The organism is Glycomyces sp. NPDC050141 (assembly GCF_055586545.1).
In genome coordinates this window covers 226,323-281,899 of the sequence record NZ_JBVJHZ010000001.1, presented here as the reverse complement: position 1 = coordinate 281,899, position 55,577 = coordinate 226,323, and the positions used below count along the sequence as shown (strand labels likewise).

The 55,577-nt window shown below is 70.9% G+C and carries 46 protein-coding genes; 15 read left to right on the top strand and 31 right to left on the bottom strand.

What is annotated here, in order from left to right:
- Positions 1-136: 136 nt before the first annotated feature.
- The 5 genes from ACZ60M_RS01245 to mraZ all read right to left on the bottom strand — a co-directional run bounded on the left by ACZ60M_RS01245 (position 137) and on the right by mraZ (position 5,381).
- Positions 137-1,048: a proteasome assembly chaperone family protein gene (locus ACZ60M_RS01245; RefSeq protein WP_465413466.1), complete on the bottom strand. Its 912-nt coding sequence runs from the start codon at positions 1,046-1,048 to the stop codon at positions 137-139.
- Between the two features lie 144 nt (positions 1,049-1,192).
- Positions 1,193-3,376, bottom strand: coding sequence for a peptidoglycan D,D-transpeptidase FtsI family protein (locus tag ACZ60M_RS01240; protein WP_465413464.1), 2,184 nt, complete (start codon positions 3,374-3,376; stop codon positions 1,193-1,195).
- Positions 3,377-3,385: 9 nt separating this feature from the next.
- Positions 3,386-3,958, bottom strand: a complete 573-nt coding sequence (gene ftsL / locus ACZ60M_RS01235; RefSeq protein WP_465413462.1) for a cell division protein FtsL — start codon at positions 3,956-3,958, stop codon at positions 3,386-3,388.
- Positions 3,955-4,932 (bottom strand): 16S rRNA (cytosine(1402)-N(4))-methyltransferase RsmH, encoded by a 978-nt coding sequence (rsmH, locus tag ACZ60M_RS01230; protein ID WP_465413460.1) that lies wholly within the window; start codon positions 4,930-4,932, stop codon positions 3,955-3,957. Before rsmH ends, ftsL begins: the two co-directional genes overlap by 4 nt.
- Before the next feature lie 17 nt (positions 4,933-4,949).
- Positions 4,950-5,381, bottom strand: a complete 432-nt coding sequence (mraZ, locus tag ACZ60M_RS01225) for a division/cell wall cluster transcriptional repressor MraZ (protein ID WP_465413491.1) — start codon at positions 5,379-5,381, stop codon at positions 4,950-4,952.
- 526 nt (positions 5,382-5,907) lie between these two features.
- Here mraZ and ACZ60M_RS01220 point away from each other — a divergent pair.
- The 5 genes from ACZ60M_RS01220 to ACZ60M_RS01200 all read left to right on the top strand — a co-directional run bounded on the left by ACZ60M_RS01220 (position 5,908) and on the right by ACZ60M_RS01200 (position 12,248).
- Complete coding sequence (locus ACZ60M_RS01220; RefSeq protein ID WP_465413458.1) at positions 5,908-7,152, top strand: MurT ligase domain-containing protein; 1,245 nt, start codon at positions 5,908-5,910, stop codon at positions 7,150-7,152.
- A 19-nt stretch (positions 7,153-7,171) separates the two neighbouring features.
- Positions 7,172-7,894 carry a type 1 glutamine amidotransferase gene (locus tag ACZ60M_RS01215; protein WP_465413456.1) on the top strand — a complete coding sequence of 241 codons (723 nt, stop codon included), beginning with the start codon at positions 7,172-7,174 and terminating at the stop codon, positions 7,892-7,894.
- Between the two features lie 126 nt (positions 7,895-8,020).
- Entirely contained in the window at positions 8,021-9,934 is a 1,914-nt protein-coding gene (locus tag ACZ60M_RS01210) for a beta-galactosidase (RefSeq protein WP_465413454.1), read from the top strand.
- Between the two features lie 46 nt (positions 9,935-9,980).
- On the top strand, positions 9,981-11,588 hold the full coding sequence (locus tag ACZ60M_RS01205) for an MDR family MFS transporter (protein ID WP_465413452.1): 1,608 nt from the start codon (positions 9,981-9,983) through the stop codon (positions 11,586-11,588).
- Between the two features lie 30 nt (positions 11,589-11,618).
- Positions 11,619-12,248: an NADPH-dependent F420 reductase gene (locus ACZ60M_RS01200; protein ID WP_465413450.1), complete on the top strand. Its 630-nt coding sequence runs from the start codon at positions 11,619-11,621 to the stop codon at positions 12,246-12,248.
- A 54-nt stretch (positions 12,249-12,302) separates the two neighbouring features.
- Here ACZ60M_RS01200 and ACZ60M_RS01195 read toward each other — a convergent pair whose 3' ends face one another.
- Positions 12,303-13,391 (bottom strand): Gfo/Idh/MocA family protein, encoded by a 1,089-nt coding sequence (locus ACZ60M_RS01195; protein WP_465413448.1) that lies wholly within the window; start codon positions 13,389-13,391, stop codon positions 12,303-12,305.
- Positions 13,392-13,516: 125 nt separating this feature from the next.
- On the opposite strand from ACZ60M_RS01195, the gene ACZ60M_RS01190 reads away from it, so the two are divergent.
- On the top strand, positions 13,517-14,404 hold the full coding sequence (locus ACZ60M_RS01190) for an AraC family transcriptional regulator (protein WP_465413445.1): 888 nt from the start codon (positions 13,517-13,519) through the stop codon (positions 14,402-14,404).
- A gap of 47 nt (positions 14,405-14,451) precedes the next feature.
- On the opposite strand, the gene ACZ60M_RS01185 is transcribed toward ACZ60M_RS01190, so the two are convergent.
- The 11 genes from ACZ60M_RS01185 to ACZ60M_RS01135 form a co-directional block, all read right to left on the bottom strand.
- Positions 14,452-15,894, bottom strand: a complete 1,443-nt coding sequence (locus tag ACZ60M_RS01185) for a serine/threonine protein kinase (protein ID WP_465413443.1) — start codon at positions 15,892-15,894, stop codon at positions 14,452-14,454.
- 33 nt (positions 15,895-15,927) lie between these two features.
- Entirely contained in the window at positions 15,928-16,080 is a 153-nt protein-coding gene (locus tag ACZ60M_RS01180) for a type II toxin-antitoxin system Phd/YefM family antitoxin (protein WP_465413441.1), read from the bottom strand.
- A 303-nt stretch (positions 16,081-16,383) separates the two neighbouring features.
- A complete protein-coding gene (locus ACZ60M_RS01175; RefSeq protein ID WP_465413439.1) occupies positions 16,384-17,052 on the bottom strand; it encodes an acVLRF1 family peptidyl-tRNA hydrolase in 669 nt (222 codons plus the stop codon).
- 18 nt (positions 17,053-17,070) lie between these two features.
- Positions 17,071-17,409: a metal-sulfur cluster assembly factor gene (locus tag ACZ60M_RS01170; RefSeq protein ID WP_205325677.1), complete on the bottom strand. Its 339-nt coding sequence runs from the start codon at positions 17,407-17,409 to the stop codon at positions 17,071-17,073.
- Positions 17,406-17,864: a Fe-S cluster assembly sulfur transfer protein SufU gene (sufU, locus tag ACZ60M_RS01165; protein ID WP_465413437.1), complete on the bottom strand. Its 459-nt coding sequence runs from the start codon at positions 17,862-17,864 to the stop codon at positions 17,406-17,408. The genes ACZ60M_RS01170 and sufU overlap by 4 nt, the downstream gene beginning before the upstream one ends.
- On the bottom strand, positions 17,864-19,132 hold the full coding sequence (locus ACZ60M_RS01160) for a cysteine desulfurase (protein WP_465413435.1): 1,269 nt from the start codon (positions 19,130-19,132) through the stop codon (positions 17,864-17,866). The genes sufU and ACZ60M_RS01160 overlap by 1 nt, the downstream gene beginning before the upstream one ends.
- Positions 19,133-19,152: 20 nt before the next feature.
- Positions 19,153-19,914 (bottom strand): Fe-S cluster assembly ATPase SufC, encoded by a 762-nt coding sequence (gene sufC, locus ACZ60M_RS01155; RefSeq protein WP_465413433.1) that lies wholly within the window; start codon positions 19,912-19,914, stop codon positions 19,153-19,155.
- Positions 19,915-19,928: 14 nt separating this feature from the next.
- Complete coding sequence (locus ACZ60M_RS01150) at positions 19,929-20,267, bottom strand: non-heme iron oxygenase ferredoxin subunit (protein ID WP_465413431.1); 339 nt, start codon at positions 20,265-20,267, stop codon at positions 19,929-19,931.
- Positions 20,268-20,275: 8 nt separating this feature from the next.
- A complete protein-coding gene (sufD, locus tag ACZ60M_RS01145; protein ID WP_465413429.1) occupies positions 20,276-21,493 on the bottom strand; it encodes a Fe-S cluster assembly protein SufD in 1,218 nt (405 codons plus the stop codon).
- 30 nt (positions 21,494-21,523) lie between these two features.
- The gene (sufB, locus tag ACZ60M_RS01140) at positions 21,524-22,957 is read right to left on the bottom strand and encodes a Fe-S cluster assembly protein SufB (RefSeq protein ID WP_465413427.1); all 1,434 of its coding nucleotides are present in this window, start codon (positions 22,955-22,957) and stop codon (positions 21,524-21,526) included.
- A 27-nt stretch (positions 22,958-22,984) separates the two neighbouring features.
- Complete coding sequence (locus ACZ60M_RS01135; RefSeq protein ID WP_465413489.1) at positions 22,985-23,716, bottom strand: helix-turn-helix transcriptional regulator; 732 nt, start codon at positions 23,714-23,716, stop codon at positions 22,985-22,987.
- A 167-nt stretch (positions 23,717-23,883) separates the two neighbouring features.
- On the opposite strand from ACZ60M_RS01135, the gene ACZ60M_RS01130 reads away from it, so the two are divergent.
- On the top strand, positions 23,884-24,864 hold the full coding sequence (locus ACZ60M_RS01130; RefSeq protein WP_465413425.1) for a COX15/CtaA family protein: 981 nt from the start codon (positions 23,884-23,886) through the stop codon (positions 24,862-24,864).
- Between the two features lie 3 nt (positions 24,865-24,867).
- Here the strand turns inward: ACZ60M_RS01130 and ACZ60M_RS01125 are convergent, their stop codons facing one another.
- Both ACZ60M_RS01125 and ACZ60M_RS01120 read right to left on the bottom strand, forming a co-directional pair.
- Positions 24,868-25,263 carry a type II toxin-antitoxin system VapC family toxin gene (locus ACZ60M_RS01125; protein WP_465413424.1) on the bottom strand — a complete coding sequence of 132 codons (396 nt, stop codon included), beginning with the start codon at positions 25,261-25,263 and terminating at the stop codon, positions 24,868-24,870.
- Complete coding sequence (locus tag ACZ60M_RS01120) at positions 25,260-25,490, bottom strand: FitA-like ribbon-helix-helix domain-containing protein (protein ID WP_465413422.1); 231 nt, start codon at positions 25,488-25,490, stop codon at positions 25,260-25,262. The genes ACZ60M_RS01125 and ACZ60M_RS01120 overlap by 4 nt, the downstream gene beginning before the upstream one ends.
- A 182-nt stretch (positions 25,491-25,672) precedes the next feature.
- Between ACZ60M_RS01120 and ACZ60M_RS01115 the strand changes: the two genes are divergently transcribed.
- The gene (locus ACZ60M_RS01115) at positions 25,673-26,221 is read left to right on the top strand and encodes a hypothetical protein (RefSeq protein ID WP_465413420.1); all 549 of its coding nucleotides are present in this window, start codon (positions 25,673-25,675) and stop codon (positions 26,219-26,221) included.
- Between the two features lie 47 nt (positions 26,222-26,268).
- On the opposite strand, the gene ACZ60M_RS01110 is transcribed toward ACZ60M_RS01115, so the two are convergent.
- Both ACZ60M_RS01110 and ACZ60M_RS01105 read right to left on the bottom strand, forming a co-directional pair.
- On the bottom strand, positions 26,269-26,742 hold the full coding sequence (locus ACZ60M_RS01110) for a MerR family transcriptional regulator (protein WP_465413418.1): 474 nt from the start codon (positions 26,740-26,742) through the stop codon (positions 26,269-26,271).
- 10 nt (positions 26,743-26,752) lie between these two features.
- A complete protein-coding gene (locus tag ACZ60M_RS01105; RefSeq protein WP_465413416.1) occupies positions 26,753-27,607 on the bottom strand; it encodes an SDR family oxidoreductase in 855 nt (284 codons plus the stop codon).
- A gap of 132 nt (positions 27,608-27,739) precedes the next feature.
- Between ACZ60M_RS01105 and ACZ60M_RS01100 the strand changes: the two genes are divergently transcribed.
- Entirely contained in the window at positions 27,740-28,702 is a 963-nt protein-coding gene (locus tag ACZ60M_RS01100; RefSeq protein WP_465413414.1) for an ADP-ribosylglycohydrolase family protein, read from the top strand.
- 44 nt (positions 28,703-28,746) lie between these two features.
- On the opposite strand, the gene ACZ60M_RS01095 is transcribed toward ACZ60M_RS01100, so the two are convergent.
- From ACZ60M_RS01095 to ACZ60M_RS01055, 9 genes are all read right to left on the bottom strand, one after another.
- A complete protein-coding gene (locus ACZ60M_RS01095) occupies positions 28,747-29,883 on the bottom strand; it encodes an NAD(P)-dependent malic enzyme (RefSeq protein WP_465413412.1) in 1,137 nt (378 codons plus the stop codon).
- A gap of 111 nt (positions 29,884-29,994) precedes the next feature.
- The gene (locus ACZ60M_RS01090) at positions 29,995-31,926 is read right to left on the bottom strand and encodes an SWIM zinc finger family protein (RefSeq protein WP_465413410.1); all 1,932 of its coding nucleotides are present in this window, start codon (positions 31,924-31,926) and stop codon (positions 29,995-29,997) included.
- Complete coding sequence (locus ACZ60M_RS01085; RefSeq protein ID WP_465413408.1) at positions 31,923-33,080, bottom strand: VWA domain-containing protein; 1,158 nt, start codon at positions 33,078-33,080, stop codon at positions 31,923-31,925. The genes ACZ60M_RS01090 and ACZ60M_RS01085 overlap by 4 nt, the downstream gene beginning before the upstream one ends.
- The gene (locus tag ACZ60M_RS01080; RefSeq protein ID WP_465413406.1) at positions 33,080-35,347 is read right to left on the bottom strand and encodes a DUF5682 family protein; all 2,268 of its coding nucleotides are present in this window, start codon (positions 35,345-35,347) and stop codon (positions 33,080-33,082) included. The genes ACZ60M_RS01085 and ACZ60M_RS01080 overlap by 1 nt, the downstream gene beginning before the upstream one ends.
- The gene (locus ACZ60M_RS01075; RefSeq protein ID WP_465413405.1) at positions 35,344-36,426 is read right to left on the bottom strand and encodes an ATP-binding protein; all 1,083 of its coding nucleotides are present in this window, start codon (positions 36,424-36,426) and stop codon (positions 35,344-35,346) included. The genes ACZ60M_RS01080 and ACZ60M_RS01075 overlap by 4 nt, the downstream gene beginning before the upstream one ends.
- 27 nt (positions 36,427-36,453) lie before the next feature.
- Positions 36,454-38,634, bottom strand: a complete 2,181-nt coding sequence (locus ACZ60M_RS01070) for a DUF4132 domain-containing protein (RefSeq protein ID WP_465413403.1) — start codon at positions 38,632-38,634, stop codon at positions 36,454-36,456.
- 105 nt (positions 38,635-38,739) lie between these two features.
- Positions 38,740-42,084 (bottom strand): DUF4132 domain-containing protein, encoded by a 3,345-nt coding sequence (locus ACZ60M_RS01065; protein ID WP_465413401.1) that lies wholly within the window; start codon positions 42,082-42,084, stop codon positions 38,740-38,742.
- Between the two features lie 89 nt (positions 42,085-42,173).
- Positions 42,174-45,485, bottom strand: coding sequence for a DUF4132 domain-containing protein (locus ACZ60M_RS01060; RefSeq protein ID WP_465413399.1), 3,312 nt, complete (start codon positions 45,483-45,485; stop codon positions 42,174-42,176).
- Positions 45,486-45,587: 102 nt separating this feature from the next.
- Positions 45,588-46,580, bottom strand: coding sequence for a heme o synthase (locus tag ACZ60M_RS01055; RefSeq protein WP_465413397.1), 993 nt, complete (start codon positions 46,578-46,580; stop codon positions 45,588-45,590).
- A 177-nt stretch (positions 46,581-46,757) separates the two neighbouring features.
- Here ACZ60M_RS01055 and tkt point away from each other — a divergent pair, with 177 nt between their 5' ends.
- The 6 genes from tkt to pgl are packed head-to-tail and all read left to right on the top strand — an operon-like array spanning position 46,758 to position 54,901.
- Positions 46,758-48,872 (top strand): transketolase, encoded by a 2,115-nt coding sequence (gene tkt / locus ACZ60M_RS01050; RefSeq protein ID WP_465413395.1) that lies wholly within the window; start codon positions 46,758-46,760, stop codon positions 48,870-48,872.
- Between the two features lie 39 nt (positions 48,873-48,911).
- On the top strand, positions 48,912-50,051 hold the full coding sequence (gene tal / locus ACZ60M_RS01045; protein WP_465413393.1) for a transaldolase: 1,140 nt from the start codon (positions 48,912-48,914) through the stop codon (positions 50,049-50,051).
- Positions 50,048-51,664: a glucose-6-phosphate isomerase gene (locus ACZ60M_RS01040; protein WP_465413391.1), complete on the top strand. Its 1,617-nt coding sequence runs from the start codon at positions 50,048-50,050 to the stop codon at positions 51,662-51,664. Before tal ends, ACZ60M_RS01040 begins: the two co-directional genes overlap by 4 nt.
- Complete coding sequence (zwf, locus tag ACZ60M_RS01035; protein ID WP_465413389.1) at positions 51,665-53,203, top strand: glucose-6-phosphate dehydrogenase; 1,539 nt, start codon at positions 51,665-51,667, stop codon at positions 53,201-53,203.
- A 13-nt stretch (positions 53,204-53,216) separates the two neighbouring features.
- The gene (locus ACZ60M_RS01030; protein ID WP_465413387.1) at positions 53,217-54,161 is read left to right on the top strand and encodes a glucose-6-phosphate dehydrogenase assembly protein OpcA; all 945 of its coding nucleotides are present in this window, start codon (positions 53,217-53,219) and stop codon (positions 54,159-54,161) included.
- Positions 54,158-54,901, top strand: a complete 744-nt coding sequence (pgl, locus tag ACZ60M_RS01025; RefSeq protein ID WP_465413385.1) for a 6-phosphogluconolactonase — start codon at positions 54,158-54,160, stop codon at positions 54,899-54,901. Before ACZ60M_RS01030 ends, pgl begins: the two co-directional genes overlap by 4 nt.
- A 96-nt stretch (positions 54,902-54,997) precedes the next feature.
- On the opposite strand, the gene ACZ60M_RS01020 is transcribed toward pgl, so the two are convergent.
- The gene (locus ACZ60M_RS01020; RefSeq protein ID WP_270109844.1) at positions 54,998-55,351 is read right to left on the bottom strand and encodes an RNA polymerase-binding protein RbpA; all 354 of its coding nucleotides are present in this window, start codon (positions 55,349-55,351) and stop codon (positions 54,998-55,000) included.
- Positions 55,352-55,577 lie beyond the last annotated feature (226 nt).

Genomic DNA, 55,577 nt, shown 5'->3' with positions numbered 1-55,577 from the left:
TGGGGCTTTTCCTGTTCCTCCTGGCACGAAAGCCAGAAGAGCCCCCGGTACAAAAAAAAAAACAAAAAAAAAACAACCCCCCCCCCCCCCCCCCCCCCCCCCCCCCCCCCCTCCCCCCCCCCCGCTCGCGTCTTGCCTAGTCGTCGTCCTTCTTGTTGCGCTCGGCCAGGAAGTGCTCGAACGCCGCGCCGAGCTCGTCGGCGGTGGGCATCCGGCCGTCCTGCAGCATCTCGTCGGTCTCTGCGGCCTCGGCGAACGAGTCGTACTGCTCCTCAAGGCTTTTCACGACGTCCGCGACCTCGTCGGACTCCGCGACCTGGTCGACGATGTCCGAGTCCACCTGGGCGCGTTCGAGTTCCAGCTCCTCGTCGGCGGGCAGGTCGAGGCCGGTGGCCTCGCGGATGCCCTCCAGGAGGCGGATCGTGGCGGCCGGGTAGGTCATCTGCATGACGTAGTGCGGCACGTGCACCGAGAGGCCGATCGCGTCGCGCCCGGACTCGCCCAGCCGGTACTCGAGCAGGCCCGCGGCGTTGCCGGGGACCGTGACCTCGTTGAACACCGGGCGGTTGTCGAAGACGAGTTCGGGCCGGGTGGCGTGCACCGTCATGCCGAGCGGCCGGGTGTGCGGCACCCCCATCGGGATGCCCTGGAAGCCCAGGGTGAGCGGCACGTGCCAGTGCTCGACGAGGTCCTCCACGGAGTCCACGAACCGTTCCCACGCGAAGTCGGGCTCGGGGCCCGTCATGAGCAGGAACGGCTTGTCCGAGGCGTCCCGCATCAGGTACACGACCAGTTGCGGGGCCTCGAAGTCGGACCAGCGGTCGATCGAGAACGTGAGGTTGGGCCGCCGGGACCGGTAGTCGATGAGCTGGTCGACGTCGAACGACGCGACCGGGGTGTGCTCGCAGGTCTTGAACAGGTGGTCCACCACCCCGCGACCCGCTTGGCCTGCGTCCATGAACCCGTCGAGGAAGTGCAGCAGCACCGCTCCCCGCGCGTCGGCCGGTTCTGCCAGGACCTCGCACAGTGCCCAAGGGTCAACGTTCAAAACAATCGGCTCCTTCTTCCTTGACGCCTTCGATGCTAACGCCCGGTGCCGACTTCCGATTCCCCCTCGGAGAGAAGTTCGGTGCAGCATCACGCCTTCGCCCGGCGCGCCGCGCCGCCGCGCTAGGGGGTGCTTGGGAATCCCCTAGCCCCAGACGTCGAACACCGGGGCGGGCTCGGCCGCGGGGCGAACCCCGAAGTAGCCCAAGGCGAACTCGTTGATCTCCTTGAACGCCTCGCCGGTCGTCGAGCCGCCGCCACCGCCGTCGGGGACGTAGACGCTCACGGCCACCACGTACTGCGGGTCCTCGGCCGGGGCGAAGCCCACGAACGAGGTCACATTGCCGGGGGCGTACGCGCCGTCGACCACGAGGCTGCCCGTACCGGTCTTCCCGGCCAGGTGGTAGTTCTCCAGCTGTGCGCTGCGGCCCGTGCCGGTCTCGGCCGCGATCGGCGCCTGCAGCAGGTACTGCAGGTCCTCGGCGGTCTCCTGCGAGATGACGCGGTGCGTCTCCGGCTCGGGTTCCTCCTGGGCCTCGCCGTCGGCGTCGATCCTGGCGTCGACGAGCGTGGGCTGCACGTAGACGCCGTCGTTGGCGATCGCGCCGTAGAGCGCGGCCATCTGCATGATCGTGGTCGTCCCCTCGTGGCCGATCGGCACGGAACCGTACGAGGTGCCCGACCAGTTGTCCGGCTCCTGGAGGATGCCCGAGGCCTCGCCCGCGATGCCCACGCCCGTGGGCTGGCCGAGCCCGAACGCCAGCTGGTACTCGTACAGCTTCTCCTTGCCGATGCAGTCGGCGAGCTCGATCGTGCCCACGTTGGAGGACTGGGCGATGATCCCTGCAAGGCTCAGGATCGCGTCGCCGTGCTCGTAGCCGTCCTTGTAGACGGTGTCGCCCTTGGTGATCGTCTGGTGCAGCGGCATGGTGCCGTCCGGCTCGATGCAGCCCTCTTCGAGCGCCGCCGCGAACACGATCGCCTTGTGGATCGAACCGGGGTCCACAGTGGCCTGGGTGCCGTAGTCGCGGTAGGCCTCTTCGGAATCGACCTCGAACGGGTTCGCCGCGTCGTAGGTCGGGGTCGAGGCCATCGCCAGCATCTCGCCGGAGCCGACCTCCATCACCATCGCCGAGCCGAACTCCGCGTCGTGCTCCTTCACCGTGTCCTGCAGGATGTTCTGCACCTGGTACTGGAGCTTGTCGTCGAGGGTCAGCTGGATGTCGTTGCCCGGCACCGCCTCCTCTTCGCGGTAGAAGGCGCCGGGGATGGCCAGGCCAGTCGACTGGCTGCGCTCGTAGGAGACCTCGCCGTCCTCGCCCGAGAGCCACTCGTCGTAGGTCGCCTCCAGGCCGCCGAGGCCGTTGCCCTCCTCGCCGGTGAACCCGATGACGTTGGCGGCCAGGTCGTGCCCGGGCACGACGCGGCGCTCGTCGTCGCCGATGATGAGGCCCGGGTTCTCCATCTCCCGGATCTCGTCGCCGACGCCGAGGTCGACGCCGCGCTGCAGGTACGCGAAGCGGATCGGGTCGCCCTGCGGGGTCTCCTTCGCGGCGATGATCGGTTCGAGCTCGGAGGCGGGACGCCCCAGGAGCCGGGTGAGGGTCGCGGCCAGCTCGGCCGGGTCACCCTCGACCATCACCGGGTCGACCGCGATGTAGTTCGCCTCCATCGAGTACGCGAGCCGGTTCCCGTTGCGGTCCAGGATCGCCCCGCGCTCGGCCGGCAGCGGCTCGGTCGTGAGGCGCTGGTTCAGGGCCTCGGCGGCGTACGCGGCCGAATCGGTGACCTGGAGCTGCACGAGCCGCGCGCCCGAGATCAGCAGCAGGATCATGACGAACGCCGCGGCCATGCGCAGGCGCCGCCGGGGGTTGCCGATGCGCGGCAGGCTCGCCTGCGGCCGGACCTCGATCGGCCCGGTGGCGCGGACGGTGCCGCGCGAGCCGCCGCGGCGCGGCGGGTTGACCGGGCCGGTGCGGCGGGTCGGCGAAGGGCGCACGGTCCCGGTGCGGCGCACCGGTTCCGAACGCGCGGACTCCGGTTCGGCCTGGCGCGGTTCGCTGACGACGCCGGTCTCGCGCTGGCGGCGCTCGCGGGAGCGGGCCGCGGCCTCGCGGCGCCTGCGCGCCGCGAGGTCGTCGGTCTCCTGCTGCTGGGTGTTGCGGTTGCGCTCGCGGCGCGCGGCCTCGCGGTCGCGCGCCCCGTTCTCGCGGGCGCGGTTGTCCTCCGCCCCCGCCGCCTCGCGGACGGTGCGGCCGCGAGGCGTATAACGGCGGGCTCGACTGATCGAGGAGGGGTCGCGCCGTTGACGGGGGTCGGATTCGGTCATCGACGTCCTTTACTCTTCGTTCCTCGGCACCTCGACGAGCTCGCCGCCGGGCAGGTACAGGAAGGTCACCTTCTCCGGCTGCACCATGCCGTACGTCTCGGCCATCGCCTGCAGGTTGCCCGGCGTGTCCAGCTGCGAGAGCTCGTCCTGGAGCGCCTGCTCGGTCTGGTCGAGCTCCCCGGCCTGGGTGCGCAGCTCCTGCAGCCGGTAGGCGTCCTCGTTGATGACCGTGTTCAGCACGAGCAGGCCGAAGATGCCCGCGACGACGAGCGCGAGCACGCCGCCGACGAACGCCGGGCGCGGCACCTCGACCGGCTCGGGCGCGGGCTTGGCCTTCGTCTCCGTGCGGGTGCGCGGGAGCACCACGGTCTCGCGCTGCGGCGCGGCAGGGGCCTCCACCGGCGGCGCCTCGACCGGAGCGGTCGCGGGCTGGACGGCGAGGTTGCCCTCGAACACAGGCGCGGATTCATCGGCGTCGCCGACGAGGCCGCGGCGCCGCGAGGACGCGGCGCGGGCCCGCCGACGGGCGGCCTTGATGATCTCGTCGGGGTCGGCTTGCGCGCGACGGTACTGGTCGCTCATGATGCGCCTCCTGCTCCTGTGGACGGTGCGATGCGCTCTGCTGCGCGGAGCCGGGCGGGCGCCGCGCGCGGATTGCGGTCGAGTTCGGTCTGCGTCGGTTGCTGGGCCTTCTTCGTGAGGAGTCGAAAGGTGGGTTCGGTACCGGGGAGGTCGACGGGCAGGCCCGCCGGGCTGGTGGAGGTGGCGCGCTTCGCCAGCTCCTGCTTGGTGATGCGGTCTTCGAGCGAGTGGTAGGAGAGCACGACGACGCGGCCGCCGGGGGCCATCACGTCGAGCGCCGCCGGGAGCGCGCGCTCCCAGGTGTCGAGCTCGCCGTTGACCTCGATGCGCAGCGCCTGGAACGTCCGCTTCGCCGGGTTGCCGCCGGTGCGCTTGCCCGCCTGCGGGATCGCGTCCTTGACGAGCTCGGCGAGCGCGCTGCTGGAGGTGATCGGGGCCCGCTCGCGGGTCTTGACGATGGCGGAGACGATGCGGGTGGCGAACTTCTCCTCGCCGTACTCGCGCAGGATGCGCACGAGGTCGCCGGGCGCGTAGGTGTTCACGACGATCTCGGCGGTGAGCGGGTCGTCCGGGTTCATGCGCATGTCCAGGCGCGCGTCCTGGCTGTACGCGAAGCCGCGGTCGGCCTGGTCGAGCTGCATCGAGGAGACGCCGAGGTCGAACAGGACGGCGTCGAGCTTGTCGAAGCCGTTGGCCTGCAGCACTTCCGGGATCTCGTCGTAGACGGCGCGGGCCGGGATGAACCGGTCGCCGAAGTCGGCGAGGCGCTTGGAGGCGAGTTCGAGCGCGGTCGGGTCGCGGTCGACGCCGATGACGGTGAGGCCGGGGTGGGCGGTGAGCATGGCCTCGGTGTGGCCGCCCGCGCCGAGGGTGGCGTCGACGTACAGCGCTCCGGGCCGCGAGGCGGCGGGCGCGAGGTAGTCGAGCACTTCGTCGAGCATGACGGGGATGTGCGGGGCGTTCGCGGCGTTCATTCCGCTCACCTCCTTCTCTACAGTCCTTCGGGCAGGTCGCCCTCTTCGATGTCGGCGAAGGCCTCTTCCGAGGCCTCCAGGTAGTCGTCCCAGGTCTGGGTGTTCCAGATCTCCACGCGGTTGGAGGCGCCGATGACCGCGAGCTCGCGGTCGAGTCCGGCGTACTCGCGCAGCCTCGGGGGGATGGTGACGCGGCCCTGCTTGTCGGGGACCTCGTCGTGGGCGGAGGCGAAGAACACCCGGCTGTAGGCGCGGGCGGTCTTGCTGGACATGGGGGCCTGCTGGAGCGCTTCGGCGATGCGCGTGAACTCCGCCTCGGGGAACACGTACAGGCAGCGCTCCTGGCCCTTGGTGATCACGACGCCCTCCGCCAGTCCTTCCCTGAATTTGGCGGGGAGGATGACGCGGCCCTTGTCGTCCAGGCGCGGGTTGTGGGTGCCGAGGAACATCGGCGCCACCCCCCGTGACTCTCAGGCTGCGCGGCCTCTCCGACCGCGTTGGCAGGACGATGGTCCCACCATTGCGCCCCACCTTACTCCACTCTCCCCCACCCTTGGGGGTTGTTTCGGCGCGGCATTCATGGTGGGCGTGGCGAAAAGGCTGGTCAGGGTTGGTGGAGGACAGTGGAGTGACGAGTGCGCAACATGGGCTCTCAAACGTGAATTTCGCTCGCCGTTCACCCGGAGGAGTGACAAGGGCCCCAACGGAACCGGTCCGGACGCGAGCGGGCGCGCACGGAGCGTGGCGAGCACGGGCACGGTGCGCGCCGGTGCGGTCACTGTGGAGTGAGCGGTGGGGGGAACTGGAGACGTCCGCGCTGCGCGGCGCGGGCGGCGCATCGGCGTTCGTCGCTGCCCCGAGTTGCAGGGGCGGGCCAACCTCACGCATCACGGCCACGCATCACGGGTTCCGGTGCGCATGTGACAAACTCTTCTGCATAGTCACCGGTTCCGATCAAGCCGAAAGCGAGCCTGCATGAGCGCGAATCTGACCCCCCGCGCGAAAGTCGCGACCACGCTCCTCAGGACCGCGGCGGCGCTGTCGCGGGCGACGGGCCGCGGCGACGGCTCGGTGATCGGCGGGCGCGTCGGGTTGATCGTCGAACCGCGGCTCCTGGAACTCCTGGCCGAGGGCCGACACGTCGTCCTCATCTCGGGCACCAACGGCAAGACCACCACGACCCGCTTCACGACCGCCGCGATCGAGGCGATCGGGAAGGTCGCGACCAACTCGTTCGGCGCGAACATGCCCACCGGGCACACCACGGCGCTCGCGAAGGCCCCGAAGGCCGAGTACGCGGCGCTCGAATGCGACGAGCACTACCTCGGGCAGCTGCTGGACGCGGCCAGCCCCAAGGTCGTGGCGCTCCTGAACCTCTCGCGCGACCAGCTCGACCGGGCCATGGAGGTCACGGCGCTGGCCGCGAAGTGGCGCCAGACCCTGCAGACCTCGGCCGGGCAGTCGACGATCGTGGCCAACGCCGACGACCCCCTCATCGTGTGGGCGGCCTCGGTCTGCCAGCGCGTGGTGTGGGTCGCGGCGGGCCAGTCGTGGACGGCCGACTCGGCGATCTGCCCCAACTGCGGTTCGCACCTGGACCGGTTCGGGGAGTTCTGGCGGTGCACGAACTGCGGCCTGAACCGGCCGAGCCCGCAGTGGTCGGTGGCGCAGGAGGGCGAGGCGGTGGTGGGCCCGGACGGGCGCCGCTACGAGCTGAACCTGCAGCTGCCGGGCCGGGTGAACCGCGCGAACGCGGCGACGGCGCTGGCGGTGGCGAGCCTGTTCGGGGTGGACCCGGCGCAGGCGGCGCCGCGGCTGTCGGAGGTCGCCTCGGTGGCCGGGCGGTACGCGAAGGTCGAGCGGGAGGGCCGCCACCTGCGGCTGCTGCTGGCGAAGAACCCGGCCGGGTGGCTGGAGTCGTTCGACATGATCGAGCCGAACCCGCCGGTGGTGCTGTCGCTGAACGCGCGCGAGGTCGACGGTTTCGACACGTCGTGGATCTACGACGTGGACTTCACGTCGCTGGCGGGCCGGAAGGTCGTGGTGACGGGCGACCGCCGCACGGACCTGGCGGTGCGCCTGGAGGTCGACGGGGTGGACTTCATCGTGGTGGACGACATCAAGGCGGCGATCGCGGCGGTGCCGCCGGGTCCGGTGGAGGTCGTCGCGAACTACACGGCGTTCCAGGACATCCGCGCCGAATTCAACCGGGTCAACTAGCGAGAGAGAGCGTCCCATCGTGGCTATGAGCACCTTGCGCATCGTCTGGCTCTACCCCGACCTCCTGTCGACGTACGGCGACCGGGGGAACCTGCTGGTGCTGGCGCACCGGGCGCGGGCCCGGGGCATCGACGTGGAGCCGATGCAGGTCCGCAGCGACCAGCGGGTCCCGCACACCGCCGACATGTACCTGATCGGCGGCGGCGAGGACGGCCCGCAGGCGGTGGCCGCGGACCGGCTGCTGCAGGACGGGGCGCTGAACCGGGCGGCGGAGGCGGGGAAGCCGATCCTGGCGATCTGCGCCGGGTACCAGCTGCTGGGTTCGTCGTTCTACGCGAACGGCCGGGCGTACGAGGGGTTGAACATCCTCGACCTGCGGTCGGACCGGGGTCCGTCGCGGGCCGTCGGGGAGATCGCGGGCGAGGCGGCGCCGCAGCTGGGGATCGGGTCGATCACCGGTTTCGAGAACCACGGCGGGCGTACGCACCTGGGCGAGGCGGTGCAGCCTCTGGCGCGGGTGACGGCAGGTATCGGCAACGACGGTGCGACCGAGGGCGCGTGGGCCGGTCACGTGATCGGCACGTACATGCACGGTCCGGGTCTGGCGCGGAACCCGAAGCTGGCGGACCTGCTGCTTGCGTGGGCGATCGGGGTGGACCCGTCGCAGCTGCCGCCGATCGACGACACGTGGCCGGAGCGGCTGCGCGCGGAGCGGTTCCAGGCGCTGTCGACCGCGCAGTAGGGCGCGTCTGCTGCTCGCATTAGGCTGGCGAAACCACCCAGATGCGGTTAGTTTAGTGTGACAACTAACTGCCCCCGGGCGCGGTCCCCCGAGCCGTGCCTGTGCGATGCGCGCGAGGAGTACCCCATGGACTGGCCCAAAGGCGTCGAAGGCTTGAGCTACGGCGGCGACTACAACCCCGAGCAGTGGCCCGAGGACGTCTGGGACGACGACGTCATGCTCATGCGCGAGGCAGGGGTCAACCTCGTCAGCGTCGGCGTGTTCTCGTGGGCCAGGCTCGAACCGCGCGAGGGCGAGTACGACTTCGACTGGCTCGACACGGTCCTCGGCAAACTCCACGCCGGAGGGATCAGGGTCAACCTGGCGACGCCGACCGCGTCGCCGCCGCCGTGGTTCACGCTCGCGCACCCCGACGCGCTCAACCAGCGCCCCGACGGGGTGCGGCAGGTGCACGGCTCGCGCGACACGTACGACGTCTGCGCGCCCGCCTACCAGGAGGCGTCCCGCAGGATCGCCGCGAAGCTCGCGGAGCGGTACGCGGACCACCCGGCGCTGGCGATGTGGCACGTGCACAACGAGTACGGCTCGGCGTCCTATTCGGAGCACGCCGAGCGGGCGTTCCGGGTGTGGCTCCAGGCGAAGTACGAGACCGTCGACGCGCTCAACGCCGCGTGGTGGGGCTCGTTCTGGAGCCAGCACTACGGCGACTGGGAGCAGGTCCTCGCGCCGCGCGCGACCCAGTACCTGTCGAACCCGGCGCACGAGCTGGACTTCAAGCGGTTCACGTCGGACGCGATGCTCGCGCACTACCAGGAGCAGCGCGAGATCCTGCGCGCGGCGAACCCGGACGTCCCGATCACCACGAACTTCGTGTTCGGGCAGTGGGTCCCGGTCGACCACTGGAAATGGGCGTCCGAAGTAGACCTAGTGGCGTTCGACTCGTACCCGTCGGCGCCCGACGAGCGCGCCGAGCAGCAGAGCGCCTTCCACGCCGACCTGTGCCGCTCGTGGGCGGGCGGCGGTGACTGGCTCCTCATGGAGCAGGCCGCCTCGACCCTGCACTCCAAGGACGGCCGGATCGCGAAGGCCCCCGGCCGCATGGCCCGGCACTCGATGATCCACATCAGCCGCGGCTCCAAGGGCGCCATGTTCTTCCAGTGGCGGGCCGGGCGCGGCGGCGCCGAGCAGTGGCACTCCGCGCTCGTCCCCCACGCGGGCAAGAACACCCGCACGTTCCGCGAGGTCGCCGAGTTCGGCAACACCCTTCCGGGCATCGCGCACACCGTCGAGGCGCCCGTCGAGACGGACGTCGCGATCCTGTGGAGTCCCGACTCGTGGTGGGCCACCGGCGGCGGCGCCCACCTGCCCGCGCCCGTGGACTACCTGGAGAACGTCGCCCAGATCCACCGCGTCCTGCGCGACCGGGGCGTCATCGCCGACTTCGTCGCCCCCGAAGGCGACCTCTCCAAGTACGCCACGGTGATCGCCCCGAGCACCTACGTGCTCAGCCGCGCCGGGGCCGAGAACCTCCGCTGGTTCACCGCCGGGGGCGGGCGCCTCGTCGCCTCCTACCTCACCGGCGCCGTGGACGAAAACTGCCAGGTGTGGCTCGACGGGTACCTCGGCGGCATGACCGACCTGTTCGGCATCCGCGTCACCGAGCACCTCCCCCAGCCCGCGGGCGAGCTGCGCGCGCTGTGGAACTTCGGTGCCGCCGAGCGGTTCTGCGAACTCGTGGAGCTGCGCGGCGCCCAGTGCGTCACCCAGTACGCCACGGGCGAAGTCATCGAGAACCAGCCCGCCGTCACCGTGAACCCGTTCGGCGAGGGCGAGGCCTGGTACGTCTCGTGCAAGCTCGTCGACGACGCGTGGGACCGCCTGTTCGAGGAGCTGAAGCTCAGCGGCCCCGGCCGCCCCGGGCTCGACGTCGTCGACCGCGGCCAGTGGCGGTTCATCGTCAACCACACCGACAAGGAAGCGCAGGTCGGGCACGTCATCGTCCCCGCCGGTTCCTGGGCGGTCGACCGCAAGCCCGAATAAGTTGTTTCGGCCCGCCTCCGCGGAGGCGGGCCCTACGCTCAGCGACATGAGCGACGAGACGGCCTGGACCGGGCAGCGGCTGCCCAGGGGCGAACTGTTCACCCTCTTCGGTGCCCTGATGCTGACGGTCTTCCTGGCCGCGCTCGACCAGACCATCGTCGGCACCGCCCTGCCCACCATCGTCGGCGACCTCGACGGCATGGACGAGTACACGTGGGTCGTCACCGCCTACCTCATCGCCACCGCCGCCTCGACCCCCTTGTACGGCAAGCTCTCCGACCTCTACGGGCGCCGGCCGGTCATCCTCCTGGCCATCGCGATCTTCCTCGTCGCCTCCGCGCTCGCCGGTCTCTCGCAGACCATGCTGCAGCTCATCCTCTTCCGCGGCCTCCAAGGCGTCGGCGCGGGCGGTCTCATGACCCTCGCGTTCACCATCGTCTCCGACGTCCTCCCGCCCCGCGACCGCGGCAAGTACCAGGGCCTGTTCGGCGCGGTCTTCGCCCTGTCCTCAGTGGCCGGACCCGTCCTCGGCGGCTGGCTCGCCGAAGTCGACTGGCGCTGGATCTTCTACATCAACCTGCCCACGGGCCTGGTCGCGCTTATCGCCGTCAACCAGGTCCTGCGCAAGCACCCGATCCCGACCCGGCAGCACAAGATCGACTACCTCGGCGCCGGACTGCTCGTCCCGGCCATCGTCTGCCTGCTGCTCGCGATCACGTGGGGCGGCCAGGACTACGCCTGGTCCTCCCCCGTCATCATCGGATTGCTCATCGCGGCGGCCGTGCTCACGGTCCTGTTCGTGTGGGCCGAGACCCGCGCCGAGGAGCCGATCCTGCCGCTGCGCATGTTCAAGCAGGGCACCTTCAGCCTCGCCACGCTGACCGCGCTCGTCTTCGGCATCGCCATGTTCGCCGGGATCGTCTACATCCCCTTGTTCTTCCAGATGGTCCGCGGCTACACGCCCACCCAGTCCGGCCTGCTCATGCTCCCGATGATGGGCGGCATCGTCCTCACCTCGATCCTCTCGGGGTTCCTCATCTCCAGGGCCGGGCGGTACAAGTGGTTCCTCGTCGGCGGCTCGATCGTGACCACCTTCGGGCTCGTCCTCTTCACGCAGCTGCACCTCGACACGCCGCTGTGGCAGAGCTCGGTCTACATGGCCGTGCTCGGCCTCGGCATGGGCCTCTTCATGCAGCCGCTCGTCCTCGCCATGCAGAACATCGTGACCATGGCCGACCTCGGCGTCGCCACCAGCACCAACACCTTCGCCCGCACGCTCGGCGGGGCGATCGGCACCAGCGTCCTCGGCGCCGTCATGAACTCCACACTCGACACCGAGCTCGAAGCGAACCTCCCCGCCGCGCTCGGTCAGCTCACGCCCGAGCAGGCCGCCGGGTTCAGCACCGACGACCTCTCGGCGATCACCGAGTCCCCCACCGCGATCGCGGCCCTGCCCGACCCGATCCGGTCCGTCGTGCAGCTCGCCTTCACCGACGGCCTCGACGACGTCTTCCTCGTCGCCGCCTGCATCACCGCCGCCTCCATCGTCCTCACCCTGCTCCTGCCGAACCTGGTCCTGCGCGGTGGCGGCGAGCACCGCCGCGACGACCCCGACACCGCGGCCCACGAGATCCGCGCAGACACCCTGCCGTAGCACCAGGTCCACCACAGAGGAGGAGGAGACATGGAAGTACTCATCGTCGGCGCGGGCGGCATGGCCCGGGGCATCGGCCTGCGGCTCGTCCGCGGCGGCCACCAGGTGCGCATCGCCAACCGCGAACCCGACAAGGCCGCCGACCTCGCCGAGGAACTGGGCAGGAACGCCGTCGGCGAACCGCTCGACGGCGCTTCCCTCAACAATGCTGCCGGGGCCGAGGTGATCGTCCTGGCCCTGCCGTTCGAAGGCAGCAGGGAGATCGCCCGGCTGTGGGCCCCGCAGCTCTCCGGGAAGATCGTCGTCGACATCAGCAACCCCGTCGACTACGAGACCTTCGACGGGCTGGTCACCCCGCCCGGGAAGTCCGGTGCCGACGAGATCGCCGCCGCCGCGCCCGGCGCGAAAGTCGTCAAGGCCTTCAACACCACCTTCGCGGGCCGCCTCGCCAACACCGGCAGGCTCGACGTCTTCATCGCCGGAGACGACATCGAGGCCCGCAAGCTCGTCGCGGGCCTGTGCGCCGACGCCGACCTGCGCCCCATCGACGTCGGCGGCCTCAAACACGCCCTCACACTAGAGTCCTTCCAGCTGCTGCACATGAAGGTCCAAGGCGAGATCAACGGCAACTGGTCCACAGCGCTGACCATCGCCCCTTAAGGGACGCACGAAAGAGGGCCTCGCCGTGGCGAGGCCCTCTTTCGTTGGCGCGGATCAGACCTGCTCGCGGGCGCCACTCTCGTCCGAACGCCGGATCGCGTCCTGGGTGCGGAGCACCGCCACGGCGGTGTCGAAGTTCGGTGCGGCGGGGACGCCGGTGCGGATCGCGCCCGCAAACGCCCGGTACACCTCGCCCGCGTTGTCCGAAGGCGACGGGTTGTCGGAGCCGTTGGTCCAGAACCGCTCCGGCACCGACACCGTCTCAGTCCCCTGCGCGGTCGACTTCGTCAGGCGGTAGCGGGGCGCGACCAGCGAATCGTCCGCCGACTCCAGGACCAGGCGGCCCTTGCGGCCCTGCACCTCGATCCGGTACCCGTCCCCGGCCGGACCGCCGGTCGTGATGTGGACCGATGCGGGCGCGCCCGACTCGAGCGTGCCGTGGGCCAGGATCTGGTCGGGCGACGTGACCGCCAGCGCCGCACCGGTCTCGATGATCCGCACCTCCGGGATGCGGGTCGACAGCCGGCCCGACAGCTCGGTGAAGCGCCCGACCGCGTGCCCGAACTGGTCCATGGCGTGGCCGCCGACGACCGCCAGATGGTTGACGCCCTTGGTCTTGTCGAACAGGTCGGCGTACCGCTCGGACCAGGCTTCGGCGGAGGCGATCGAGTAGGTCAGCGAGGCCGAGAGGACGTCGCCGATCGCGCCTTCACCGATCAGCTCGCGCAGGTGCCGGATCGCGGGGTGGTTGCGGGTCTGGAGGCCGACGGCCTGCTGGACGCCCTTGGCGGCGGCCAGGTCCCGGTAGCGTTCGGCGGTCGCGGCGTCCTTCGCGAGCGGCCATTCGACGTAGACGTGCTTGCCCGCGTTGATGGCGGCCTCGACCAGGTCGCCGCGCTTGGGCAGCTGCACGGCGATCAGGACCGCGTCGACGGCCGGGTCCGCCAGCAGCTCATGGGCGTCCCCATAGGAGCGCTTGGCGCCCCAGGCCACTGCAGCCTCGGCGGCCTGGGCCGCGTCTGTGGAGGCCACTGCCACGATGTCGAAGTCGGTCGAGTTTTGCAGTGCCGCAAGGTGAACCGCTCGGGCCCAGCCGCGCTGTGCGTGTGCTCCGATGACGCCGAGTCCGATGCTGCCGGTCATGTCCGATGCTCCATTCAGTAAGTGCTTCGGGAAGAACACTACCGACCACCGATAAGCGCATCAATGCCTAAGAATCGCAAAATGATGTCTCATCGTCTCACTCGAACAGACGCTAGGATATTCGGATGGACATCCTCAGCGACACGATCGCGGCTACTCGCGTCGGCCGTCCCGGGTTCGGACTGACCATCAGGGACGCACCGTGGGGCCGTTCCTATCCGCGAGTTCCGGGGGCCGGGTTCCACATGGTCACGCAGGGGTCGTGCTGGCTCATCCCGCAGCGGTCAGAGCCGATCCCGCTCTCGGTGGGCGATGTGGTGCTGCTCTACGGCAACCAGGGGCACGGCCTCGCCGACAGCCCCGACACGCCGCTGACCGAGATCGCCGGGCCCGGCGAGCCGCAGCTCATCGAAGGTCCCGGGCCGCGCACGACGCTCCTGTGCGGGGTGTACGAGTTCGAGCGGGACTGGTCGCATCCGATGCTCGACGCCCTCCCCGAGGTCGTCCACGTCCCCGCCCGCCTCGGCCGCCACCCGCGTCTGCGCGCCACCGTCGACCTCCTCACCGCCGAACTCGAAGACCAGGGCCCCGGCGTCGACGCCGCCGCGCCCGCGCTCCTCGACGTGCTCCTCGTCCACATCCTCCGCGCCTGGCTCACCGAGCAGGAGCACGACACCGGTTGGGCCGCAGCGCTTCGCGACACCGCGCTCACCGCCACCATCGGCGCGGTCCACGACGCCCCCGGCACCCCGTGGACCGTGGAGTCACTGGCGGCACACGCGGGCATGTCCCGGGCGGCCTTCGCCCGCCGCTTCACCGCGGGCGTCGGCGAACCGCCCCTCGCCTACGTGACCCGCTGGCGCATGATCACCGCCGCCCGCCGCCTCCGCGAAGGCGACGCCCCGCTCGCGGCCATCGCCAAAGAAGTCGGCTACAGCTCCGAGTACGCCTTCGCCAAGGCCTTCAAGAAAGCCCACGGCATAGCCCCGGGCCGCTACCGCCGCGTCGCATGAGCTCAGGGAACTCACGCAGTTTCTCGGCGAATCGCTGCGACAGGCGGTCAGCATGATATTTCGCCGGGGTACGGCTGGAGGTGGAGGAGCACGATGGGGTCGTCGAAGTCGGCCTCCTCACCGGACTCCGGCGTCTGCTTGACGACTTCGCACCAGTCGCCGGCGTAGTCGTATCCGGCGACCTCGCCCTTCACGTTCGTGAAACCGGCCTCCGCCATGTCGGCCATCGCTTCGTCGAAGTACAGGCCCACCACGTTCGGGAGGGCGTCGCTCGTCGGTTCGGCGCTCGGGCTCTGCTCGGACGAGCCCTGCGTTTGGTCCTGTCCCCCACCGTCTTCAGCGGGCCCCTCGCCGCCGTCGTCCGATGCGGCAGCGCCGGCTTCGGCCGTGGTCGCCGTCGAGGTGGGCTGCGCGGAGGAGGCCTCGCCGGTCGGCACGGTCGCCGACTCCCCGGTCATGGCCGCCTCGCTCGTCGCGTCGTCATCGGCCTGCGAGCGCCAGCTCTCCGTCAGCGGGGACCAGGCGAAGAGTCCGGTGAGGAGCAGCAACGCCGCCACCATCGCCGTCACCAGGGCGATTCGCCACGGCCACATGAGCTGACGTTCGGTAGGCGCTGCCACGACCTCAGCCTCTGACGGCGGGCCGCTGCGCTTGACGAGCACCGTCGTGTCGGCGTTCAGGGCCTCGCGGCAGGCCCGTGCGAAGGCCTCCGCCGAGGGCCATCGCTCCTCCGGGTCCTTCGCCAGCGCCCGCAAGACGACCCGCTCGACGGCGGGCGGAACCCCGTCGCCCATCGGCGCCGGTTGCGCGGACATGTGCGCGGCGATCATCGACTTGGAGTCCGGGAACTGGAACACCGGGCGTCCAGTCAGGCATTCGTAGGCGACGGTGCCGAGCGAGTAAATGTCGGAGGCCGGAACGACCTCCTCGAAGCCGACCTGCTCGGGAGAGGCGTTAAGCAGGGTGCCGAGTGAGACGCCGCTGTCGGTCAGCGTGGTTGCGCCGTCGACGCGGGCGATGCCGAAGTCGACCAGCTTGACGGCGCCGTCCGAGGCGATGACGATGTTGGCGGGCTTGATGTCCCGGTGGACGATGCCCGCCCGGTGGGCGACCGCGAGAGCGTCGGCGACCTCCGCGATCAGAGTCAAAGTCCGCGGCACCGGGAGCCTCTCGGTCCTCAGCAGCGTGGACAGCGGTTCGCCGTCGACGAGTTCCATGACCATGTAGGCCGTGGTCTCGCCGCGGTACTCGGCCTCACCCTGGTCGTGGACGGCGACGATGCCGGGGCTCTTGAGCTTCGCGAGCGCCCGGGCCTCCCGCAGGAACCGGGCCCTGGCGAGTCCCGGTTCCTCGTGGCCGCGCTGGTAGAGCAGTTTGACGGCGACTTCGCGGTCGAGGCGCTCGTCATGGGCGCGCCAGACCTCGCCCATGCCACCCGCACCAAGGCTCGATTGCAGGCGGTAGCGGTCTGCGAGAAGGGGGTTGTCCACGCTGCGGCTTTCGAATCGGCTTCTGAGGGGCCTTCAGCTTAACCAGCCCCGTCGAGCCTGGTGCGGAACCAGGTCTGCCACTGGCTTGCCTTCCTTCGTGATGACGATGCGCTCGCCCCGGGCGGCACGTTCGATCAACTGCGACCATTGGGCTTCCGCCTCATGGATGTCGACGACATTTGTCATGCCCTGATCCTCTCAAAATGGACCAGACCCAGCTAGACCAGGCCGCACCAGGAACCGTCGGGTTCGGGCTTGAAAGTCAGCTTGACCTGCGTGTTGGCTGCCTTTACCTCCATGCCGATCACCTCGGGGATGACCCACTCCTCGACGGTCGTCTCCTGCGCACCGTCTTCGACCGGGGGGTCTCAAGCTTAGAGGTCTCGCTGTCAGACAGGGGGTGGCCTCGTTGTTCAAAAGGATTTGTCTATGTCTGAAATCAGCTTAGATTATCGGCACCAAATACGAAGCACGCCTTACAGCTCGGCGCTATGCGGAGAGGCGGATGGCGAAGCCGATGGCGCGGTAGGCGGTTTCGGTGAGGAGGGCTTGCTTGGGTTCGGCGATGTCGCCGAAGTGGGCGGCGGGTTTGAGGTGGGCGAGGCGGGGGTCTTCGAGGACGCCTTCGACCGGGCCGCCGGTGACGAGGGCGTCGAACTCGGCGTGGCCGAGGACGGCGAAGACGGCGTCGCGGGCGCGTTTCTCGGCGGCCTTGGCCTGGCCGTCGCGGCGGCGGGCGAAGCGCTGCTGGGACTGGCCGCCCGCTTTGGTCTTGCCTTGGACGTAGGCGGTGTCGGTCTTGGAGGCCGTGATGCGGCCGTCCTTGAGGACGCCGACCGAGTAGGCGCCCTTGCGGGCGAGGAGCACCGCGATACGCCGGGGCTCGAGGGCGTAGTCGCGCAGGTGCTCGGCGGCCTTGACCGGGTCGTCGTCGAGGAGCCAGCCGGCGGGGAGGCCGCCGGCCAGTGTCCATACGACACTGGCCGACGTTCCCTCGTTCGATTCGATCGTCCAGGCGTCGCCTTCGGCGTGGTGGCCCGCGATGCCGCCGTTGCGTTCGGCGAAGTTCGCTACCCAGCGCGGTAGGCGGTCGGGTTCGACCTCCACGATCTTGCCCCCGCCTGCGGCGGGGCGGCCTTTAGACGCTACTCCGCTCATCGTTCAAGTCTGACTTCGTCAGACGTTGAAGCCAAGTGCCCGGAGCTGGTCGCGGCCGTCGTCGGTGATCTTGTCCGGGCCCCACGGCGGAATCCACACCCAGTTGATCTTGAGGTCGGCGGCGAGGCCGCCCTCGGGGCCGCTGCACAGGGCGGAGCGGGACTGGTCCTCGATGACGTCCGTCAGCGGGCAGGCCGCCGAGGTCAGGGTCATGTCGAGGGTGACCACGTTCTGCTCGTCCACGTGCACGCCGTAGATGAGGCCGAGGTCGACGACGTTGATGCCCAGCTCTGGGTCGACCACGTCCTTCATGGCCTCGAGGATGTCGTCCTCTTTGGCCTTCACGGTGTCGGTCATGCTTCGGTCCTTCCGGGGATCGCAGCTTCAGCACGGACCAGGGCGTCCTGGAACGCCTTCCAGCCCAGCAGCGCGCATTTGACGCGCATCGGGTACTTCGAGACGCCCGCGAACGCGACGGCGTCCTCGAGGGACTCCTCGTCGCCCTCGGACTGGCCCTTGGAGTTCATCAGCTCGGTGAACTCGGCCAGCTTCGCCAGCGCGTCGTCCACGGTGGTCCCGTTGATGAGCTCGTACATCACGGACGCGGAGGCCTTGGAGATCGAGCAGCCGACGTTGTCGTATGAGACGTCGGCGATCTTGTCGCCCTCCACGTGGACCCGCAAGGTGATTTCGTCGCCGCAGGTCGGGTTGACCTGGTGGGACTCGCCCTCATAGGGTTCGCGCAGGCCCGCGCCGCGGGGGCGCTTGTAGTGGTCCAGGATGACTTCCTGGTAGAGCTCGTCGAGATTCATCAGCCGAACACCTTTCGCACCTGGCCCAACGCCTCCACGAGCCGGTCTATTTCCTCGTGGGTGTTGTAGATGTACCCGGAGGCGCGCGTGGTGGCGGTGACGCCGAAGCGGGCGCAGGTGGGTTTGGCGCAGTGGTGGCCGACCCGGACCGCGATGCCCTCGGCGTCGAGGACCTGGCCGACATCGTGCGGGTGCACGTCGGCCAGGGTGAAGGAGACCGTGGCGCCGCGCCCGATGGGGACGCGGGGGCCGATGATCTGGAGGCCGTCGACCGTTTCGAGGCGGTCGAGCATGTACGCGACGTACTCCTTCTCGTGGGCGCGCACGTTGGCCATGCCGAGCTTGTCGAGGTAGTCGACGGCGGCCGCGAGGCCCACGGCCTCGGCGATCGGCGGCGTCCCGGCCTCGAACTTGGCGGGCGCGTCGGCGAACGTGGTGCGCTCCATGGTGACGGTCTTGATCATCGACCCGCCCGTGAGGAACGGGGGCATGGCCGCGAGCAGGTCCGCTTTCGCCCACAGGACGCCGATGCCGGTGGGGCCGAGCATCTTGTGGCCGGTGAAGGCGATGAAGTCGACGCCGAGCTCGGCCACGTCCACGGGGAGGTGCGGGACGGACTGGGAGGCGTCGAGGCCGACCAGGGCGCCGACTTCGCGGGCGCGCCGCACGATCTGCGAGGTCGGGTTGACCGTGCCGAGCAGGTTGGCGACGTGGACGAAGGAGACGACCTTGCAGCGTTCGGTGATCACCTGGTCGAGCGAGTCGAGGTCGAGGCGGCCGGCGTCGGTGATGCCGATCCACTTCAGCGTCGCGCCGGTCCGCTGGCACAGCTGCTGCCAGGGGATGAGGTTGGCGTGGTGCTCCATCTCGGTCACCACGACCTCGTCGCCGGGCCCGAGCTTGAAGCGCGGGTCGGCGGCCGGGTCGAAGGCGGCGTTCTGGAACGCGTAGGCCATCAGGTTGATCGACTCGGTGGAGTTCTTGGTGAACACGACCTCGTCGGGGCTCGGGGCCCCGATGAACGCGGCGACCTTGGCGCGGGCGCCCTCGTAGGCCTCGGTGGCCTCGGCTCCGAGCGTGTGGACCGAGCGCGAGATGTTCGCGTTCGAGTGGTCGGTGAAGCGGCGCATGGCCTCGGTGACCTGGACGGGCTTCTGCGAGGTCGCGGCCGAGTCGAGGTAGGCCAGCGTCTTGTCCCCGATCCTGCGCTGCAGGATCGGGAAGTCGGCGCGGATGGCCTCGACGTCGAGCTTGCTTGCAGGCTCCACGGGCTCCTTCTTCCTGTTGGCTAGGCGGCCTTCGTGCCGACGTAGGACTCGTAGCCTTCGGCTTCGAGCTTGTCGGCGAGTTCGGGGCCGCCCTCTTCGGCGATCTTGCCGTCGACGAAGACGTGGACGAAGTCGGGCTTCACGTACCGCAGGATGCGCGTGTAGTGCGTGATGAGCAGGACGCCCGGGTTGTTCGTGGCCTTGGCGTGGTTGATGCCCTCGGAGACGATGCGGAGGGCGTCGACGTCGAGGCCGGAGTCGGTCTCGTCGAGGATGGCCATCTTGGGCTTGAGCAGCTCCATCTGCAGAATCTCATGGCGCTTCTTCTCGCCGCCGGAGAATCCCTCGTTGACGTTGCGGTTGATGAACGCCTCGTCCATCTTCAGCTCGGCCATGGCGCCCTTGAGGTCCTTCATCCAGGTGCGGATCTTCGGGGCCTCGCCGTCGACGGCGGTCTTGGCGGTGCGCAGGAAGTTGGAGACCGAGACGCCGGGGACCTCGACCGGGTACTGCATGGCGAGGAAGAGGCCGGCGCGGGCGCGCTCGTCGACGGTCATGGCGAGGACGTCCTCGCCGTCGAGGAGGACTTCGCCGCCGGTGATCTCGTACTTCGGGTGCCCGGCCAGCGAGTAGGCCAGGGTCGACTTGCCGGAGCCGTTGGGACCCATGATGGCGTGGGTCTCGCCGGAGCTGATGGTCAGGTCGACGCCGTGCAGGATCGGCTTGGCGCCCTCGTCGGTGTTGACCGAGACGTGCAGGTCGCGGATCTCGAGCTTGCTCATAACTTCTGGTTCCTTCAGGCGTTCTCGGTGGTCTTGGGCTTCAGGCTGAGGTAGACGTCGCCGTCTCGGACCTCGATCGGGTAGGTCGGGACCGGCTCCGTGGCGGGCGGTCCGGACGGTTTGCCGGTGCGCAGGTCGAAGCTCGACCCGTGCAGCCAGCACTCGATCTGGCAGTCCTCGACGTCGCCTTCGGAGAGCGCCACGGCCGCGTGGGAGCACTCGTCGTAGAGGGCGAACGCCTCGTCGCCCCTGCGCACGAGCACGATCGACGTGCCGTGGATGTCGGCCGCGACGGCCTCGCCCTCCGGCAGTTCGTCGAGCGCGCATACGCGCAGGAAATCGTTGTCGGGCATGGTTTCACTCACTCTGCGGCACCGGCCTCGATGTCCTCGGGGGCCAGAAAACGGCCGGCGTCGAGGCGGGCGACGACGAGCTCGGTGAGCTCCTCGCGGAGCGCCTCGTCCGGGACCTTCGTGATGATCTCGTTGAAGAAGCCCTTGACGACCAGGCGGCGGGCCTCGGCCTCGGGGATGCCGCGCGATTGGAGGTAGAACAGGTGCTCCTCGTCGAAGCGGCCGGTCGCCGAGGCGTGCCCGGCGCCGACGATCTCGCCGGTCTCGATCTCCAGGTTGGGGACCGAGATGGCGCGGGCGCCGTCGGAGAGGACGAGGTTGCGGTTGATCTCGTACGTGTCGGTGCCGGTGGCCGCGTCCTGGATGAGGACGTCGCCGACCCACACCGTGCGCGCCGTGTCGCCCTGGAGGGCGCCGCGGTAGTTCACGTTCGAGCGGCAGTCGGGGACGGAGTGGTCCACGAGCTGGCGCTGCTCCAGGTGCTGGCCGGAGTCGGCGAAGTAGAGGCCGAAGGCGTCCACGGAGCCGCCGCGGCCGGCGTAGTCGACCGACAGGTACTGGCGGACCAGGTCGCCGCCGAGCGTGACCGAGATGTGGTCGAGCTTGGCGTCGCGGCCGAGGCGGGCCTTCTGGTGCTCGACGTGCGTGGCCTCGCGGTCCCATTCGGCGACCGCGACGAGGCGCAGGTGCGCGCCGTCGCCGACCGAGATCTCGACGTTGTCGCCGAGGCGGGCCAGGCCCGTGTGGCGCACGATCAGCGTGACGTCGGCGTGGTGGCCGACCTCGATGAACGTGTGCGCCCACGTGGCGCCGTCGAGGCCGCCGCCGGTGACGTCGAGCCAGACCGGCTCGGACACCGCGGTCTCGGGCGCGACCGCCACGAGCAGGGCCTTCTCGGTCTTGGCCCACGCGACCGCGCTGGGGCGGTCGAACGGGGTCAGGATCGAGCCGAGGCGCTTGTCGTCCTTGCCGACGGCTTCGGCGGTGACCCCCGCGGGCAGGCTGCGGATCGCGTACTCGGCGGCCTTGGCCGCCGGGGCGGTCCCGGTGTCGTCGAGCCCGGCGAGGCGCTTGACCGGCGTGTACCGCCAGTCCTCCTCGCGGCCCGTGAGGGCCGGGAAGTCGGCGGGCTCGAACGAGCGCAGCAGCTGCGACTTCGTCTTCGGGGGCACCTCGCCGAGGCCGTGGGTGTGCGGCTTGGCGCCAGTGGCCAATTCGATGCTCATGAAATCTCTGGTTTCCTCGTCCTGGTCGGGTTAACCGACCGCGCCTTCCATCTGCAGCTCGATCAGCCGGTTGAGCTCCAGGGCGTACTCCATGGGGAGCTCCTTCGCGATGGGCTCGATGAAGCCGCGCACGATCATCGCCGCCGCCTCGTCCTCGGTCAGACCCCGGCTCATGAGGTAGAACATCTGGTCCTCGCCGATCTTGGAGACCGTCGCCTCGTGGCCCATGTCGACGTCGTCCTCGCGGATGTCGACGTACGGGTACGTGTCGGAGCGCGAGATGGTGTCGACCAGCAGAGCGTCGCACTTCACCGTGGACTTCGAGTGGTGCGAGCCCTCGTTGACCTGCACGAGGCCGCGGTAGGAGGTGCGCCCGCCGCCGCGCGAGATCGACTTCGACACGATGGTCGAAGAGGTGTTCGGGGCCGCGTGCGTCATCTTCGCGCCCGTGTCCTGGTGCTGGCCCGCGCCGGCCATGGCGACCGACAGGACCTCGCCCTTGGCGTGCTCGCCGACCATGACCACGGCCGGGTACTTCATGGTGACCTTGGAGCCGAGGTTGCCGTCGACCCACTCCATGGTCGCGCCCTGCTCGGCGATCGCGCGCTTGGTGACCAGGTTGTACACGTTCGACGACCAGTTCTGGATCGTCGTGTACCGGACGCGCGCGTCCTTCTTCACGATGATCTCCACGACCGCCGAGTGCAGCGAGTCCGAGGAGTACACCGGGGCGGTGCAGCCCTCGATGTAGTGCACGAACGAGCCCTCGTCGGCGATGATGAGCGTGCGCTCGAACTGGCCCATGTTCTCGGTGTTGATCCGGAAGTAGGCCTGGAGCGGGATGTCGACGTGGACGCCCTTGGGCACGTAGATGAACGAGCCGCCCGACCAGGTCGCCGTGTTGAGCGCCGCGAACTTGTTGTCGCCCACCGGGATCACGGAGCCGAAGTACTCCTGGAAGATCTCCGGGTGCTCCTTGAGGCCCGTGTCGGTGTCCATGAAGATGACGCCCTGCTGCTCCAGGTCCTCGCGGATGGAGTGGTAGAGCACCGTCGACTCGTACTGGGCGGCGACGCCGGAGACCAGCTGCTGGCGCTCGGCCTCGGGGATGCCCAGCTTGTCGTAGGTCTTCTTGATGTCCTCGGGCAGGTCCTCCCAGGACTCCGCCTGCTTCTCGGACGCCTCGACGTAGTACTTGATGTTGTCGAAGTCGATCCCGGACAGGTCGGCGCCCCAGTTCGGCATCGGCTTGCGGCCGAAGAGTTTGAGGCCCTTCAACCGCAGCTCGAGCATCCACTCGGGTTCGTTCTTGCGCGCGGAGATGTCGCGGACGACCTCTTCGGTCAGACCGCGGCGCGCGTTCGCACCGGCGGCGTCCGAGTCGGCCCAGCCGTACTCGTACCGCTCGAGGGAGGCCAGGGCCTCTTCCTGCGACAGCGGTTCGCTCTTCTGCGTGTCGGTCATCTCAAGTCTCACCTTTGACCTGTCGGGTTATCGGTCTGCGCGTCCGGGGTCGGGCAGCGGCACCGGGCCGCGTCCACCTTCGGCGCCCGCGGCCCTGAGGCCCCGGTTCGTGCCGGGAACATGGGTGGTGCACACCCCGTCCCCGTTGGCGATCGTCGCCAGGCGCTGGACGTGAACGCCCAGCAGGCGGCTGATCACCCGCGTCTCCGCCTCGCACAGCTGCGGGAACTCCGCGGCCACGCCCGCCACCGGGCAGTGGTGCTGGCAGATCTGCCCGCCCGAGGCGATGACCGACGCCGTAGCGGCGTAGCCCTCGCCCGACATGGCGGTGGCCAGCGCCTGCGCGCGGGCCATCGAGTCGTCCGAGTCGACCGCGTCCATGGCGGCCCGGCAGCGGGCCTCCAGGCGCGCGACCTGCTCGGCGGCGAAGCCGCCTACGGCGTCCTCGCCCTCGAAGCGGCGAATCCAGCGCAGCGCCTCCATCGCGAGGTCGTCGTAGGTGTGGCCGAAGGAGGTGCGGGCGGCGGGCGTGAGCTGGTAGCTCTTCGCGGGCCTGCCGCGACCGGCGGTCTTGACCACGCGGGTCTCGACCTGGCCTTCGGCCTCCATCACGTCCAGATGGCGGCGGGTGGCGGTGGCGGTGATGCCGAGGTCCTGCGCGAGGTCGGCGGCCGTGGCTTGGCCGCGTTCGAGCAGCAGGCGGGTCACTCGGCGGCGGGTGTCCCCGTCGGTCGAGTGGCTCGTCGCCCTCGTCACCATTTCCACAACACAAAGCTTACTTAATTCGGCGCGGCGCGTCGAGATGGCTCTCGGTGAGACGGGGCACGCAGGTTTGCCTAACCTCACCAGCCTCTCCGGGACGCGCTGGCCCACATTGCGCGACCCGGCGAGGGCGCATTTGACCGGGTGGGGGCACAATCTCCGCTGTGAACCTGTTGCAGCGGTGGTTTGGCAGACCGGGCGCGGTGCGCCGGTGGGCGCTCGCGAGCGTCATCGCGAACGTCGGCATCATCGTGACCGGCGGCGCCGTGCGCCTGACCGAGTCGGGCCTGGGCTGCCCGGAATGGCCCAAATGCACCACCGACTCGCTCGTGGCGACCCCCGAGATGGGGATCTACGGGGCGATCGAGTTCGGGAACCGGGTCCTGACCTGGGTGCTCGTGGCAATCGCGATCGCGGCGCTGGTGGCCGCGTGGCTGCGCATCCCGCGGCGGTCGTCGCTGGTGAGGCTGGCGTTCGGGGCGTGCCTGTACGTGCCGGTGCAGGCGATCCTCGGCGGCATCACGGTGTGGACGGGCCTGAACCCGTGGGTCGTGGGCGCGCACTTCCTGGCGTCGATCCCGCTCGTCGCGCTCTCGGTGGCGCTGTACGTGCGCTCGGGCGAACCGGACGGTGAGGCGGTGCCGCTGGTCCCCCGCGCGGTGCAGCTGCTCGCGCGCGGACTGGTCGGGGTCACGTTCGCGGTGATAGTCCTCGGCGTGGTCGTGACCGGCTCGGGCCCGCACGCGGGCGACGCCGACACGCCGCGCAACGGCCTGGACCCGGCGCTGATGTCGCAGCTCCACGCGGACCTGGTGTGGCTCCTGCTCGGCCTCACGGTCGCGCTTATCGCGGCCCTCCACGCGGTGAAGGCCCCGAACGCGGCGATCCGCGCGGCGTACACGCTGCTCGTGGTCGAGCTCCTGCAGGGCGTCATCGGCTACACGCAGTACTACCTGGACCTGCCGGTGATCCTGGTCGGCCTGCACATGCTCGGCGCCGGGGTCCTCTGGGTCGCCGCCGTCGCGGTCCCCTTCAGCCTCCGCAAGCGCGAGCCCAGCATCGAAGCGGTCCCCCTCCACTACGAGATCCACGGCGACCGCGAAGACGACCACCTCGTCGAACCCGAACCCGCCACCGCGACCTGAGCCTCAGCCGGGTACGACCTCGACGGCGGCGTGATGCGCGCCGAGCATTTTCTTGTCGCCGGTCAGCAGTGGCGCGCTGAGCAGTTCCGCAAGTGCGATGTACGCGGAGTCGTACGCGTTGAAGTTGTGCCGCAGCGACCATGACCGGTCGGCGGTGACCGACCCCGGATAGCGCTGGATCGGAAGGTCGGTGAAGTCGTCTCGGGCCTCGTCCGCGACGGCTTCGGTGATCCTGCCGCCGAGCAGGAGCGCGCGGATGACGTTGCCGAACTCGTAGTCGATGAGCTGGGGCGCGTGGAGTGTCCGCGGCGCCGAGAGCCGACGCCGGAGCAGTTCGTTGCTCTTGCCTTCCAGCAGTGCATAGACGATGATCGAGTTGTCGACGACCAGTTCGTTCACAGGTCGCGGCCCTCGCGCGTGGCGGCCACGATCTCGGCCATCGACACCCCGGCAGAGCGCCGCGCCGCCCGCGCCAGCACCTCCGCGACCGTGGGACTCGCCGCCGCCTCGATCACCATCCGCCGCAGGTAGGCCTGAAGGCTCATGCCTTCGGCGGCCGCCCGTGCCCGCATCACGTCGAGCGAGTCATCGGGGATGTCGCGGATCTGCACGGCTCTGCTGCTCATAGCCTCATGATAGCGAATTGCACCCATAGCCACCAGATTACAATCAATCGGCGACACCTCCGCGTACCCGAGTGTTCATTGCGTGTCGCCCCGACCGGATTCCGGCGCACTGATGCAACTGTCGGCGGGGTTCCGGGCGTCTAGAACTCACTTGGCGGAACCGCGAGAGGAGCTTGAGGATCATGGCGGCGATCGAATCTGGGATCGAGGGTGCGGGCGACCGGTCGGGGGTCGCGGCGCGGTGGTTGCGGGGGCTGATGGGCTTGGGGGCGTTCGCTGTCGCGGCCGCCGCTGTCCACTATGTGTTCGCGATGATCGCCGATATGGACGATCCGAACGAGGGCGATCCGTGGGACCTGCTGGCATGGGAGTGGGCGTACCTCGCGGCCCCGCTAGTGCTGCCGGTGGTCGCGGCGGTGCTCTTGATCGTCGCGGGTGCGAAGCGGCTCAAGGGGTTGCGGGCGGGTGAAGCACGTGCGCAGCAGTCGGTGAACTCGCTGGCCTATGTGAGCGCGGCCGGGACGGGGCTGTTCGCGGCGTACGTGTTCTGGACGTTCAGTTTCGGGGAGGCGGGGTTCCAACCGAGCACTTCCTCGGCGGGCGCGTTCTTCGAGAGCCTCGGCGGGTTGAACCTGTTCGGGTGGCTCGGCCTTGCCGGGTTCACCGGGCTCGTGGTGCTGTTCGTCGGCGCCATCGTCGTCGCGGCACTGACGCGGCCGCTGCGCGACTGAGGACTTTGGAGTGCGGCCCCGGGCGTTCGCCCGGGGCCGTTTCGTTCCTACTTGACGGCGTCGGGGCCTGCGGTGCCGCCGTAGGTGGCGATCTTGTACTCGGTGGCTTCGAGCGAGAGCGTGAGCTCGCGGATGCGGCGGCGGATGGTGTCGCGGTGCTCGACGAGCATGTCGAGGCGCTCGGGGACGGTGCCGTCGCCCTGGTCGGCGAGCGCGACGTAGTGCTGGAGGTCGCGCATTGGCATGCCGGACAGGCGCATCCGGGTCAGGAAGACGAGGCGGCGAACGGCCTGGGCGTCGTAGACGCGGTGTCCGAGGCTGTCGCGGGCGACCTCGACGAGCCCGGCCCGCTCGTAGTAGCGGAGGGTATGGGCGGTGACGTCGAGGAGGTCGGCGACCTCGGTGATGGTCATCGCCTCGGCGGCGTGCGCCGTGTCGGCGAGGCGGTGGATCGCCTCGACCGACACAGGGTCGTCGCCGAGTGCTTCGAGCGCACGCGCGAGCAGTTCGTCGGTTGCCATGCGTTCGAATCTAGACGGGCCGGACCGAGGGCGCCACGCCCTCGAAGTCGGCGCTGCGGGCGAGGTCGGCGAGGCGTTCGATCTCGGCGAGGCCGCTGCGGTGGGCGGCGCTCAGGCGCTGGACCGCTTCAGCGCCCAGGGGGAGCCGGAGCGGGAGCTTGCCGCCGTTCACCAGGTCGGCGATGATGCGGGCGGCCTTGTCGGGGTCGCCTTCCTGGCGTCCGTCCACTCCGGCCATGTCGGCGCGGACGGCCGCGAGGCCGTCGCCGTAGGCTTCGGCGGCCTCGGTGAACTCGAGCGATCCGTGGAAGCCGGTGCGGAAGCGGCTGGGCTCGACGATCATCACGCGGATCCCGAACGAAGCGACCTCTCCGGCCAGGGACTCGGACCATCCTTCGAGGGCGAACTTCGAGGCGGAGTAGGCGGCGACGCCGGGGAACGAGATGCGGCCGCCCTGGCTGCTCATCTGGATGATCGTGCCCGAGCCCTGGGCGCGCATGGCCGGGAGCGCGGCGCGGACGAGTGCGGCGGGGCCGAACAGGTGGAGGTCCATGAGGTCGCGGAGCCGGGCGTCGTCGACTTCCTCGATCGCGCCGACGACGGCGCGGCCCGCGTTGTTGACGAGGACGTCGATGCGGCCGAAGCGCTCCAGCGCGGCCGCGACGAGGCCGGAGGCCGCGGCAGTGTCGGTGACGTCGTGGGCGACGGCGGCGAAGCGGTCGGGGTGGGCGTCAGCGAGGTCGGCCGTGCGGGCCGGGTCGCGGACCGCCGCGACCACGTTGTGCCCGTCCGCGAGCGCCGCGGCGGCGAGGGAGCGGCCGAGGCCGCGGGTGGTTCCGGTGATGATCCAGGTCGGTTGCTTCATGGCCCGAACGCTATGGCTTCGAGCGCGCTCGAACGCAAACGAGAGTGACCGGGGTCATGGTGGCAGGAGGACCGGCCGTGGGGGCGGGCTCGGTGCGGCGGCGGGACGGCATGGACGCCATAGAATCCCGGCGTGACTCAAGCGCTCACGCGGCACGACCGCGTCCTCGGATGCCTCATCGGCGGGGCCGTCGGCGACGCCCTCGGCTACCAGGTGGAGTTCGACCGGTGGGACGCCATCGAGAACGCGTTCGGACCCGGCGGGGTGACCGAGATGCGCCGCAACCAGGTCTCCGACGACACCCAGATGACCCTGTTCACCGTCGAGGGGCTGCTCCTCGCACCGCCCGGCGGGAGCACCGCGGACTACGTCGAGCAGGTGCGCCAGGCCTATTTCCGCTGGCTGCAAACGCAGCGGGAGCCCATGCCGCCCATGGCCTCCGAGGGCCTGGCCGCACAGCCGTGGCTGTACTCGCGCCGCGCGCCCGGCAACGCCTGCATCTCCGGGCTCCGCGACGGCGCCCGGCCCGGGGTCAACCCGAACTCGAAGGGCTGCGGCACAGTCATGCGCTCGGCCCCGTTCGGCCTGTACTTCGGCCCCGACGAGGCGTTCGCGTTCGCCGAGCAGTGCTCGAAGCTCACCCACGGGCACCCGACCGCCGGGACCTCGGCGGGCGCGTTCGCGATGATCGTGGCGCACTTGATGAACGGCGAGACGCCGCAGCGCGCCGTGTCGGAGACGATGCTGCACCTTCGCAGCGGCCTCGACCGCTCCGAGACGGCCGACGCGCTCCAGGCCGCGTACCGGCTGGCCGGGAACCTCCCGCCCGGGCCCAACACGTGCGCGCCGCTCGGCGAGGGCTGGGTCGCCGAGGAGGCGCTGGCGATCGCCGTCTACTGCTTCCTCGGTACGGATGACGTTCGCAAGGGGCTCACCGCATCGGTGAGCCACAGCGGGGATTCGGATTCGACGGGCGCGATCCTCGGCAACCTCTACGGCACCGCGTACGGCCATGCGGCCCTGCCGAAGGAGTGGGCGTCGCAAGTGGAGGGGCGGGACGTGATCACGGCGCTCGCGGGCCTGCTGGAGGGGTAGCGAAACGGGCGGCCCGTCGCCGGGCCGCCCGTTCACACGTTCCGCTAAGCGGCGGCCTTGACCGCTGCCGCCACGGCCGGGGCCACGCGCGGGTCGAGCGGGGACGGGACGATGCGGTCGGCCGCGAGGTCCTCGGCGGCGATGTCCGCGATCGCCTGGGCCGCGGCGAGCTTCATCGCCTCGGTGATCTGCGGGGCGCCCGCGTCGAGGGCGCCGCGGAAGATCCCGGGGAACGCCAGGACGTTGTTGATCTGGTTCGGGTAGTCGCTGCGCCCGGTGGCCACGATCGCCGCGTGCTTCGCGGCGACCTCCGGCGCAACCTCGGGGGTCGGGTTGGCGAGCGCGAACACGATCGCGTTGTCCGCCATGCCTTCCAGCGCCGCTTCGGGGATCTGGCCGCCGGAGACGCCGATGAGGACGTCGGCGCCCTTGAGCGCTCCAGTGACGTCGCCGCTGCGGCCGGTGCGGTTGGTGACCGCCGCCAGCTGGGCTTTGACCGGGTTGAGGCGGTCGCGGCCCTCGTGGATGATGCCCGTGGAGTCGCAGACGATGAGGTCGCCGACCCCGGCCTCGTTCAGGATCTTGGTGATCGCGACGCCCGCCGCGCCCGCGCCGACGACGGCGACGGTGAGGTCTTCGGCGCGGCGGTCCTGGAGGCGCAGCGCGTTGGTGAGCGCGGCGAGGACGACGACGGCCGTGCCGTGCTGGTCGTCGTGGAAGACCGGGATGTCGAGCATCGCTTTGAGGCGGTCCTCGATCGCGAAGCAGCGCGGTGCCGAGATGTCCTCGAGGTTGATGCCGCCGAAGGACGGCGCGATGGCCGCGACGGCGGCCACGATCGCGTCGGGGTCCTTGGTGTCGAGGCAGATCGGGACGGCGTCGACGTCGGCGAACTGGCGGAACAGGGCGGCCTTGCCCTCCATGACGGGCAGGGAGGCGGCTGGGCCGATGTCGCCGAGGCCGAGGACGGCGGTGCCGTCGGTGACCACGGCGACGACGTTCGAGCGCCAGGTGTGGGTCCGGGCCAGGGACTCGTCGGCGGCGATGGCCTCGCAGACGCGGGCCACGCCGGGCGTGTACGCGACCGAGAGGTCCTCGCGGGAGGCGAGGGGGACGGTGGTGGAGGTGCGCAGTTTGCCGCCCTCGTGGGCGACGAAGATCGGGTCTTGCAGGTCGATCATTGGTCAAGCCTCATTGCTTCGATGATGATCGCCGACTCTGCGAACGCCGAACGGATGGCTCCGGCTGAGATACGAGTGGCTGGAGATGCGATTGGGGATTACCCAAGGGCATCAGTGTAGCTCAGCGGTGACCAGCATGCGGACGGCGGCGGCCGTCCAGGCGGTGGTTTTCACGGTGTCGTCCTCGGCCGCCAACGCCTTGGACAGGTGCACGAAATCCATTGCGGCCCTTTGGAGTCCGACCCGATTCAGCTCGGCGGCGGCGTCTTCTGCGCGGCGGCGGGAGGGTTCGCGGGCGCTCCGCAGGCCCTGGTGCGCGAGATCGGCGCAAGCGGTGAGTGCGCCTTCGATCGCGGCCGAGACCGGGTCGGTGGCGGCCGCCTCCCCGGCGGCGGCCAGTTCGGCGGTGTCGTCGCCGGAGGCGAAGCCGGGGACGACCGGGCCGTCCTCGGTGAGCAGCGCGGTGGGCTCGACGATGAGTTCGCCGCGGTGGCGGTGCACGTGACCGGCGACGCCGGTGAGGCCTTTGAGCAGGGCTTTCTCGACCGCTTCGAGGGCGCCGGGCGCGGCGGGGCTGTGCGCGACGCGCAACGTGGCGGTGCCGCCCTTCGGGGCGGCGACGCGGGCGTAGAGGCACTGCGAGGCCGGGTCGTAGCCGAGGAGTTCGGCGCTTTCGACGGCGATCACGCGCAGGGACTCGGCGGCCACGCGCGGGCGCACGAGCGCGGGCGGGCGGGCCGCGAGTTCGGCGGCAAGGGCGTCCAGGTCGGTGGCGCGCAGCGCGTCCGGGAGGTCGTGCCAGGCCAGGCCAAGCGGCAGGACCTGGGTCCGGGCGAGGCGGCCGGTGCCGAGCTTGAGCGCGCGGGCGGCAGTGCGGGACGCGGCCTCGGTGACGGTGTTCCCGGCGGCCAGCGCGCTGATCTTGCATCCGGCGAGGCGGCGGGAGGCGAGTTCGGCGCCGGTGAGGTCCGGGGAGTCGGGCCATTCGCGTTGGACGGTGAGGACCATGCCGGTCTCGGGTTGGGCGAGGTAGATCTCGAGGGTGCGGGTGTCGCCGACGGCGGCGACGCGGGCGCCGAGGCCGGTGAGGCGGATGAGGTGGAGGGGGGTGGCGTCGGCTTCTTCGCTGCCGAGGACCTGGGCGGTCGGGGTGCCTTCGGGGTGGCGGGCGGCGCGGGCGCGGGCGGGGAGTTCGGCGAGGAGGGCGGCGAGGCGCTGGGGGTCGTAGGCGGCGGAGCGGTCTTCGTATCGTTCGAGCTGTTCGATGAGGTCGTCGACTGCTCCGGCGGGCCAGTGGGCGCGGCGGCGGGTGAGGGCTTTGGATTCGCGTTGGAGGGCGGCGCGGAGGACGCCGTCGGCGCCGACGGCGCCGTCGAGGAGGACTCGGGCGGTGAGCGTGAGGGCGCTGTCCAGGTCGTCGGTGGCGGTGGTGCCGCCGATGCTGACGGTCGCGGTTCCTTCGGCGGCGTCGCGGAAGGCCCAGACGGCGAGGACGATCGCGGTGTCGCGGGCGGGGCCGGTGGCGTCGGTGTGGACGTAGCCGAGGCCGGGGACGAGGAAGCTGACGGTGGCGGCGGGGAGTTCGGCGACGGCGGGCCGGTCGGGGCCGGGCCAGGTGAGGCGGGCGGTGTATCCGGCGCGGCGGGTCTGCTCGGCGGCTTTGAGGGCGTGGTGGCCGAGGGTGTCGCGGAGTTGTTCGTCGGTGATGGCGGCGGGGCTGGCGACCGGTTCGGGTTCGGCCGGTTCGGTTTGCGGCGCTTCCTGTTCGCGCTGGTAGGCGAGGACGGCGCCGACGCGGTGGCGGCATTTGCCCGCGGCGCCGCAGGTGCAGGTGGCGGCTTCGAGGCCGCCTGCGGCGGGGAGGACGGCTTCGGCGCCGTCGGGGAAGGCGGCGGTGAGGGTGCCGTCGTCGGCGAGGGTGACCGCGGGGGCGGTTCCGGCGTCGAGGTCTTTGGCGGCGCGTTTGACGAGGCCCCGGTTGGCTAGGGCCGCAAGGGAGTCCTGGGTGAGGGCGAGGAGGTCCTGCCTGGGTGCTGCGGTCATGTGCCGAGCCTTTCCGCGACGAATTCGACCAGGTGGGAGGGGGTCATGGCGCCGACGTGGGCGCCGGCTTTGGCGAGGCGGGCGGCCATGTCGTGGTCGTAGACCGGGTTGGCGTCCTCGTCGAGGGCGGCGAGGCCGAGGACTTGGGTGCCTTGGTCGCAGAGCTGCTTGACGAGGTGGACGAGGCGGGCCTCGGAGCCGCCTTCGTAGAAGTCGCTGATGAGGGCGACGATGGAGCGGCGGGGGTTCTCGATGAGTCCGGCGCCGTACCCGACGGCGCGGGCGATGTCGGTGCCGCCGCCGAGCTGCACTTTCATGAGCAGTTCCACGGGGTCGTCCACATCGGAGCTCATGTCGACGACGGCGGTGTCGAACGCGATGAGGTGGGTTTTCAGGCCGGGGAGGGCGTGGAGGCACGCGGCGGTGACGGCCGAGTGGATGACCGAGCCGGTCATGGACCCGGACTGGTCGACGAGGAGCACGAGCTGCCACTGCTCGAGCCGTTTGGAGGTGCGCGAGTGGAACCGGGGGCGTTCGATGGCGACGCGCCGCTCTTCGGGCTGGTAGTGCTTGAGGTTGGCGCGGAGGGTGCGTTTGAGGTCGAAGTCGCGGGAGCGGCGGTGCCAGCTGGGTTTGCGGGTGCGGCTGCCGGTGAAGACGGTGCGGACCTGGACCGAGAGCTTCTCGACGAGGCGCTGCACGACCTCTTCGACGATGCGGCGGGCGGCGGCGAGCACCTGGGGGTTCATGAGGTGCTTGGTGCGCAGTACGGCTTTGAGGAGGGCCGGGCTCGGCTCGATGCGTTCGAGCACTTCGGGGTTGGTGAGGACGTCGTGGATCTCGTAGCGTTCGACCGCGTCGCGTTCGAGGCGTTCGATGGTCTCCTTGGGGAAGAGCCGGTGGATGCCGTCGAGCCAGTCGACGGTGGTGAGCTGGGACGGCGAGTCGTCGGCGCCGCGCTGCCCGTCGGTACTGCGGGCGCCGCCGCGGCGGACGCCGCGTTTGCCGAGGTCGTCGTCGCGGCTGTAGAGCCAGTCGAGGGCGGCGTCGCGTTGGGCGTTCTGCTCGCTGAGGCCGCCGGTGCAGCTCTCGGCGGCGGGGCCGAGGATGAGCCGCCAGCGTTCCAGGTCGGCTCCATTATGGTTGTCGCCCATCAGGACTCTCCTCCGAATACGAGGTCTTCGCGGGCGAGGGCGGCGTCGACGCGGGCTTCGAGGGCCATGGCGGCGGCCATGACGACCGGGTTCACGGCGAGTTTGCGGGTGAGTTCGCGGGCGTTGCCGCCGCCGCGGGCGGCGACGAGGCGTTCGGCGATGAGGCCGCGTTCGCGGGGCGGGAACGTCGCGAACGCCTGCCGCAGGGCCGGGAGGGCGATCAGGAACTCGTCCTCGTTGAGGTCGCCCACGAGTTCGTCCACTGCGGACACGACACCCTGCTCCTCGGCGAGGACTTCTTCGCGGGCGACCGCGAAGAGCCCGGCGAGCCAGTCGCCGAGCCGGTCCGGGTCGGCCGCACCGGCGGCGGCTTCGGCGGCGTTCGCGGGCGCGCCGAGGGCCCATGCGAGGCCGAGCGCGGCGCCGCGCAGGTCGGGCGGGGCCTGCCCGTCGACCGCGATCCGCTGCGCCGCAGCGGCAACGGAGGCGGCTGGCGGGGTGAGGCCGGGCGCGTGGCGGACCGCGTCGCGCAGGGCCCGCATCGCGAGCAGGCGGCCCTGTTCCGCCGGGCCGGGCCCGGCGTGGAGGCCTTCGGCGAGCCACAGGATGCGGTCGGCGCACGCGGTGACGACGGCGGCGTACAGGGCGCTCCCGGCGGTGCCGAACAGGTGGTCGTGGCGCCACAGGGCCAGCACGGTGGCGAGCGCGGGGCCGACCTCGCCGAGGTCGCCGCTGTCGTCCACAGCGGACTCGACAGCGGAGCCGAGGCGGTCGGTCAGGTGCGCGCGCCCGCACAGCGCGGCGTCGAACAGCAAGGCTGCCAGGGTGTTCAGGGCCCGTTCGCCGTCGGCGCGCTGCTCCAGGACGGTCTGGGCGGCGTCACCGAGGGTCGCGCCGAGCGCGCCGGACTCGATGAGCACCGGCAGCCGGTCCGCGGTGGGCGTGAGCGTCCACTGCTCGTGGGCCTGGACGTCCTCCCCCGCCGAGGGGCCGGAGTCGCGGCGCACGCCCGGCAGGCGCAGCAGCCGCATGCAGTGCAGGACGCGGCTGCGTTCGAGGTCCTTCGGTTTGGACAGGTCCAGGCGCAGCAAGCCGTCGCCGTCGAGCCCGAGGCGGGCCATCTCGGCTTCCGCGTCGTCCACGAGCGGCGGCCGGGGCGTGTCCGGGTGGAGCTTCCCGACGCGCTCGCCGGTGAGCGCCGCGGTCATCTCGACGACCACCGGATGCGTTCCGGCCGTGAGGGAGCCGCGCCGCGTCCACGGCAGCGGCTGCTCCAGGTCGTCGCTGATGAGGGCGCTGGCGAGGCCGTCGAGGAGGTCGGTGCGGCCGGGCCGCCCGTGGCCGCGCAGGCGCGCCAGGCCCTCGGTGAGGCTCCGCGCCCCGATGAGGTCCGAAGTGGAGACGTGCAGGCCCCGGCGGCGCAGGCGGGTGGTGATGCGCTGCACCAAGGTGGCCGCGGCCTCGGCGGGCCCGGCCTCCCACAGGCGCTGGTAGTACTCGGGCGAGGGCATCCCCGACTGGTACCCGGCGAACGCGTCGAGGCGCTTGAACGAGTACGGCACGAGGTACCCGCCGGTCTCGGTGCCCTCCGGCGGTTCGGGGAGGGTCGGCATGTCCGTGTCGCCCGCTTCGGCGAGGCGGCGCAGCGCGGGGGCGTGGAAGCCGCCGCAGACGACGAGCACGGGACCCTCGGTCTCGGCGAGGGTCGCCCTGATCCATTGGGCCATATACGTTTCGCGCGCGCTGTCGCGGCCGTCCGCGTCGGCCTCGCCGCGCACGAGGTCGAAGTACTGGTCGAGCCTGTCGGCCAGCCCTTCGGGCTCGGCGACCTCGACGAGGTGGTCCCACAGGGCGTCTGTGTTGTCGACGGCGAAGGCCTGGCAGAGCCGGTCGGTCGCCTCGGTGTAGCGGCGCTCGGCGTCCGAGTACCGGTTCTCGACGCCGTCGAACGCCCCGTGCCACGCGGGCAGGTCGATGAAGCGCACGGTCGCACCGGCCCGGCGACCCTCGGTGAGCGCCACCCACTCCGGCGAGTAGTCGCACATCGGCGCCCACGTGCGCTGCACCGAGAGGTCGGTGCTCGCGTACGAGTAGATCGCCACGGGCAGTTCGTGTTCGAGGGCGAGTTCGCCGAGCCGTTCGTTGAAGTCGGCCGGGCCCTCGATGAGGACGGCGGCGGGCCGCAGCTCGGCGATCCGGGCGGCGACGAGGCGGGCGCAGGCGGGCGAGTGGTGCCGCACGCCCTGCACGTGAAGGCGCTCGGTCATCCGGGCAGCAGGTTCCGGGCCTGGTAGAGCGACTCCCAGTGCGGGCCTTTGCGCTTGGGCGCCTTCTGCTCCAGGTAGCGGCGCAGGCGCGCCAGGTCCTCGGCGTTGTCCTTCGCGGCGGCGCCCGCCATGCAGTCCACGATGTCCCCCGCCTCGGCGGTGCCGCCGCGCAGGTACCAGGCCTTGATGCCCACGGCGTGCGCGACCGAGACGGCCTCGGCGGTCGACATGACGGCCTGCGGGCGGCCCGAGTTCGCGTCCCCGGTGCGCAGGTCGCGGAAGACCCGCACGAGCACTTCGAGGACGTCGCGCGAGGGCGGCGCGGGCACGCCCGAGCGCGCCAGCGCGGCCGAGGCCTCCGCCTCGACGAGGTCGAGTTCGGTCTTGAAGTCGGCGATGGGGAAGACCGTCTCGAAGTTGAAGCGGCGCTTGAGGGCCGCGCTCATCTCGTTCACGCCCCGGTCGCGGGTGTTGGCGGTGGCGATGATGTTGAAGCCCTCGCGGGCGAAGACCATCGAGTCGCCTTCGAGCTCGGGGATGGCGAGCACGCGGTCCGAGAGCGGCGAGAGCAGCGAGTCCTGTACCTCGAGTGGGCAGCGGGTGATCTCCTCGAAGCGGACGACGCGGCCTTCGGACATGCCGCGCAGCAGCGGCGCGGGCACGAGGGCGCGTTCGGTGGGGCCTTCGGAGACGAGGAGGGAGTAGTTCCAGGAGTAGGCGATCTGGTCCTCGGTGGTGGACGCGCCGCCCTGGATGGTGAGGGTGGAGTCGCCGGAGACGGCGGCCGCGATGAGCTCGGAGAGCAGCGATTTCGCGGTGCCCGGTTCGCCTACGAGCATGAGGCCGCGGTTGGTGGCGAGGGTGACGAGCGCGCGGTCGATGAGCGAGGGGTCGCCCACGAACTTGCGGGTGATGCCGCGCGATTCGTCGCCCACGATGAAGGTGCGGGCGGCCTGGAGGCTGAGGGCCCAGCCGGGCGGGCGGGGCGAGTCGTCCTCGGCGGCGAGCTTCGCGAGCTCGGTCGTGTAGCGGTGCTCGGCGGGCGGGCGCTGGAGTTTCGGTGCGGCGGTTGCTGTCATGGCGGCTTTCTGCATGGTGGTGGCGGGTCAGTGGTGGAGGCCGGTGGCGCGGCCGAGGTCGGCGAGGATCTCGGAGACCAGGACGGGGTCGAGGGCGTCGCCGCGGAGGGTCGGGACGCCGCGGCGGCGGTTCTTGGTGGGCGAGAACCAGATCCAGAGGATGCGGTGGCGCCCTTCGGGGTCGGGTTCGCGGTGGCCGGGGGTCGGGTCGATCTCGGCGAGGAGGTGGGCGTTGGCGACGATCTTCGCGCTCTCGTCGTTGAGGGCCTCGCGCGGGAGGTCGCGGGCGAGCAGTCGGGTGCTGAGTTCGGAGACGGGCGTGTCGGGTGCGCCCTCCCACCACAGCGATGTCCATTCGAGCACGCCGCGGAGGGCGCCGAACGTGGCGGTGGCGCCGGAGAAGCGTTCGAGGACGCCGGTGCGGGCCTCTTCCTCGGTGAGGGCGAGGGCGGGGCGGGCGAGCTGGTCGAAGGGTTGCAGGATCTCGTAGTCCGCGAACACCTCGGTCCACAGTGGGAAGTCCTTGCCGAGGAGCACGGGGTGGGCGAGGCGGACGCGGGCGCCGTCGCTCAAGTCGAGCGGCTTGTCGTCGACGTCGGCGAAGCTGCCGTCCTCGGCGAAGCGGAACGCCTGGGGCCCTTCGGGGGTCTCGCCGATCCACAGGAGGCCTCGGGCAAGGGAGGCGAGCACCGGGTGGGCGGTGAGGTGCGCGAACTCGTCGGCTCCCCAGATGCGGCTGGTGAGCATGGCGTCTTTGAGGCGGTCGCTCTGGAACGCGAGTTCGGCGGTGACGTCCTTGGCGAGCTTGCGGAAGCGCGCGATCGAGGCTTCGGCGGTCGCGGCGTCGTCGCGGACGCCGGGCCGGGGCAGGCGGGCGCGGGTCTTCCCGGTCGCGTCGGCGACGCTCAGTCTCAGGCGGTCGTCGGGCTTGATGTGGAAGGCGCGAGGCCCGAAGTCGAGCGTGAGGCTCGCGGGGTCGTCGAGGCCGAGCGTCGGCGCGTAGTGGTCGGCCAGCGCTTCCACGGTCCAGCCGTGCCGTGCGGCGACGCGGGCGAGGTGCGGGGCGGCGGCGGTCTTGACCGCCCGGCCGACCTTACCGCGCGTGAGCCGGTACAGCACCGGGAACGCAGCGTCTATGGGGAAGGCCGCGAGGGTCTCCAGTGCGGCGCCGGTCCGCGCGAGCGCGCGGGCCCCGGACTGCTTGATTTCGGCCTCGATCCCTTCGGCGGCTTCGGTGCCGCCGAAGCGGGCGAGCTGGCCGACCGACCAGGGCGTGAACTGGTACCGCTGCGCCAGGGCGAGCGAGAAGCGGGCGAGGGAGCCGGGGTCGCAGGCGGCGGCGACGGTCTCGACGGCGGGGTAGGGGGTGCGCGGCGTCCACTGGGAGAGGACGGCGATGAGGTGGGCGACGGCGCTGGGCGGGAGGATCGCGGCGCGGTCGGCGGTGAGGACGCGCGGCAGGTCCTCCTGGGCGTAGACCGAGCCGGCGGTGGGGTGGTTCAGCAGCGGCCGGTCGGGGTGTCCGGCGAGGACGGCGGTGACACCCGCGACCGCTTCGGGCCCATGGGGTTCCGTGGCAGCGGTGACCGCTTCGGGGCCGTGCCGCCAGGCGAGGAGGCGCAGGGCGCCGCGCGCGGTGGTGCGCTGGTAGGGCTTGGGGCCGAACACTTCGGGGACGAGGTAGGGCGCGGCGTGGAGGCCGTGGCGGTCGAACCAGTCGAGGCCGGGGGCGCGTCCGTCGTCGCGGCGCAGGAACCAGTGCGCGGCGGCCGCGGCGGCGGGGGTCGAGCGGACCGGCAGGAGCGCCCGGCCGTGCCAGGGCGAGGTGGCGATGCGGCTGACGGCTTCGTCGGCGACTGCGGCGCCGTTGCGGGCGAGCTGGGAGACGATGCTGTCGGCGGTGTCCCAGCCGTTGTAGAAGCCCTGGAAGCGGTTGTTCTCGGCCCAGTAGGTGTCCGGGTCCCACTCGACGAGGTCGGGTTCGAGGGCCATGGCGCGCTCGTACTCGCCGGGGCGGCCGACGACGCGCGGTTCGGGGGCCTGGAGGCCGGGGATCTCGCCGGGGGCGCGGTACTTGCGCTTCTCTGCCCAGGGCGGGGCGACGAGCACGTCCGGGAGGTCGGCGAGGGCCGCCTCGGGGAGGCCGGGCGAGTGCGACTCGTCGGTGACGCCGAGTCGTTCCTCTTGTGGCGCAACGTGATCGGACATGTCCTGCTTTCCTGGGGCCGGTGGTGTCATGCAGAGCATAGGAGGCGGGTGCGACATGCCTCCGGCCCGCCGCCTTCGAACAGGCGGCGGGCCGGAGGGCGGTCGTCAGGCCTGGTCGGTCGCTTTCGCCAGCGCGACAAGTACTTCGGAGGCGACGACCGGGTCGACGGGCCCGAACCCGGTCTTCGGGTTGGGCACGGTCCAGCCGCTGAGGTCCTGGGCGCTCAAGGCGACGGTCCGCAGTGTCTGGTCGGGGCACTCGTCGATGGCGCCGACCCAGATGCCCGGGTCGAGGTCGAGCACGAGGAACCCGGCACCGTGGAGCACGCAGGACATGCCCGCTTCGACCCCGGCGTCCATCGGGGCGGAGCGTTCGAAGCCCTTGTTCGTGAGTCCGAGGAGTTTGCCCACGGGCACTTCGATCCCCTCGAACCGGGCGAGGCGGCCGGTGCGCAGCTCCTCTTCGGTGAAGGCCATGACAGGGCGGCCCAGTTGGGGGAAGGGCTGCAGGATCTCGTAGTCGGCGAGGATCTCGCCCCACGCGTCCACTTCGGCGCCCATGATCGCGGGGTGCGCGAGGCGGACGGCGGCGTCCGCGGGGAGCGTGTACTCGTTCTCCTCGACGTCGGTGCAGCCCTTGTCTTCAGCGAGGCGGAACGCGGTGCGCTCACCCTCGGTTTCGGCGATCCACACGAGGCGGCGCGCGAGGTGCCACACGAGCGGGTGCTGCACGAAGTGCTCGTCGAACTCGTCGGGCGTCCACGTGCGGCCCTGCACCATGGCGCGTTCGAGGCGCTTGACCTGGTCGGCCGAGACGGTACGGAGGTCCTTGCGGAGGGCCGCGAACCGCTTGTAGGCGGCGTCGGCGAGGAGCTCGTCGTCCTTCGCGCCCGGTTTCGGCAGGCTCTTGCGGGGCTTGCCGTCCATGTCGGACACGAAGGGCTTGAGCGCCTCGTCGAACCCGACCCTGAACTGCCTGGGCCCGTAGTCGAGGACCAGCGCGGTCTCGTCGCGCAGGCCGAAGTCGGGGACGAGCCGGTCGGCGAGCTGGTCGGCGGTGAGGCCGAGGTTCGCGGCGATCGCGTCGATCTGCTCGCGCGCTTCGGCTTTGATCGCGGCGAACTTGGCCTTCTCGGCGATCTGGTTGATCGCCCGCAGTGCGGCCTCGGTGCCGATCGCGCCGAGTACCTTGAGGCCCTTGACGGCCCGCTGGTGCTGGTTCTCCCCCGGCCAGCGCCCCACGAGCGGCTGGAGGAGGCGCACGGCCTCGTCGTCGGCGAAGTGCGCGAGCTGCGTGAGCGCCCAGCCGTCCTCGGAGGGCGCCCCGGCGGTGAGCCACTGCTCGAACAGTGCGATCGAGAAGCGCGCCAACGAGATCCGGTCGCAGGCCTCGGCGACGACGGCGATACCTCCGTACTCGTATTCGGGGGTGGCGATGGCGAGCACCGTGGTGAGGTTGCGGACGGCGGCGTCCGGCAGGGCCTGCTCGCGGCCGTTCAGGAGCACCTGCGGGAGGATCGCGGGGGACGCCCACACGCCGGGCGCGGGGATCTTGACGCCGACGGGCATCAGCGGGTCGACGTCGACGAGCGTGCCGATCGCCGCGGCGGCCTCGTCGCCGTACTGCGCGGCGGCCTCGCGTACGAGGTCCTCGCCGTGGGTCGTGACGAGGTACCGGAGTGCGGCCTCGGCGGCGGCGCGGACCTTCTTGGCCTTGCCGAGCGCGTCCGGGACGAGCAGCGCGGCGGCGTCGGCGGCGTGCCGGTCGAACCACTCGACCGCGAAGGGCCGCATGGTCTTCAGGCGGACAAGCGCGTCGGCGGCGTAGCGGGCGACGGTGAGGTTCGCGACCGGCGTGAACAGGGTGCGGCGGTGGTCGGGTTCGTGGGCGGTCGCGGCCATCAACTGCGCCGTGGCGTCGGCGCCGAGGTTGACGAGGAGCCGCTGCAGGACGTCCCGGTGGTACCAAGAGTTGGCGGGATTCCAGCGCGGCAGGAGCTCGGCGGCGACCTCCGGGGACGCGACGGCGAGCAGTGCGGCCTGGTAGTCGCCCCTGCGCTCGTCGAATTCGCGCGTCTCCCGGTCCCAGCGCTCCTGGGCCCACTTGCGGCTGTCTTTGAACTTCCCGAACTCGTGGTGCTTGAGGCGGGCCCATGCTTCGCGTTCGCCCTCAGCCCAGCTCATCTTGTTGATCGGCAGCGGTTCGAGGCCTTTGACGACAACAGGTTCGGGGGCGGTTCCGGCGGCCCACGGCGGGGCGGCGAGCAGGCCGGGGACGGCTTCGGCGGGGGCTTCGGCGATGCGGCGGTTCCCGGCGGTGAGGGTCTCGATGGCCGCCTGCACGGCCTCGTCGGCGAGCGGCAGGGCGGTCTCGACGAGGACCGGGTCGGAGTGGACGATCGCGGTCAGCCGCCTGCGCTCGTCAGCGTCGGCGCCCGGGACGCGGCTGGCGATGAGCCGCAGTGCGCGCCTGGGGAAGTGGGCGGCGGACTCCATCGCGAACCCGATGACGTCAGGGGAGCCGCTCCGGTCGAACAGGAAGGCCATCGCCTCGTCGCCGGGCAGCGCCGCGAGCGCCCGGTGCAGGGCCTTGCGCTCGTCGGCGTTGCAGTAGCCGTCGAGGTAGCGGTCGATCACCGGGAGGGCGGCGGCGCCGATGCGGTGCACGAGGTCGGCGACTTCGGCGGCGTGGACCCAGTGCGGCAGCAGGCTCGACACGTCGAGCGCTTCCCGCTGCCCGCCGGTGGTGATCACCTCGAGGAGCAGGCTGGTGCAGGCCGGGTGCGCCTTCGCGGCGGTGATCTCCTCGCAGGCCTCGGTCGTCCAGGCCTCCTCGTCGGGGACGAGGAAGCTCGCGGTCAAGCGCAGTTCGGGGCCGGTGCGGCGCTCGGCGACGGCCGCGACGACCGCTGCGTACTCTTCTTCGGAGGCAGCCGCCAGGATCGCGCGGATGTCGCGGATGTCCTTGTGGTCGAGGAACTTCGCCCAGTGGTAGTCGCTCAGCGGCCGCCGGGACAGCATGACGCCCTGCAGCTGGCCGGCCTGCATCGCCTCGAACGCGAGGGCTTCGGTGACGACGGCGACGGCGAACGGCAGGCCGTGCTCGGTCGCCATCAGGTCGAACAGGGGCCGCAGCGGGAGCGCTTCGGAGCCCATGCCGGGCTTGGCGAGGGCCATGACCGCCGCCGCGCCGAGCACGTCGGCGCGGCCGTCCAGGAAGGAACGCGCGCCGTCGGTGTACTCGCTGTTGTGCTCCATCGCGAGCCGCCGGTGGAGCTTCCCCGAGAACTTCTGGAGGAACTCGCGCCCGGCTTCGGGATCGAGCTTGACCCGGCGCGGCTTGGCGGCCCCTCGCCTCGGCTGCACGAAGCGGTTCCAGATGGCGGGGAAGGCGACGCGGTCCTCGTCGGGCAGCAAGTCAACGGTTGAGGGAGTCTCGGTTTCGGTCATGGGCGACAGCTTAGGAGCCGGGTACGACACGGTGTTCGCACTGGTACGCAACGTCATCGGCGGCCCGGACGGGTCCGGGCCGCCAGCGCTCAGGCGGTGCCGGTGAGGCGTGCGAGTGCCGCGAGGACCTCGGCTGCGGTGACCGGGTCGATGCCTGTGGGGAACTCGCGGTCCGCGTCGTCGAATTCGTAGCGTTCCGCATGGGAGAGGCGGACGCCGGTGAGCCGCTGTTCGCGTTCGTCGAACGTGGCGCCGACCCGGATGCCGGGCTGGAGGGCGGCGACGACCCAGCCGCCTCCGGGCAGCGGGTAGGCGACGCCGGGCGCGTGGTCGCCGACGCGGGGCGCCCGCTTCCAGCCGCGCTGGATCAGGCCGAGGACGCGGCCGACCTCCACGTCGGCTCCCTCGAAGCGCTTGAGGCGGCCGGTCGCGAGCTCGTCGGCGGTGAAGCCCATCGCAGGCCGGCCGAGCTGCGCGAACGGCTGCAGGATCTCGTAGTCGGCGAAGACCTCGGCCCAGGCCCGCGTCGCCTCCGGTCCGAGCCGGGCCGGGTGCGCGACGCGCACGCGCGCGGTCTCGGGGAGCGTGACCGTGTCGTCGTCGAGGTCGCTGTAGGAACCGTCTTCGGCGATGCGGAACCCGGACGGCCCCGGTTCGGCGAGCCAGACGAGGCGCCTCGACACGTGCCGGGTGAGCGGGTGCTCGGCGAAGTAGCGGCGGAACTCCGCAGCGGACCAGTCGCGTTCGGCGACCATCGCGGCCTCGAAGCGCGCGACCTGGTCGGCGGCGGTGCGCTTCAGTTCCTTCTTCAGGAGGGTGAAGCGCCGGTAGGCCTCCTCGGCGAGCTCCGGGTCGTCCTTCGCTCCCGGCTTCGGGAGCGCCTTGCGGGGCTTGCCGTTCTCGTCGCGGACGAACGGCTTCAGCTGCTCGTCGAAGGCGACGGTGAACCGGCGCGGCCCGTAGTCGAGGACGAGCGCGCCCTCCTCGCCGAGCCCGTAGTCGGGCACGAGCCGGTCGGCGAGCTGCTCGCGGCTCAAGTCGAGTTCGGCCGCGATCCGGTCGATCTGGCGGCCCGCCTCCTCCTTGAGCGCCTTGAACTTCACCTTCTCGGCGATCTGGTGGATCGCTCGCAGCGAGGTCTCGGTGCCGATCGCGCCCAGCACCTCCAGGCCGGTGACGGCCCGCTTGTGCTGGTTCTGGCCGGGCCATTCGCGCACGTGCGAGGCGAGGCCCCACACCGTCGCGTCGTCGGCGGCATGAATGAGCTGCGTGAGCGCCCACCCGTCTTTCGCCGGGGCGCCGATCGCGATCCACCGGTCGAACAGGGCGCGGCTGAACCGGGTGAGCGAAGCCCGGTCGCAGGTTCGGGCGACGACCGCGACCCCGGGGTAGGGCTGTTCGGGGGTGCCCAAGGCCAGCACGGTGATCAGGTGCCTGATCGCTGCGGCGGGCACGGCCCGTTCGCCGCCCGCGAGGAGCACCTGCGGCAGGACCAGCGGCGAGGCCCAGCCGCCGGGCCTCGGGACCTTCACCCGCGGCTCCAGCGGATCGAGCACGAGCAGGACCTTGACCGCTTCGACCGCTTCCGGCCCATGGGGTTCGGCGGCGTGTGCGACGGCGGCGTTCCCGTGGGTTGCGGCGAGGTGGAGCAGTGCGGTCTCGGCGTACTCGCGGCGCTTCTTCGCGGAGCCGAGCGCGTCGGGGACGATATAAGGAACGGCACTCAGGCCGTGCCGCTCGAACCAGGCCTCGGCCCCGGCCTTGGCCTTCTTCAAGCGGGCCAGGCGCTCGGCGGCGATCCGGGCGGCGGCCGCGTTGAGGATCGGCCCGGGGAGCTCCTGGAACGCAGGGTCGTGGTCGCTCGCAGGGTAGACGAGCACCCGGTCGGCGACGCGCTCGCCGAACCGGGCAAGGATGCTGGGGCAGCAGCTCCACCAGCCGTAGCGTTCCGTGCCGTCCCACTGGTCGAGGAGCGCTTCCGCCCGTTCGAGCGGGGCGAACGCGAAGAACGCGTTCACGTTCCAGCGGTCGAAAACGGGCTCCTCGTCGTCGCCCCAGCGGTGGCCGTAGCGGTCTTTGGCGTTCGCCCAGGCCTCCCGCTCCCCTTCGGCCCACACCAGGCGCGTCTCGGCGGGCGGTTCGAGGCCTGCGATGACGGCCCGCTTCGCCATGGGCCGCTTGCGGGTCCACGGCGGCGAGGCGAGCAGCGGCGGCAGGTCGGCAAGGTCGGCCTCCGGGACGCGGCCGGTCAGGGTGAGCAGGTCGGCGAGGACCGTCCGGTCCGATTCGGCAAGGTGGACGTGCAGGCCGGGGTCGACGAGGTCGGCGACGGCGGCGAGCCAGGAGCACAGGTCGGCGTCGGCACCGGGGGCGAGCCGCGCGGCGGTGCGGAGCGCCCGGACGGGGAAGCGGGCGGCGGCTTCGGCCGCGCACTCCCACACGTTCCGGCGGGTGAGGCGTTCGAACACGAACGCGGTCGCGTCGTCGTCCGGGACCATCGCGATCGCGCGGTACAGGAACTTCCGGAACGGGTCGTCGAAGCGGTCGGCGGTCGCGGCCGTGGCGAACAGCAGCGGCAGCGCCGCAGCGCCGAGGCCGCTGAGCACGGCCGCGATCGCCTCGGTCCCGGAGGCGTCGGGGATCTCCGTGAAGCCCGCCGCCGCCACCTGCTCGGGGCGGCCGACCGAGGCCCAGACGACCTCGTCGGAGGGCGAGTCGTAGGCCCGGGCCTTCCCGAAATCGTTGCAGCCCTCCAGGACCCATCCGTGTTCGTCCGGGAGCACCAGCATCGCCGCGATCCGCTTCGGGGCCGTGTCGCGGTGCCCGGCGACGGCCGCGACGACCTCGGCGTACTCCTCGTCGGGGGCAGCGGCTAGGAGCCGCCGCACGGCCGCGATCCCGCCCCACTCCAGCTCGTGCACCGCCGTCTCCGGGTGCTCGACGTGGTGTTCGAAGACCGTGCGCTGCTCGACGTCCCCGCCGCCGTAGTAGCCCCGGTCGTTCAGCGGAGCGACGGCGAGGCGTTCGACCGCGGCCGCCACCGCGAACGTGAGCCCGTGCGTCGCGAGCCACCAGTCGAACTCCGGGCGCATCCACGACTTGTTGGAGCGCTGGTCGTACTCCAGGACCAGGGCCGCGACCGCCGCCGCGCCGCGCGGCACGGGCTGCCCGGCGAGGAACGCCTCCGCGTCCGCCGCGTACGCCGCGTTCCCGGGTTTCGCCAGCGCGGCCCGCAGCTGCTCGCCCTGGGACTCGATCCGCTCGGGCGGGGTGGCGAACGCCTTGAAGTTCGCGGGCGGCAGCGGGCCGCCGTCCCGCCTGCCGCGCCACGGCAGCAGCGTGGAAAGCCAGGCGGCGGGCAGTTCGAGGCGGTCTTCTTGGGGCGCAGCGTGGTCGGTCATCGGGGTCCTTCGTCGGCGGGTGTCGCCTCGACGATAGGCCACCTGTGCGAGAGACCGGAAACGCCGAAGGCCCGGCCGGAGCCGGGCCTTCGAGCGAAAGTCCTACATGAGGAAGGAGTCGACCGCCAGCGCGAGGAACAGCAGCGTCAGGTAGCTGGTGGACCAGTGGAACAGGCGCATCGGCTTGGGGTCTTCGTCGCGGTTGATGCGGCCGAGGAGCTTGTGGCATTCGAGGACGAACAGGCCGCCCGTGACGACGGCGACGAGGCCGTAGAGCCAGGTCGTGCCGGGCTGGAGGAACATGGGCACGAGGGAGACCGCGAGCATGGCCCAGCCGTAGACGACGGACTCGATGGCGACGCGGCGGGCGGGGGCGACGACCGGGAGCATCGGGATGCCCGCGGCGGCGTAGTCGTCCTTGAACTTCATGGCGAGCACGTAGAAGTGCGGGGGCTGCCAGAGGAAGACGATGGCGAACAGGACCCAGGCCATCCAGGACATGTGGCCGGTGACCGCGGCCCAGCCGATGAGGACGGGGGCCGCGCCGCAGGCGCCGCCCCACACCGTGTTGTAGGGGGTGGTGCGCTTGAGCCAGATCGTGTAGACCACGTCGTAGTAGACGATGGCGCCGAAGGTGAGGAGCGCGGCGAGCCAGTTGACGAGCAGGCCCATGCCGAGGACCGCGATCGCGCCGATGACGAGCCCGAAAATGAGGGCGTTGCGCGGCGGGATCTGGTGCTTGGCGAGGGGGCGCCGCGAGGTGCGGGCCATGAGCTGGTCGATGTCGCGGTCGATGTAGCAGTTGATCGCGTTCGCGGACCCGGCCGCGAGGGCGCCGCCGATGAGGGTGGCGAGGACCGCGGTGAGCGACGGGAGGCCGTCGTACTCCATGCGGGCGGCCACGAGCATCGCCGGGATCGTGGTGATGAGGAGCAGTTCGACGATGCGCGGTTTCGTCAGGGAGACATACGCTCCGATGAGCGTCCTGAGGTCCGGTTTGGCCGGGGTCTCGCTACCGGGCGCGGGCAGTTCGATTCGCTTGCGGGCCTGGGGCCGGGGGCGGTCGGCCAGGGCGCGGGTCGGGTCCTCGTTCATCACCGCTCACCATACGGGCAGTGAAGTGGTGACCTGGGCCTGGGGCAAGGGCCCCTACCTGGGCGGATTCGATGCGAGACTTGCTCGTGGGCGGGTTCACAACCCGCGCAAGTCCGCCCTCCGAGAGACTGCGCATAAAGTTCAGCCTGTGTAGGTAGGGTCAGAAGGCACACGTCAATGGCCCAAATACGACGAGTATCAAGGAGTATCCCAGTGGCACAGTTCGAGTGGACCGTACTCGACCAGAAGGCGGTCGACACGGCGCGGCTGCTCGCCGCCGACGCGGTGGAGAAGGCCGGCAACGGGCACCCCGGTACCGCCATGAGCCTGGCCCCCGTCGCGCACACCCTGTTCCAGAAGGTCATGCGCCACGACCCGAGCGAACCCGACTGGGAAGGCCGCGACCGCTTCGTGCTCTCGTGCGGCCACTCCAGCCTGACGCTGTACGTGCAGCTGTACCTCCAGGGCTACGGCCTGGAGCTTGAGGACCTGCAGAACCTGCGGCAGTGGGGGTCGCTGACCCCGGGCCACCCCGAGGTGGGGCACACCGCGGGCGTTGAGACCACCACCGGGCCGCTCGGCCAGGGCCTGGCGACCGCCGTGGGCATGGCGATGGCCGCCCGCCGCGAGCGCGGCCTGTTCGACCCCGAACCCGCCGTGGGCGAGAGCCTGTTCGACCACTTCGTGTACGTCATCGCCTCCGACGGCGACATCGAGGAGGGCGTGACGCACGAGGCCTCCGCGATCGCGGGCGTGCAGGAGCTGGGCAACCTCGTCGTCGTCTACGACGACAACGAGATCTCCATCGAGGACGACACCAAGATCGCCCTCGGCGAGGACGTCGCCAAGCGCTACGAGGCGTACGGCTGGCACGTCCAGACCGTCGACTGGAAGGACGGCCACGAGTACAAGGAGGACCCGAAGGCCCTCTTCGAGGCGATCCAGAAGGCCAAGGCCGTCACCGACAAGCCCTCGCTGATCCGCCTGAAGACCATCATCGGCTGGCCCGCGCCGAAGAAGCAGAACTCCTACGCCGCGCACGGCTCCGCCCTGGGCGCCGGCGAGATCGCCGCGACCAAGGAGATCCTGGGCTTCCCGGCCGACCAGTCGTTCTACGTGGCCGAGGACGTGCTCGCGTACACGCGCGGTTCGATCGAGCGCGGCCAGGACGAGCGCTCGCTGTGGCTGACGGCGTTCAACAACTGGGCCGCCGCGAACCCCGAGGCCAAGAAGCTCCACGACCGCCTGTGGGCGGGCGAGTTCCCCGAGGGCTTCGAGGACGCGTTCCCCGAGTTCGAGGCGTCCGGCAAGGGCGTCGCGACCCGTTCGGCTTCCGGCAAGGTCCTGTCCGCGCTCGCGGGCGTCCTGCCGGAGCTGTGGGGCGGCTCGGCCGACCTCGCGGGCTCGAACAACACCACGATGGACGGCGAGCCGTCGTTCCTGCCGCTGTCGCGCCAGACCAAGGCGTACCCGGGCAACCCGTACGGCCGGACCCTCCACTTCGGCATCCGCGAGTTCGCGATGGGCACGATCCTCAACGGCATCAAGCTGCACGGCCCGACCCGCCCGTACGGCGGCACGTTCCTCGTGTTCTCCGACTACATGCGCGGCGCGGTCCGCCTCGCGGCCCTCATGAAGACCCCCGTGGTCTACGTGTGGACGCACGACTCGATCGGCCTCGGCGAGGACGGCCCGACCCACCAGCCGGTCGAGCACCTCGCGTCGCTGCGCGCCATCCCGGGCCTGGACGTCATCCGCCCCGGCGACGCCAACGAGACCGCCGTGGTCTGGAAGACCCTCCTGGGCAAGACCGACCGCCCGGCCGCGCTGGCGCTGACCCGCCAGAACATCCCGGTGTGGGACCGCACGAAGTTCGCTTCGGCCGAGGGCGCCGCGAAGGGCGCGTACACGCTGCTCGACACCGAGGGCACCCCCGACGTGATCCTCATGGGCTCCGGCTCCGAGGTGCAGCTGGCCGTCCAGGCCGCCGAGGCGCTGGCGGGCGAGGGCGTCAAGGCCCGCGTCGTGTCCGTCCCGTCGATCGAGTGGTTCGACGAGCAGGACGAGGACTACCGCGAGTCGGTGCTGCCCAAGGCCGTCAAGGCCCGCGTGTCCGTCGAGGCCGGCATCGGCCTGTCCTGGCGCGACCTCGTCGGTGACGCAGGAGTCAGCGTCTCCCTGGAACACTTCGGTGCCTCCGCGCCGTTCGAGAAGCTGTACGAGGAGTTCGGCATCACCGCCGCCGCAGTGGCGGACGCGGCCCGCTCCTCCATCAAGAAGGCACAGCAGTAGCAACGTCGAAGAACTAGCTGGAAAGCTGGAGGAACACCGATGAGCGCGAACGAGAACCTCGCCGGACTGTCGGCGGCGGGAGTGTCCGTCTGGTTGGACGACATCTCGCGTGAACGCCTGGAGACGGGCAACCTGAAGGACCTCATCGCCGGGTCGTCCGTCGCGGGCGTCACCTCGAACCCGTCCATTTTCGCCGCGGCCCTGGCCAAGGGCAGCGGCTACGACGAGCAGATCGCCGATCTCGCGGTCCGCAAAGTGAGCGTCGATGAGGCCGCTCGCGCCATCACCACCTTCGACATCCGCTGGGCGGCGGACGTCCTGGCCACGGTCTTCGAGACCACCGGTGGCCAGGACGGCCGCGTGTCCATCGAGGTCGACCCGCGCCTGGCCCACCAGACGCAGGCGACCATCGCCGAGGCCAAGGCCCTGTGGTGGGCCGTGGACCGGCCGAACACGATGATCAAGATCCCGGCCACGAAGGCCGGGCTCCCCGCCATCACCGCGACGCTCGCGGCGGGCATCAGCGTCAACGTGACGCTGATCTTCTCGCTCGAGCGCTACCGCGAGGTCATGGACGCGTACATGGCGGGCCTGGAGTCGGCGAAGGCCGCCGGGCACGATCTGTCGAAGATCCGCTCGGTCGCCTCCTTCTTTGTGTCCCGTGTGGACTCGGAGATCGACAAGCGGCTCGAGGGCGTCGGCACCGACGAGGCCCTGGCCCTCAAGGGCAGGGCCGCGATCGCCAACGCCCGCTTGGCCTACCAGGAGTTCGAGAACGCCTTCGCGTCGCCGCGCTGGGAGGCCCTGTCGGCCGCCGGGGCCGTCCCGCAGCGCCCGCTGTGGGCGTCCACGTCGGTCAAGAGCCCCGACTACCGCGACGTCATGTACGTCGAGGACCTCATCGCGCCCGGCACCGTCAACACGATGCCCGAGGGCACCATGAAGGACTTCGCCGACCACGGCGAGGTCGAGGCCGACACGATCCGCCCGCTCTACGCCGAGGCCGCGACCCTCATGATGCAGCTCGAGCGCGTCGGCATCGACTACGCCGACGTCGTGCAGGTCCTCGAGGACGAGGGCGTGGAGAAGTTCATCGTCAGCTGGAAGCAGCTCCTCGACCAGATCGAATCCAAGCTCAGCGAGAGCACTGCCGTTCAAGAAGGCGCAGGACAGAAGTGAGCGACAAGATGGGCAAGATGGAAGCCGCAGGCGGCCTCGCAGTGACCACCGGCGTCGACGTGAACGCCGCCGTCGAGCGGCTGCGCACCGAGGGCGTCCCGGCCAAGGTCGCCGCCAAGGACGCCACCCTGTGGGGCCCCGAGGCCGAAGAGGAAGCCGCGATCCGCCTCGGCTGGGTCGACACCTTCGTCAAGTCGAAGGAGCTCCTCGCGCCGCTCGCCAAGCTCCGCGCCGAACTCAACGAGCAGGGCATCGACCACATCGCCCTCGCGGGCATGGGCGGCTCCTCGCTCGCCCCCGAGGTCATCTCCCGCACCCTGGACCTGGGGATCTCGATCCTCGACACGACCGACCCCGGCCAGATCGCGGCCGAGCTCGGCGAGGCGGCCCTGCGCCGCACCGCCGTCGTCGTGTCCTCCAAGTCCGGTTCCACCGTGGAGACCGACTCCCAGCGCCGCGCCTTCGAGAAGGCGTTCGAGGCCATCGGGATCACCGAGCACGCGGGCCGCTTCGTGTTCGTCACCGACCCCGGCTCCGCGCTCGAGGCGCTCGCGACCGAGCAGGGCTCGCACCTGTTCCTCGCGGACGCCACCGTGGGCGGGCGCTACTCGGCGCTCACCGCGTTCGGGCTCGTCCCGACCGCGCTCGCGGGCGCCGACGTGGCCGAGCTGATCGACCAGGCCGAGGCCTTCGCGGCCACCATCGGCAGCGACGGGGACGACCCGGCGGTCGTGCTCGGCGCGGTCATCGCCGCCAAGCCGACCATCACCATCGCCGACGACGGCACCGGCGTCGTGGGCCTGGGCGACTGGGCCGAGCAGCTCATCGCCGAGTCCCTCGGCAAGGACGGCAAGGGCACGCTCCCGGTCGTCCTCGAAGGACCCGCGGCAGCGGGCGCGCGCGGCTCCGACCGCGTGTACGCCACCGTCGGGGGCTCCTCGACGGGCCTGCCGTCCTCGGGTTCGGCGCTGGCCATGCCCGACGTGGTCGTCAACGGCCCGCTGGGCGCGCAGTTCCTCGCGTGGGAGCTCGCGACCGCGTACGCCGGCTACCTGATCGGCATCGACCCGTTCAACCAGCCGAACGTCACCGAGTCGAAGAACAACACCAACCGCATCCTCGCCGACGGCCTCCCCCAGGAGCGCCCGCACGCCGTGGACGGCTCGGTGGAGATCTACGGCTCGCACGCGACCACGGTCACGGGCGCGCTGGGCGAGCTGCTCATCAACGCCGACAACGAGACCGCGTACATCGCGGTCCTGGCCTACCTGGACCGGATCGACGACGCCGAGGTGGCGAAGCTCCGGGCCGAGCTGGCCGAGCGCACGGGCGCGCCCGTCACGTGGGGCTGGGGACCGCGGTTCCTGCACTCCACGGGCCAGTTCCACAAGGGCGGCCGCCCCACGGGCGTCTTCCTGCAGCTCACCGGCGTATCCGCCGAGGACCTGGAGATCCCGGGCCGCGACTACACGTTCGCCGGGCTCCAGGCCGCGCAGGCCGCCGGGGACCGCCAGGCCCTCGAATCGCGCGAGCGCCCGCTCGTGCGCCTGCACCTGACCGACCGCAAGCGCGGCATCAACCAGCTGCTCCACGCCGTGAGGGAGCTGAGCTAGATGGGCGAGACCCTGCACACCACCAACCCGCTCCGCGACCCCGCCGACCGGCGCCTGCCCAGGATTCCGGAGCCGTGCGCCCTGGTGATCTTCGGCGTCACCGGCGACCTCGCGAAGAAGAAGCTGATCCCGGCGGTCTACGACCTCGCCAACCGGGGCCTGCTCCCGGCGTCCTTCGTCATCGTCGGGTTCGCCCGCCGCGACTGGGGCGACGAGACGTTCGAGGACATGGCCCGCGAGGCCGCGAAGTCGCACGCCCGCACGCCCTGGCGCGAAGAGGTCTGGGCCCGCCTGGCCGGCAACTTCAAGTTCGTGCCCGGTGCGTTCGACGACGACGAGGCCTTCAACCGCCTCGATGCCACCGTGGACGAGCTGCGGATCTCGCACGGCATCGTCGGCAACGCCGCGATGTACTTCTCGATCCCGCCGCTGGCGTTCCCGACGGTGCTGAAGCAGCTCAAGCGCACCGGCATGTCGGACAACCGCCAGGACGGCGGCGGCTGGCGCCGCGTCGTGGTCGAGAAGCCCTTCGGCGAGGACCGCGAGTCCGCCAAGGAGCTCAACGGCCTCGTCGACGAGGTGTTCACCGCCGAAGACGTGTTCCGCATCGACCACTACCTCGGCAAGGAGACGGTGCAGAACATCTTCGCGCTGCGCTTCGCGAACGCCATGTTCGAGCCGATCTGGAACTCCAACTACGTCGACCACGTCCAGATCACCATGGCCGAGGACGTCGGCATCGGCTCCCGCGCCGGGTTCTACGACGACAACGGCGCCGCCCGCGACGTCCTCCAGAACCACGTGCTGCAGCTCCTGGCCATCGCGGCCATGGAGCAGCCCAACGGGTTCGAGGCCGAGGAGATCCGCACCGAGAAGCTGAAGGTCCTGCGGGCCATCAAGCTCCACGACGACCTCGAGGCCACCGCCATCCGCGGCCAGTACGCGGACGGCTGGGTCCAGGGGCAGCCCGTCAAGGGCTACCTGTCCGAGGACAACATCCCGGCGACCTCGACCACCGAGACGTACGCGGCGGTCCAGCTCGGAATTCAGAACCGGCGCTGGAACGGCGTCCCGTTCTACCTGCGCACCGGCAAGCGGCTCCCCAAGCGGGTCACCGAGATCGCGGTGGTCTTCAAGGAGGCCCCGCACATGCCCTTCGCCGACTACGACACCAAGACGCTCGGCAACAACCAGCTGGTCATCCGCGTCCAGCCGGACGAGGGCATCACGGTGAAGTTCGGCTCGAAGGTCCCCGGCACCGGCATGGAGCTGCGGGACATCTCGATGGGCTTCGGCTACGGCGAGACCTTCACCGAGTCCAGCCCCGAGGCGTACGAGCGGTTGATCCTGGACGTGCTCCTGGGCGACAAGACCCTGTTCCCCGACGCGCAGGAAGTCGACGCCTCCTGGGCCGTCGTCGACCCGCTCGAGGAGTTCTGGGCCAACACCAAGCCCGAACCGTACGAGTCCGGCACGTGGGGCCCCGTCGGGGCCGACCTCATGCTGCAATCGTCCGGCCGCCGCTGGCGCCGGGCGTAGAAGGAGTCCTGACATGCATCTGAAGGACACCACCACCGGCGACATCATGAAGACGCTGACGAAGCTGCTCCATGAAGTCGGCGGCGCTTCCGGCCTCGCCCTCAACCTGGTCGCGCTGACCACCGAGGACGAGCGCGAAGAGGTCGAGAAGGCCGCTTCGTTCGCCGCGCAGGAGCACCCGTACCGGCTCATCATGGCGATCCCGCGCGACCTCGCCGCGGCCGAGCCGCGCATCGACGCCGAAGTGACCGTAGGCGAGCGGCTCGGCTCCGCCGAGGCGATCATCCTGCGCCTCGACGGCCCGGCCGCCTCCCACCTGACCTCGATCGTCCTGCCCATGCTGGCCTCGGACGTCCCCGTCGTCACCTGGTGGCTGCTCGACCCGGTCCGCTACGGGCTGGAGCAGGAGCTGCGCAGCTTCGCGGACCGCCGCATCACCTACTCGGCCCGCGCGGCCGACCCGGTGCAGTCGCTCTACCGCCGCGCCGAGTCCTACGCGGCGGGCGACACCGACATCTGCTGGACCCGCATCAGCCTGTGGCGCTCGCTCATCGCCAGCGCCTTCGACGGGGTGACCCACGCGGTCGAGAAGATCACCATCAAGGCGGACGACGACGACCCGTCGGCGCAGCTCATGGCCGCGTGGCTGCACACGCGCCTGGGCGTCTCGCCGGAGATCGTCGACACCGAGGTGGAGCGCAACTCCGAGCACCTGCCCGCGATCGCCTCCGTGGCGTTCACGATGGCCGGGGGCGAGACCATGGAGGTCGAGCGGAAGGCCGACGGCTCCACGGTGCTCCGCCAGGCGGGGCTGCCGAAGCGCCGCCAGTCGCTGCAGGGCCGCACGCTGGGCCAGCTGCTCGCTGAGGAGCTGCGGCACATCGACCCCGACACCGCGTACCGGAAGGTGCTCGACACCTTCCAGGAGCACTACGCGGCCGAGCGGGCGAACGCATGAGCCGCTCCGGCGCGGTGATCGTCCACAGCGACGCCGACGTGCTCGCGGAGGCGGTGGCGGCGCGGCTGCTCAACCGGCTCGCGGACGCGCAAGCGCACCGCGGTGAGGCGTCGATCGTCCTGACGGGCGGGCGGATCGCGGCGAAGGTGTACCAGAACATCCTGGCTTCGCCGATCCGCTCGGTCGTGGACTGGTCGAAGGTCGACTTCTGGTGGGGCGACGAGCGTTTCCTGCCTTCGGGCGATCCGGAGCGGAACGAGACGCAGGCGCGGGAGGCGTTCCTGGACCACCTGCCGGTGGACCCGGCGCGCGTGCACCCGATGGCGGCCGAGGACGAGGTGGCCTCGCCCGAGGACGCCTCGTTCCTGTACCGCGAGGAGCTGGCGCGGGCGGCGGGCGGCGAGGGCGTCCCGGCGTTCGACCTGCTGCTGCTGGGCATCGGCGAGGACGGGCATGTCGCGTCGCTGTTCCCGGGCAGCCCGGCCCTCTTGTCCACGGTGTCGGTGGTGGGGGTGCGCAACTCCCCCAAGCCGCCGCCGGAGCGGGTCTCGCTGACCCTGCCTGCGATCAACGCCGCCACGGCGGCGTGGATCATCGCCTCCGGCGCGGGCAAGGCCGAGGCCGTCGATGAGGCGCTGTCGAAGGGCGAGCTTCCGGCGGGCCGTGTGAAGGCGGTGGGCCACACCAGGTGGCTCATCGACAAGGACGCGGCGTCGCACCTGAAGCACCTGGAGTTCTAGGCAAGACGCGAGGGCCCGGACCTGACGGTCCGGGCCCTTCGCCGTGTCGGCGCACCGCCCAACCTTGCGATGCTCTGCCGAGCTTAGCTGCGCCTTCTAAAACAGGGAGCGTTCGCCGCGGGCGGCGGCGCGGGCGGCGAGGGCTTCGGCGAGGAGGTCTTCGGCCTCTTCGTCGCTGCGGCGCTCGCGCACGTAGGTGAGGTGGGACTTGTACGGCTTGGCGGTGCGGCGTTCCGGGGGGTTGTCCTGGTCGGGGCTGGCGGGCCAGCCGCAGCAGGTGCAGTCCCACTCCTGGGGGACTTCGACGTAGAGCGCGAACGACAGCGCGGTCTCGTGTCCGTTGGCGCACCAGTACTTGATGTGCTGGCGGGGTACCGGCTCGCCGCGTTCGGAGTGGAGGCCCGGGGTCGCGCCAATGCGAGTGCCGCGGATGGCCTGTCCGTTGGACATATGTGTGATCGCTCCTCACAGACGGGGGATCTTCTGTGGATGTCGACCGGACACGGCCGCGGAGAGGAGCGTGCGGGAAGGGACCGCGCGACTCCCCTGAACGTCGCCGTGGAGTCACCGGCCGGAGCGGCTGGGGCACCGCCCTCAGCAAGTCTATGACGTAAAGCACACACTGTAAAGACTATGGCGAAATGGTTTCACATAAAGACAGGGACCGTGCACTGAC

Coding starts and splice junctions, on each gene's coding strand:
- ACZ60M_RS01030 (WP_465413387.1), top strand. CDS start 53,217: ATGCATCTGAAGGACACCACCACCGGCGACATCATGAAGACGCTGACG.
- ACZ60M_RS01095 (WP_465413412.1), bottom strand. CDS start 29,883: ATGATCGACCTGCAAGACCCGATCTTCGTCGCCCACGAGGGCGGCAAA.
- ACZ60M_RS01120 (WP_465413422.1), bottom strand. CDS start 25,490: ATGAGCAGCAGAGCCGTGCAGATCCGCGACATCCCCGATGACTCGCTC.
- tkt (WP_465413395.1), top strand. CDS start 46,758: ATGGCCCAAATACGACGAGTATCAAGGAGTATCCCAGTGGCACAGTTC.
- ACZ60M_RS01170 (WP_205325677.1), bottom strand. CDS start 17,409: ATGACCGACACCGTGAAGGCCAAAGAGGACGACATCCTCGAGGCCATG.
- ACZ60M_RS01180 (WP_465413441.1), bottom strand. CDS start 16,080: ATGACAAATGTCGTCGACATCCATGAGGCGGAAGCCCAATGGTCGCAG.
- ACZ60M_RS01080 (WP_465413406.1), bottom strand. CDS start 35,347: ATGACCGAGCGCCTTCACGTGCAGGGCGTGCGGCACCACTCGCCCGCC.
- ACZ60M_RS01190 (WP_465413445.1), top strand. CDS start 13,517: ATGGACATCCTCAGCGACACGATCGCGGCTACTCGCGTCGGCCGTCCC.
- ACZ60M_RS01205 (WP_465413452.1), top strand. CDS start 9,981: ATGAGCGACGAGACGGCCTGGACCGGGCAGCGGCTGCCCAGGGGCGAA.
- sufC (WP_465413433.1), bottom strand. CDS start 19,914: ATGAGCAAGCTCGAGATCCGCGACCTGCACGTCTCGGTCAACACCGAC.
- sufB (WP_465413427.1), bottom strand. CDS start 22,957: ATGACCGACACGCAGAAGAGCGAACCGCTGTCGCAGGAAGAGGCCCTG.
- sufU (WP_465413437.1), bottom strand. CDS start 17,864: ATGAATCTCGACGAGCTCTACCAGGAAGTCATCCTGGACCACTACAAG.
- sufD (WP_465413429.1), bottom strand. CDS start 21,493: ATGAGCATCGAATTGGCCACTGGCGCCAAGCCGCACACCCACGGCCTC.
- ftsL (WP_465413462.1), bottom strand. CDS start 3,958: ATGAGCGACCAGTACCGTCGCGCGCAAGCCGACCCCGACGAGATCATC.
- ACZ60M_RS01020 (WP_270109844.1), bottom strand. CDS start 55,351: ATGTCCAACGGACAGGCCATCCGCGGCACTCGCATTGGCGCGACCCCG.
- ACZ60M_RS01200 (WP_465413450.1), top strand. CDS start 11,619: ATGGAAGTACTCATCGTCGGCGCGGGCGGCATGGCCCGGGGCATCGGC.
- ACZ60M_RS01065 (WP_465413401.1), bottom strand. CDS start 42,084: ATGACCGAAACCGAGACTCCCTCAACCGTTGACTTGCTGCCCGACGAG.
- ACZ60M_RS01220 (WP_465413458.1), top strand. CDS start 5,908: ATGAGCGCGAATCTGACCCCCCGCGCGAAAGTCGCGACCACGCTCCTC.
- ACZ60M_RS01240 (WP_465413464.1), bottom strand. CDS start 3,376: ATGACCGAATCCGACCCCCGTCAACGGCGCGACCCCTCCTCGATCAGT.
- ACZ60M_RS01210 (WP_465413454.1), top strand. CDS start 8,021: ATGGACTGGCCCAAAGGCGTCGAAGGCTTGAGCTACGGCGGCGACTAC.
- pgl (WP_465413385.1), top strand. CDS start 54,158: ATGAGCCGCTCCGGCGCGGTGATCGTCCACAGCGACGCCGACGTGCTC.
- zwf (WP_465413389.1), top strand. CDS start 51,665: ATGGGCGAGACCCTGCACACCACCAACCCGCTCCGCGACCCCGCCGAC.
- ACZ60M_RS01150 (WP_465413431.1), bottom strand. CDS start 20,267: ATGCCCGACAACGATTTCCTGCGCGTATGCGCGCTCGACGAACTGCCG.
- ACZ60M_RS01195 (WP_465413448.1), bottom strand. CDS start 13,391: ATGACCGGCAGCATCGGACTCGGCGTCATCGGAGCACACGCACAGCGC.
- ACZ60M_RS01085 (WP_465413408.1), bottom strand. CDS start 33,080: ATGGGCGACAACCATAATGGAGCCGACCTGGAACGCTGGCGGCTCATC.
- ACZ60M_RS01060 (WP_465413399.1), bottom strand. CDS start 45,485: ATGACCGACCACGCTGCGCCCCAAGAAGACCGCCTCGAACTGCCCGCC.
- ACZ60M_RS01055 (WP_465413397.1), bottom strand. CDS start 46,580: ATGAACGAGGACCCGACCCGCGCCCTGGCCGACCGCCCCCGGCCCCAG.
- rsmH (WP_465413460.1), bottom strand. CDS start 4,932: ATGAACGCCGCGAACGCCCCGCACATCCCCGTCATGCTCGACGAAGTG.
- ACZ60M_RS01070 (WP_465413403.1), bottom strand. CDS start 38,634: ATGTCCGATCACGTTGCGCCACAAGAGGAACGACTCGGCGTCACCGAC.
- ACZ60M_RS01175 (WP_465413439.1), bottom strand. CDS start 17,052: ATGAGCGGAGTAGCGTCTAAAGGCCGCCCCGCCGCAGGCGGGGGCAAG.
- ACZ60M_RS01115 (WP_465413420.1), top strand. CDS start 25,673: ATGGCGGCGATCGAATCTGGGATCGAGGGTGCGGGCGACCGGTCGGGG.
- mraZ (WP_465413491.1), bottom strand. CDS start 5,381: ATGTTCCTCGGCACCCACAACCCGCGCCTGGACGACAAGGGCCGCGTC.
- ACZ60M_RS01135 (WP_465413489.1), bottom strand. CDS start 23,716: ATGGTGACGAGGGCGACGAGCCACTCGACCGACGGGGACACCCGCCGC.
- ACZ60M_RS01090 (WP_465413410.1), bottom strand. CDS start 31,926: ATGACCGCAGCACCCAGGCAGGACCTCCTCGCCCTCACCCAGGACTCC.
- tal (WP_465413393.1), top strand. CDS start 48,912: ATGAGCGCGAACGAGAACCTCGCCGGACTGTCGGCGGCGGGAGTGTCC.
- ACZ60M_RS01105 (WP_465413416.1), bottom strand. CDS start 27,607: ATGAAGCAACCGACCTGGATCATCACCGGAACCACCCGCGGCCTCGGC.
- ACZ60M_RS01075 (WP_465413405.1), bottom strand. CDS start 36,426: ATGACAGCAACCGCCGCACCGAAACTCCAGCGCCCGCCCGCCGAGCAC.
- ACZ60M_RS01110 (WP_465413418.1), bottom strand. CDS start 26,742: ATGGCAACCGACGAACTGCTCGCGCGTGCGCTCGAAGCACTCGGCGAC.